Here is a 53,906-nt window from a genome sequence, read left to right as displayed (position 1 = left end):
GAAGACGCTCGCGGCGATGGATTCCCGTACCCGCGCGCCCTCTTCGGTGTCGGCCTCGATGGCGGCGAGGAACTCCTTGTCATGGGTGAGGAAGCCGGTCTTCTCCATCGCGCGGGTGTTGTTCATGCACAGCTCGCCATTGGATTCCGCGACGGGAAGGCGCTCGGTCTCGTAGGTGTCCAGCAACCTGTCGCCCGCGTTCCAGCGGAGGCGTGCGACGAGTTTCCAGGCGAGGTTGTGGATGTCCTGTACGCCGCTGTTGAGGCCGAATCCGCCGTGGGGCGGGAAGTGGTGGCAGGAGTCGCCGGCGAGGAAGGCCCGGCCTGCGCGCCAGGTGTCCGCGACGGCCAGGTCATGTGTCCAGGTCCAGGTGTAGTGGATCTGGAACGGGATGGGCTCACCGATGGCCTGGAGGATTTCCTGTTCGCAGCGCTCGGGGGTCGCGGTGGCGGGGTCGACTCCGGGCGGGATGTCAAAGTTGTAGCGCCAGCGCGTGGGGCTGTCGCGCAGGAAGGCGCCCTGGGTGTCTTTGTTGGCGATCCAGACGAGGGGGATGACGCGGTCGCCGAGGTAGGGGTCGAGTTCGGCACTGAACTGGACGTTGACGGCGGTGCCGAGGGATTCCTGGCCGTGCTCGCCGATGCCGAGGGTACGGCGGACGATGCTGCGGATGCCGTCGGCGCCGATGACGTACTGCGCGGTAACGGAGTGCTTCTCGCCCTCGGTGTCGGTGTATTGGGCGAAAACCGAGTCCTCGCCGATGTCGAGGCTCACCACCTCCGAACTGAGGAGGATGGTGACGTTCTCCATCTCGTCGGCGGCCTCGGCGAGCAGTGGTTCGAACATATGCTGACCCACCGTCGACAGCCGCTCGGGAGAGTGCTGTCCGAGTTCCTGGAGTGCCTCTCCCGACTCCTCCACGGACAGTGAGCCGAACTCGATTCCGTTGAGTCGGGTTCGCCAGGCGATGGTAACGCCTGCCGGCGTGCCTGCCGTCAGCTCCCAGATCGGCTGGGACACCCCCCACTGCCGGAAGAGTTCCATGGTCCGGGCGTGGACACCGTTCGCCTTCGGATAGCGGGAGAACTGATCCCGGCGCTCCAGAACGAGCACCTTGACCCCGGCCCGGCCGAGTGCGAGGGCGCCACTCAGACCAACGGGTCCCGCCCCAATGATCAGAACTTCAGGTTCGTCACTCATGTCCGTCATGTCCGTGTCCCCTCATCGCGACGTCGGAAGTAGCGCTAGAAGGTGCTACACCGGATGGGCGCCTGCCGGTGCGGAGGTGATGTTGCAGCGCGCGACCGCGACCTGCGGCTTCACCTTCTCGATGGGTGCGGCTCTGCGTGCAGTTGCTCAGGCGCGGTGGCGGTGCGGTCGCAACGACGTCTCCATCGCTGGAACTATAGAAACCGTAGCACGCTATGGAAAAGATATCGACTGGATCGGGGCAGGGGGTGTGGCCTGATGGAGGGCCGATTCAGGGGTGGTCCGTCCTGGGTTTCGTCGGGCCCGGAGTGCGGCCCGCAGGGCGGTCGGCCGACCAGGCCGCGCCCCAGGACTCGACCGCGTCGAAGACGGGGGAGAGGCGCTTGCCGATGCCGGTGAGCTGGTAGCGGATCTCCACCGGGCGCCCGACGGTCACATTGCGCTCAACGATCCCGGCCGCCTCGAACTCCTTGAGTCGCTGGGAGAGCATCGCGTCGGTGATGCGTGGGATCCGGTCGCGCAGTTCACCGAAGCGGTGCGGTCCGTCGAACAGGCGCTGGAGGATCACTCCGTTCCAGCGTCGGCCGATCAGTTCGATGGCCGCGTGGAAGTCGGAGCATGACTGGCCGTGCCCGGTCGGATCGACTTGCTCCTCGGCTTTGCGCATGTGGCCATCGTAACCGCTAGTCGATTGATAGCTTGCTATAGGTTCCATAGTAACTAGTATGTTTGTAGTTGGCGGGATCGGTCCCGTCCGTCGAAAGGTCATGCCATGGCACCCGAGCCGCTCACCCCGCAGAACACCACGATCATCCTGGTTGACTACGCGGTCGGTTTCGCGAACCTGTTGCGATCCCACGACCTGGCCGAGCACGTCAACAACGTGGTCGGCCTGGCGAAGACCGCCAAGTTCTTCCGGAGCGGGCTGGTTGTGACCAACGGTCTGCCGTCCAAGCCCTCCGGCCCGCTCTACCCGCAGCTGCTCGATGTCATCGGCGACGAGCCGGTGATCGAGCGCCCCGGCTTTTTCGACTGCTTCCGTGACGAGGCGTTCGCCGAGGCCGTCCGCAAGACCGGCCGGCGCAAGCTGGTCATCGGCGGAGTCTCCACCGAGGGCTGTGTGCTCCAGACGGTGCTCGGGGCGCTGCGCGCGGGCTACGAGGCGCATGTCGTCGTCGACGCGAGCGCGAGCCTGACGGTCGAGACCCACCGGAACTCCATCCAGCGCCTGGTGCAGGCCGGCGCGGTACCGGTCACCTGGTTCTCCGTGGCCGGTGAGTTCCAGGCCGACCATCGTGCCCCCACGGCACCGGTGTACCAGCAGATCATGCGCGAGCATGTTCCGGCGATGAGCAAGGCAGTTGACCTGTACGCCACGACGCGCGAGCAGGTACTGAAGCAGGAAGCCGCGCTCACCGGCTCGTGAGCGGGCGGCTGCGACGGTCGCCGGACGGCGGACGAGGGGCGGGCCCGACGGACACTCCGTAGGGCCCGCCCTTCGTGTGCGGCAGTCGAACCGGCGGCGCTCGATGGATGGCTACTCGGCGTACACCGGCACCGGGTGGCGCCGTACGAAGTCCAGGGCCACGGCCACGGCCACGGCCCGGTACGGGTACCGGTCCCCGATGACTTCACGTCCCGGCAGTCCGCGGTAGTCAGCGTCGGCCAGTGCTTCGCGGATGGCGTCGAAGTCCGGTTCTCCGGTGCCGGGGGAGTGGCGGTGACCAGTTCGGCGGCACGGGGCAGACGGGGAGCAAGTAGCCGGGGTTTTCATGAGTGTTGAGCGGCTCGATCAGAATCGATGAGCCCAGGCGACGGGCCTCGGCGGTGCGGACGGCCGCCGCGATGCTTGCCCGGCGGCGGCCTCGATGCCCGCCACACCCAGCTGTTCGGCAAGGGCGTCCTCCCGCAGCTCGCGGCGTGCCACCAGGGCGACACGGAAGCCCTCGCGGCCGAAGCGGCGGGCGAGGGAGGTCCCGGTCCCGGGGCCGGCGCCGAAGACAGCGATCACTTTCGACATGGGAAGCACCTTTGCCAGGAGTTATCTTGACCATGGGGTCAAATGGTGTTCGGAGGGTACGTGCGACCATGAACACCGACCACATGACCAGGAGGAACACCGGATGCGGGCCGACGCGCAACGCAACGCGGAGAAGCTGCGAAAAGCGGCTGCCGAGCTGTTCCAGGAGCGCGGTCTTCAGGCGCCTTTGAAGGAGATCGCCCGGCGGGCCGGAGTGAGCCACGGCACCCTGTACAACCTCTTCGGTACACGTGAGGCGCTGATTGACGACGTCGTCGCCGACCTCGCCGCGGAGCGGCTGGGGGAGGTGGCCCGTGAGGCCCTGGCCCATGAGGACGCCTGGGACGGATTCGCGTACTACATCGAGAAGATCTGCGAGCTGCAGGTCAGCGACCCGGCGATGGGCGATGTCGTCACCGGGCGCTACCCGGACGCCGAGCGGCTGATGGCCGTGTGCGAGAGCGCCCGCGTCGACAGCATGCGGATCATCGAGCGCGCCCAGCGGGCCGGCGGTCTGCGCCCGGACTTCACCGGCGGGGACATGGTGTTCGTCTTCGGCACCAACGCCCTGATCGGCCGCGCTGCCAGGGACACCGCCCCCGACGCCTGGCGTCGGGGCATCGCCTTCCTTCTCGACGGCCTGCGCACCCAGGCCGCCCACCCCCTGCCCACCGCCCCGCTGACCCCGCGGCAGCTCCACGAGGTGATGACCAAGGTCACCAGCGCCTCGTGACCCTTCATGCATGGCCCGAGTCGGGGGGCGGGATCGGAGGCTCCGGTTGAAGACCTCATGGGGGTCATAACGTCCCTTCGTCTTCCGCGGCCGGTCCAAGGTGGGCTCGGGGAACGCCTCCCGCCCCTCCCGCCCGACCGCGCGATCGACAGTGACTGCCGAGCGCATCTTGACCCAAGGGTCAAGATGTGTGCTACGGTCGCATGGAAGTCGACCCATGGGTCAAGATATCTGTGAGGGGTAGGCGTATGTCGAAGGTGATCGCCGTGTTCGGAGCCGGGACCGGCCTGGGTGTGTCCCTGGCCCGCCGGTTCGGCCGTGAGGGATTCCGGGTCGCCTTGGTCGCCCGCCGCAAGGACAGGCTGGACGCCCTCGTCGCACAGCTCGCCGAGGAAGGCATCGAGGCCGCGGCATTCCCCGGCGACCTGTCTCTCCCCGCGCAAGCCCCGGCCCTCGTCGATGCCATCCGGGAGCGCTACGGGCGGATCGACGTCGTCGAGTACGGACCCGTCGCCGGCGACATGGCCTTCACCCCCGCCACTCAACTCGACGCCACCACACTGGAGCAGCACGCACGGCTCCTGCTCCTCACACCCGTGGAACTCTTCCGCACCGTACTGCCCGAGATGACCGCGCGCGGCGACGGCGCCCTCCTCATGACCACCGGCTACACCGCCGTACAACCCATGCCTTTCATGAGCGGTCCCGGCCCCCTCTCCGCGGCAGCCCGCAACTACCTCTACTCCCTCAATGGCGAGCTCAAAGACACCGGCGTCTACGCCGGCACCCTCACCATTGCCACCATGATCACCGGCAGCGAAGCCGCCGAGCGGGCCCAGAGCGGCGACACCAAAGGCGTCACCGGCCACATCCCCACCGTCCACCCCGACGAACTCGCCCAGCACTACTGGGACATGTACACCCAACGCGACCGCACTGAACAAGCCCACCCCGCACAACTCACCCCACCCAACAACACCCCCATCTGGACCCCCACGGCTGACGCCAACGGATAACGTCCCGCGCTCCCGCACCCCGTCACCGGCTTGTTGATGCGAGCCGGCAATGCCGACGTACTCGCACCCGTGCTGTAGCGCGGGTGCCACCCCACGTACAAAGGAGCCAGAGCCATGACCACAGGAACTCCCTCCGACTCTTCGTTCGGCGGGCCCGTCGTCCTGGTCCATGGGATCGCCACGAACACGGAAGCGCTCTGGCGCAGGGCCGGATGGATCGACGCCTTCGAGAGCGTGGGCCGCACGGTCATCGGCCTGGACCTTCCCGGGCACGGCACCGAGACGGACAACCCTGACCGGGATCCCGTCGACGCCCTGCTCGAACTGGCCACGAAGTACGGCTCGATTGACGCCGTCGGGTTTTCCGTAGGTGCTTGGGCCGTACTGACCGCGGCCACCGAGCGGCCGGAGCTCTTCCACCGCATCGCACTGCTGGGCGCCGCGGACTCGGTGCTCACTGGAGGGTTGCACACCCCGGTGATGCAGGCTCCCATGGTCGCTGTTCTCCGTGCGGATGAGGTGCCTGCGGACAATCTGATGGCGATCGCGATGCGCGCGATGGTGGCGGACGCCGGAAACGACCGCGACGCGGTGGCGACCTACCTCGAAACGGAGAAGCGCTTCTGCACACGTGAATCCCTCGCGGCCGTCACTTCCCCCACTCTGCTGGTTCAGGGAGGTGACGACGAGGCCGGTCCGTCCACGATGCTCGCGCAGACGATCCCCCACACGGAACTACTGTCCGTCGACCACGCGCGCCACTTCGAAATCCCCACCAGCGAACAGGCGTTGACGGCCGCGACCGCGTTCATCGGCGCGGCGAGTTGACGCTGTCGCGGGACGCTCGGGCAGGTGATTGACATGCCTGATGAGGTCCCGTGACCCGGACATGCACGTCCTCCCGTCACGACCCGCTGTGTCAGTGCTCTGAGGCATGATGACCACCGTGAACACCGAGATACTGATAGATGTCTGGCAGCGGGTCCTCGCCGACCCGCACAAGTCGTGGGTGCTGTTCGAGCATGGCACTTGTGTCGTGCTGACTGCTCCGGATGGAGAGCTCGCTGAACGGGCTACCGAGATCCTTGCGAAGTTCGGCCCGGCGCATGCCGGATCTCCGGCAGGGGACTTCGGGGTGATCGACCTCAAGGATATCGAGGGATGGGTCGTCACCGGGCACCACAACGACGTCCTTACCTACGTCGGCCCTGATGAGCCTCACGATCCGTCGAAGATTGCCGTTGGGCTCCTCGGACGTTCCAAGCGCCATCGCGATGGCACTGAGCTTCAGGTCGTCCACGTTGAGGACAAGCGAGGCTCGGCGGACCCAGCGTAAGTAGCCACGCTTCACCGTCTACTGCCGTAGCACGGACTCGTATGTCTCCGACCCCCGTACCCCAGGTTTACGCACCCGCTCTGAATGGGAATTTCGCTCAACCTGTCAGATCCTGACGCCGGTTGGTCAATAAATTTCGGTTCCTCGTCTTGCTCATGGCCTTCCGCGTCCCTACGTTGAGTGGCGTTCGCACCACGCGCGCCGGGACGTAGGGACACGGACCGGACCGAGCCGATTGCGAGGAAGCCCATGGCCGTTTCCCGACGGACCGTCATCGCGTCCGCACTGGCAGGTGCCGGAGTGGCCGCGGGCCTGGGGGCTCAGGCCCAGAGCGCGCAGGCGGCGGCCTCCCCGCCGGGAGATGTTGTCGGCAAGATCACCGTCGGCTACCAGGGCTGGTTCGCCTGCTCCGGTGACGGCGCGCCCATCAACGGCTGGTGGCACTGGTCGCAGAACTGGGGCCAGTCGCCTTCCCCGACCAATACCGCGATCGTGAGCTGGCCCGACGTACGCGACTACACCCGCACCTACCGGACCGCCTATCCGGCGCTCGGCGGCGGTCAGCCGGCCTCGCTGTTCTCCTCGTACGACCAGCAGACCGTCGACACCCACTTCTCGTGGATGCAGCAGTACGGCATGGACACCGCCGCCCTCCAGCGCTTCAACCCCAACGGTGGCGAGGGCGCGACGAGGGACGCCATGGCGGCGAAGGTGCGCAGCGCCGCCGAGAAGCACGGGCGGAAGTTCTACATCATGTACGACGCCACCGGCTGGACGAATATGCAGCCGGAGATGAAGGCCGACTGGCTTGAGAAGATGAAGGCGTACACGGCGTCGCCCGCCTATGCCCGGCAGAACGGCAAGCCGGTGGTGGGTATCTGGGGCTTCGGCTTCAACGAGCCCAACAAGACCTGGTCGGCGCCGGTCTGTCTCGATGTCGTCAACTGGTTCAAGGCGCAGGGCTGTTATGTGATGGGCGGGGTGCCCACCCACTGGCGGAGCGGCAACGAGGACTCACGGGCCGGGTACCTGGACGTGTACCACGCCTTCGACATGCTCTCGCCCTGGATGGTCGGCCGGATCGGGAACATCGCGGGCGCCGACAACTTCTATACCAACGTCAACTCACCCGACCAGGCACACTGCGACGCCCATGGCATCGACTACCAGCCCTGTGTCCTTCCCGGTGATCTCCAGTCGGGGCACCGTGCGCACGGCGATTTCATGTGGCGGCAGTTCTACAACATGTGCCGGCTCGGGGTCGCGGGGATCTATATCTCCATGTTCGACGAGTTCAACGAGGGCAACCAGATCGCGAAGACCGCCGAGAACTCCTCGCAGATCCCGGTGGGTTCGGGTATCCGGGCCCTGGACGAGGACGGTACGGCCTGCTCGTCGGACTACTATCTGCGGCTCACCGGGGACGGCGGGCGGATGCTGAAGGGCGAACTGGCACTGACCCCCGTCCGCCCCACTCCGCCGGGCGACACGACTCCGCCGCCGACCGGGGACCTGGCACTGCGCAGGCCCGCGAGCGCGAGCAGCCAGACGCAGAACTACGCCCCGGGCAACGCCGTCGACGGTGACGGCAACAGCTACTGGGAGAGCGCCAACAACGCCGCCTTCCCGCAGTGGATCCAGGTCGACCTCGGCTCGGTCAGCCCGGTGAAGCGCGTCGTCCTGTCGCTGCCCCCGAACCCTGCCTGGACGACCCGTACCCAGACACTGTCGGTCCTCGGCTCGACGGTGTCCGGCGGGGGCGTCATGTCCCCGTTGAGCGCCTCGGCCGCGTACGTCTTCAACCCGGCGAGCGGCAACAGCGTGACGATCCCGGTCGCCGTGGGCTCGTCGGCGCGGTTCGTACGGATCGAATTCACCGGGAACACCGGCTGGCCGGCGGGGCAGCTCGCGGGACTGAGCGTGTACGCGGACTGACGGGGCGTGCTCGCGCAGAGTGGACCGTGCGCCAGCAGGTATCTACTATGGTGTGTGGCCAATGGCGGTGGGCGCAGATCTTCTGAGGGTGTCTGGCACGAGCGTGACCCGCGCGTTCTTGATTCACCACGGCTACGTCGTGTCAGTTGCGCCCGGCGCTATTTGTCAGACAGGGCCTGGGGCGCCGACACGGTTGAACGGGTGTGGCGGGGAGAGGACACGGGGCGTGCGCTGGCTGGGGAACCTTGAGGCCGAGATCTTGGACTGCCTGTGGAAATGGGGAAGACCCGCCACGGTCCGTGAAGTCGTCGATGACATCAATACGCGCCGCCCGGCTGCCTATTCGACCGTGATGACCGTGGCCACCATCCTCTACAACAAAGGGTGGCTGACCAGGGAGAAGCAGGGGCGCGCCTGGCTCTACACTCCGGTACGCAGCCGGGAGGCGTATTCGGCGGCCCTCATGGAGGACGCGCTGGGCGCCAGCGAGGACCGGCCCGCCGCTCTCGCGTACTTCGTCGAGCGGATGACCGACGAGGAAGTGGCCGCGCTGCGCGAGGCTCTCCGGGCCGCCGGTCGGTCCGCCGAATGAACGCCGCTCCCGCCCTCCTCGGTTACGCGGCCGCCGTTGGCTGGGTCGCACCGTCTGTGATGCTGCGGAGCAGTTGGCCACATCGGTCGCCCGTACTCGCCGCGACTGTGTGGACCGTGTTCGCGGCCTCTTTCTCTCTGTGCGTTGCGCTCTTCGCGCTTCATCTCGCCACCCCGGACGCGCACCTGCACGGCATTCTCTACTCGTGCGGGATGGCCTTGGGAATGGGTTCTCCCGACGCGGGCGCGGTGGAGCGGCTCGGCGCCGCGGCCTCGGCGGTGGTGGTGGCTGCCCACGTGGTGAGTTTCGCCTTTCACGCGTTGCGCGCCCGTGGGGCACGCAACGGTCACCGCAGGGTCCTGGACAAGGTCGGCCGCCCCTCGGCCCGGCTGCGTGCCACAGTGATCGAGCACGGTGTACCGGCCGCTTACTGTCTCCCGGGCCGCCGTCCCAGGATCGTCCTGAGCACGGGGGCGGTTGAGCTGCTCTCCGGGGCGGAACTCGGCGCTGTGGTCGAGCATGAGCGGGCCCATATCGCCGGCCGCCACCACCTGGTTCTCGTCGCCGCCCAGTCCTTCGCGACGGTCTTTCGCGGGCTGCCTCTCGCCCGGCACCTCCGCGAGCAGATTCCCATCCTGCTGGAGATGGCCGCGGACGACCGGGCTCTGCGCAGTTACCCGCGCGGAGTGCTGGCCACGGCCATGCTCGAAATGGCGTCCGCGGGCACCGCGCCTCGCGGCACGCTGTCCGCCGGAGGCCCAACGGCGATCGTCCGGCTCCGTCGGATTCTCGCGCCGGCGCGGTGTGCGCACCCGGCACTCCGCGGCACCATGGCCGCGACCGCCGTCATGACGCCTCTGCTGCCACTCCTCCTCGCGTGCCCTCCCGGACTGGGCTGAGATGTGCTGCTCGTGGCGGCGCGAGCACGGCTGTCGTCCGGCTCATCGCCGGGCGTCATGGTTGTCAGCTGACGCGTACGCCCCACATGAACGGCATGCCGCTCCGTGCGATCGACTCGTAACGCACTTGGGCGCCCGGCTTGGGTGAGTGCAGGATCTGTCCGTTCCCCGCGTAGAAACCGACATGGCTCAGATCGGTGCGCATGATGATGAGGTCGCCCGGCTTGAGCGCGCTCAAGGAGTTGATGCGGGTACCGGCGTTGGCCTGATCCTGCGATGTCCGGGGTATGGTCACGCCGGCCTGACGGAACGCCCACGACGTCAGACCGGAACAGTCGAAGGAGTTCGGCCCGGCAGCTCCCCAGACATACGGCTTACCGACCCGGCTCTTGGCCGCGCTGAACGCGGCGGCGGTCCGTTGGGACGCACTGGCTTCGCTGCCGAGATCGACCCGCTCGCTGGACCGGTTGGCCCGGTCCTCCTCGGCGGCCCGTTCGGCTCGCTCCTCGGCCGTCAGCGTATTGAGGAGTCGCTGCGCCTCCGCCAACTTGCCCTGAATCAAGGTCTTCTTGCTGCCGAGTTCCTTACGGGTGTCCTTGAGGTCCTTGAGCTTTGTCGCGGCCTGATCGCGCTGCTGCCGCAGATCACGCTGCTGCCGCAGGAACTGCTCCAGCCTGCCCGCTTGCTGTGTGCTCAGCCGGTCGAGGTCGGACACCTTGTCCAGATAGGCGTCGGGGTCGGCCGAGAGGAAGAGCTGGAGCGAGGGATCGAGGCCGCCGCTTCGGTACTGGGCGGCGGCCACCGAGCCGAGTTGGTCGCGAAACTCGTTGAGGTCCGCCTGCTTGCGGGCTGCGGCGTCCTGGAGACTGTCAACCTGCTCCTGCAGTCCGTCGGCCTTCTCCTTCGCCCCGTTGTACTTCTCCGTGGCCTGGGTCGCTTCCTCGTACAGGCGGTCGATCTGGGCCTGCACACCCTTCTTGTTCGGATCGGGCAGCGGGTCGGCGGAGGCCGACTGCGTCGACACGACCGCGGCCGCTGCCGCCGTCACGGAAAGCACGGTCGTGTACGGGCGGTTCGGCTGCTTGGGACGACGGTGGGACGCCACTGAGGCGAGCTCCTTCTTCCACGGCCGCCACCGAGAGAACGACTTGACTGTCCTTCGGCTCCGCCCGAGCACGGCGGATTCGGCGGTGCCTCCGCCGCCACCCCCAGCGGGTGATCGACCGTACGAAGGCTGGAACGCAAACACTAATCTGCTTAGTGGTTTAGTTCCAGGCTGGGGTGAGGGGTGAAGCCGGTGCGGGGGCGCGTCGCACGGCAGCCGCGAGACGAATGACCGATTCGGTCAATCTTCGTACTTTTTAGGACATCCTTTACCTTTTCATTTCCTCCGGCATGCTTTCGCTTGACGCTGTGCGGAAGGCGGGCCGTCCGCCTCGTCGCACCCCTCAAGGGTCCGCGCCTGGCCCGCGAGGCCGGCCGGCAACGCTGTGGCAGAAGGAGTCTCTCCATGATTCGCCTTTCCAGGACGCTGTCTTCAGGGTGGTTCGCAGCGGTGGGGGCTACCGCACTCATCAGCGTGTTGATGCCCGCGGAGGCCGCACACGCCGTGCAACTGACCTGCGGTCAGACAGTCACGACCGGCGTCGTCCTCGACGCTGATCTGCTCAACTGCCCCGGCGACGGCCTGGTCGTCGGCAGCGGCGGCATCACGATCGACCTCAACGGACACATCGTCGACGGCGTCGGCCTGGGCATCGGGATCCGCAACGACGGGTTCGGCGATGTCACCATCACCAACAGCAGCAGCACTCCCGCGCCGGTGCAGGAGTTCGACCACGGCGTAAACCTCACCGCTGGCACGGCAGACAACATCGTCGAAGAACTCACCATCCAGAACAATGAATTCTCCGGCATCGAACTCAACGGCGCCAACAACAACCGCGTGCGCGACAACCTCATCGACCGTCAGGCCCAGAGGGGCGTCGCGATCACCGGTGGGTCGAGCGAGAACGTGATCGTCGACAACACGATCACCACGAACCAGGGCGAGGGCGTCTTCGTTCAGAACTCCGTCAACAACCGCCTCGAAGGCAATCAGATCACCGGCAGCGGAGACACCGGCCTGGTCCTGGAAGGCTCCAGCGGCAACACCCTGCTGACCAACACCGTCGGCAACAGCAGTGACGGAGCGATCGTCCTTCAGCTCGGCTCGAACGACAACCTCGTCCAGGGCAACGCGTTCGCCCAGAACGCGGATGCCGGACTGACCGTCTCGGATTCCACCGGCAACCGCATCCTGTCCAACGCGCTCCAGGGCAGCGGCGACAGCGGAATCGTCCTGCAGTCATCCCACGGCAGCACGGTCACCGGCAACGACGTCAGCGGAAATCCCGGCGGCATCGAGTTGAGCTACTCCGACAACAACCTGATCCGGTCGAACATCGCGAACGACACCACCGGGGACGGGATCAGTCTGTCGCACTCACTCAACAACGTCCTGGAGCTCAATCAAGCCAACCGCAATAGCTCGCGGGGCATCTATATCGACGGAGAGGCGGCGTCCGGGGCAGGCAACCAGCTGATTCGCAACACCGCCAACGCCAACCTGGGTGATGGCATTCACGTCGCGAAGGCCACTCACACCATCCAGGGCAACACCGCCCGAGACAACGACAGTTGGGGCATCTTCGCCGACCTGGGCAACATCGACGGCGGATCCAACGTGGCCGGCAACAACGCCGAATCAGCCCAATGCACTGGCGTCGTCTGCATCCCCTGAGCTCCGGTGGCCACAGGCCACACTGGTCGGACGGAATCGACCGACACGAGGACCCATGTGGGTGATCACGTTCACTCGATCGAGGGGTGATGCCCATCCTTCTCCTCTTGTGGCGCCGCGAAGGCTGCCATGGTCATGGCGACTGCCCGTGGATCGCCCATGCGGCCGTCGTGCCGTAGCTCACGGTGTTCCACACGATCTGAAAGGACAGCGAAATGAAGGCATTTCGCACTTCGCGAGGTCTGGGACTCGCAGCCGTCACGCTCGCCCTGGCTCTCGCCGTACCGAGTGGCGTCACCGTCGCCGCTTCCGCGGTGGAAGGTGGTGGGGGCGTCACCCCTGCCGCGAAAGAGAACCACCCCTGTGGAAACCACTCGCACAGCCACCTGGGCACAACCTGGCGCTACTGGAAGAACTGCATCTCGAAGAGCGAGAAGATCAAGATCGACAATATCCTGTGGTGGGACAAGGAGATCTGTGTGGGAGCGGGCACGGAAACTGAGTTGGGCAGGGGGCAGGACACTCGTGGTGCGTCGCGGGTCGGTGACTGCTGAGGGCCACTGCCGCTACGTGTGGATCGTCCCGTTGGGTCTTTCAGCCACCTGCCGCCACCCCGAACCACCGTCATCGGGACATGCGGCTAATGCCGCATACCCGACTGGGTGCTGGCTCTCCCAGGGGGAGAGAGTTGGACCCCACCAGCGATCAGATCGGGGCGTCGTCGGTCAGCGAAGGCATGGCACACGGACGCAGGACCATGAGCGAGCCTTCCAAGGTCGCCACCATGGCGAAGGGGAACCGGTCCAGCTCAAGACAGAGTGCGACGTCATCGGGATGGACTCCTTGACGCACACCCTCCGCCAGCTCGGCGGCGGCGCGCGACGCGGCAGCACGGCGGACGAACTCAGTGGCATCCGTCCCAGCCTCGGCAGCTCTCCGAGCGATGTATTGAGCACACGCCAGATCTTCATCGGCCTGCCCATCCTCGCCGGTGACCACGAACGTGACACTGTCACATTCGCGTATCCGCAAGAGCCGAGCCGTTGCCTCCGCCACCACGAAGCCGGCGCACAGCACCAACGACGCCTCCTTGACCGCAAGGGCCCCGACCGTCCCTGCCGTGGTCTTCTGCACAACGGTCCGTCCGCCAACGTCAACTGACCGCAGCAGGCCCGGCGAGTTGACCATGTCGAACCCGGGCGCGGGGGGACCGTCCTTGAGCGCCACCCAATCCGGATGACGAGCCTTGAGCGCAAGAGCCTCGTCCAGCGACTCAGCAAGAACGATCTTCTCCGCCCCCTGGGCAAAGGCCCAGGCAGCCACCGTGAAAGCACGCATGACGTCGACCACGACAGCCACGGACGGGGCTTCGACCAGATCAGCGATACCAAGGAAACGAGCGTCCATTCCGATCATGATCACGCATGCCCGACCCGAAGCACCCGGAGAGTGACGCACGTCTCATCGACGGTCTCGGAATGAGACACCGCCGGCTGCCTGCGTCGCGACAGCAGTCCGCAACGACACGCCTGATCAATCGCCCCTCGGCCAACACACGTGGCGCGCCTCAGGTCTGGGCGCACCCGCCGACATCGACGCCCTCCAGCAGCAGGTCGCCCACCTCGAACAGCAAGTCGCTGACTTCAACACGCGGCTCACCGAACGAGAGGAGACCTGGAAGCTGCCCGCGCTACCAAACGGGAGCTGATGACCGAGCTCAACAGCAGCCCTCACCGCGATACCGTCCGGGCAAGAGCGGCCAAGGGGGCCAAGGGGCCAAGGGGGCGGGATGACGGGTCAGATCGAGTTCGACTGGCAGCTGAGCGGTAGCGGCTGGGCAACGTGCCGAATCGCCGATGCGGGCTGGTGCATGCCGTGATCGAAGCCGCTCAGAAGGTGCTGCAGGAGCACGGCGAGGCCGGCTACCAGGCCAGATGGGTTCGGTTCCCGTTCCCGGCCGCCGCACTCCGGAACCTTCGGCGACTGCACCTGCTGGACGACGAGTGCGACCAGCCGCACGAGATGTTCATGCCGTAGCTCACCGAGATCTGATTGACGGACGGGTACGGCTGCCCCGGGTGGTGGCGGTGGTGGCGGGCGAGAAGCCGTCGCTGCCGTGGCTGATGGTGGATGCAGCCGGTCGGGAGATCGAGCCCGTCAGCAGCTATCTGCGGGACCTGCTGCTCGGCGACGGCATCCCGCTGACCTGCCGCGGCTACGGCTTCGATTTGCTGCGTTGGCATCGTGTGCTGCGGGCCCTGGATGTCGGCTGGGAACAGGCCACCGAGGCGGAGACCGCCGCGCTGGCTCCGTACGGCGCGCACCCCCTAGCGGCAACGCAAAGCGGGTGGCTACCGGGCCGGTTCGGTGAATCCGAAGACGGGCAAGCCGACGCTGCGGGCCGGGTACGCGCCGACGACCATCGCCCACAACTTCTCGGCCGCGCGTCAGCCGCGGGCCTTGCCCGAAGGACAGTGGCACGAGTTGTTCGCGCAGATGCGATGCGCCCGGGACCGGGCCCTGTCGTCCTGCTACGTCTCCCCCGGCGCCCGCGCCTCCGAGCTCCTGGGCGTCGGGCTCGGAGACATCGACTGGACCAAGGGCCAGCTGTGGGTGATCTCCAAGGGCACCCGGGCCCGACAGCCGGTCCCCGTCCCCGGAGGCCCTGGCCTACCTCGCCGCCTATCCGGACGAGGCCGGCCTGCCGCCGGATGTGATGCCGCTCTGGCGCACACGCCGGGGCGAGCCGAGACCGCTGACCTACTGGGCGGCCCGCCGCATCATCCAGCGCGCGGACGATCCGTGGCTGGAGGAGTTCTGCGAGCGGGTCGACCGGCTGCCGGTCGGCCATGCCCGCCGCGGCCGGACCAAGTCCGACGTCCGCTACGCGCTGACGGTCTTCGGGATCGACCTGGACGGGCTCACGCCCGAGGCCCTGCTGGACTACGCGCTAGGAGAAGCCGCTCGTCCTGCCCGGCGGCAAGCCGCGCCTGGACATGGACGGCCCGCTGCTCGCCGTCCGCGCCCTCTACCTCGACCCGCACACCTGGTCCGTCGCCGAACCCGAGCGGTGGGCGAAGTGGGTCGCTCCCTGCCCGGTCCGCGACGCCGACCTGCGCCACTGTCAGCTGCGCCGGCGTCGCCTCCAGGAACGGATGGCCAACCGCACCCGGTTCCGTCAGCCACTCCTGCCGATCCTGTCTCAGCACGTCAACGACTGCTGGCACCGGCTCAAGACCCTGTTGGAGGCCGCCAGGTCGGTGAGTCCCGGCGAGGTGTTCGTACACGACGGCACCACCTGGCCTCGGGTGTCCTGCAACCCGCGCCACAACCGGCCCCCGGTCCGCGTGGTCAATCGCGCCACCGGGGAACTCGTACGCCTGTCCTGGGAGGAGAACGCCTCCTTCTGGCAGTGGGCCGCCGTGGAGACTCTGCGGCCGGCAGGCCTGCGCGCCGAGGAACTCACTGAGCTGAGCCACCTCAGCGTCCGGCAATACCAGCGTACGAACGGCGAGGTCGTCGCGCTGCTGGTGATCAGCCCGTCCAGGAGCGACCGCGAGCGGGTCATCCCCATGTCGGCCGAGCTGTTCCACCGTGTGGCGCATGATCCGCCGAGCCCGCAAAGAACTGGCCGCAACTCAGCCGGAGTTCGCCCACGTGCACTTCGCTCCGCACGACTTCCGCAGGCTGTTCGCGACCGAGCTGGTGAACAACGGGCTGCCTCTCCACATCGGCGCCGCCCTGCTGGGGCCTCTCGATACCCGCACCACCCGCGGCTACGTCGCGGTCTTCGACAGGCGGCGCGTCGAGCTCGGCTCCTGCGGACGCCCCTACGGAACCCCGTACGCGCACGAGCACGCCTGCATCCGCTGCCCGATGCCCAGCATCAACCCGAAGATGCCGGCCCGCCTGCACGAGCTGGAGGAGGACCTCACCGCCCGCCGCAAGCGCGCCATCGAGGAGGACTGGCGGGGTGAGGTCGAAGGACTCGACCTCACCCTCACCTTCCTGCGCGGCAAGCGGGAACAGGCCCCTGCCGCCTTCAGCTCCGCGAAGTCCGGCGATCCGGTGTGCTGCAACAGCCGGCGCACCGGCCACCGGCGGTCGAAGAACGCGTGCGTCATCGCCGAGACGGCGAGCCCTGTCGCCAGGCCGGTGAAGGAAATCTGAAGCGGGACGACGGCCCGGACCAGGGCCGGCATCACGGCCATCGCCAGCGATCACGCGCCGATCCGGCCGGCCGAGGAGAAGGACCTGGTCACCACCCTCGGACAGAAGCCTCTGGCGCCCCTCGACCTTGCGCTGAAGAAGAAGATCGGCCGACACCAGCGGCCGGCAGCCGTCCCGGCCCAGGACGGCTGGGTCGCTCAAGGCAAAGACGTTGTCCGGCGCGGTGGCTCGTCCAGGGGGTGCACAGCGATTGCGATCTTGCCGCGTGGGCGTCCGCGGCCCTCGCCGGCAGAGCCGCCTTCCAACAGTGTGTGCGCCTGTGCGATGTCGGCCAGCGGTAGCACGGCGCCGATCACCGGCCGGAGTTTGCCCCGGTCGACCAGCCGGCCGAGGGCCGCGAGCTTCGCCCGGCCGGGGCTGATGAAGAGGAAGTGGTAGGTCGCGTTCACGCCCCACGCAGCGAGCAGGTTCTGAGGTTCGGGGATGTCCACGATGGACACCACGCGGCCTCGGTCGGCGAGGACCTCCGGGCTGCGGGCGAGGGTGTCCCCACCCACCGTGTCCAGCACGACGTCCACCCCGCCCAGCGCGCGGACCTGCGGCACGTAGTCACCGGCCGAGAAGTCGATCGCGATGTCGGCTCCCAGTCCGGTGACGAACTCGTGATCCCTCGCCCGCGCGGTGGTTACCACCTCGGCTCCCAGCGCGCCGGCGACCTGGATCGCGGCCGAGCCGACCCCGCCCGCTCCGCCGTGCACCAAGATCCGTTCCCCGACCCGCACCCCGGCGCGTTCGACCAGCGCCTCCCACACCGTCACGCCCACGAGCGCGAGACCGGCGGCCTCGACGTGCGACAACCGTGCGGGTTTGCGGGCGACCAGGGCCTGGTCGACCACGTGGAACTCGGCGTAGGTTCCCTGCCCGGCGAACACCGGCGCCAGGTACCAGACCTCGTCGCCCGGCTGGAAGTCGCCTGCCCCAGGGCCGGTCTCGACCACCACGCCGGACACGTCATTGCCGATCACCGCGGGCAGCGCTACCTGGTCGCGGTAGTCGCCGCGCCGGGTCTGCAGGTCGAGAGGGTTCACGGACGTGGCCAGCACGCGCACCAGCACCTGGCCCGGTCCGGGAGTGGGTCTTGGCAGCTCTCGGGTGGCGAACGCGGTGTCGGCGTCACCGAAGCGGACGAGTTCCACCACACGCATCGAAGTCGACATGTGATGAACTTAAATCGAGATATCGCGAATCGTCAATATGTACATGCGTTACGATCACGACGTGTTTTCGGAGGCGGAGTTGCTGGCTGTGTTCCGGGCCCTGTCCAACCCGGCCCGCCGTCAGATGCTGGTGTGGCTCAAGGAGCCGATGAGTTTCCCCGGCCAGGAGCCCGACGATGTCGAGATCGGTGTCTGCGTGACCGACATCCAGCAGCGCGCGGGTCTGGGGCAGTCAACCACCTCGCAGTACCTCGCCATGCTGCGGCAAGCAGGGCTGGTGGTCGCCACCCGGCGGGGCAAGTGGACCTACTACCGCCGCGACGAGACGAACATCGCCCGCCTCCTGGAGACCCTGCGAGACGTGTTCTAGATCCAATGCCGTAAAGGAGTCAGCACCTGACGAGACAGGACAAGGGCCGAGGCAGCCGAACTGTTCCTAACGCCGGGCCCGGCTCTGCGTGGAGTTCACGCCCCTCCTGGAGCCCGATGGACAAGCTTCGGTACGACTCGCGCCCGGTCTTGACGTAACCGGTCTCGATGTAACCGGTTGTGCCGATCTTGTTGGCGAGTATCGGTAGGTTCGGATATGCCTCTGTACGGAACAGCGACAGCGCCTCCGGCGGTGTCAGTGGGCCAGGGCAGACTGATCACATGAGCGCATCTCGCAACGCCTCTCGTCACGTCCACGCCGAACTCGCTTGGGTGCGGTCGATGGGTGGCCCATTGATCGTTGTCCCGGTCTCTGCGCTGGACCAGTGGGGCGGATGCACAGAAGACGGGATCATCGTCGGCGGGACGGACGTTCCCGACGACTACGACCGCGCATGCGACGTGGAGAACTGGGCTGGGGTTATCGACATTGGCGCCGAAGCCTCGGGGTTGGTGCTGGCCGACGAGCCCGCCACGACCTGCTACCTCTCCGAGCGGAATGTCTTCGTGCGCTGGCTCGCCGCCGATTCGGATGCCGAGCTCCTTGAGGCCGCGAGGGCCGTCTTGGACGACCCCGCCACCGACTGGGAAGACTGCGGAGTGTGGGAGACCGATGGATCGGCGGTTCTCCTGGACTCCGCGGTAGCCGGAGCAGATCTCGTCGTGGAGTATCCGGATCAGGGAGGTCTGCCCGAGCAGGCCCAGATTCTTGTGCCCGCAGGACGCTGGAGCGTTCGCGCGATTCATAAGACGGGCGTGGGGGTCGTCCAACTCCTTCCCGCCTGAGTCTCGCCTGAGTCTCACGTTTCTGAGCGGCGGGCCACCTCGGCTGCGTAGGCGGTTCCAACGAGTTGGTGCGTGATAGCGGGTGAGGCGTTCTTGCTGGTGGGTGGCATGATCCTGGTGTGGCGATCTTGGTCGATCGGCGGTCCTGGCGCATCGGCTGTTCACGGGGATCTCCCAGCGTCATCTGGCTTGCTTGACAGAGGAGTTGGCCGTGCCTTGGCAGACAAGGGCAATAAGCCCGACACCCTGGCCACGGTCAAGTCCTTCCTGTCCTACACGGCCAGCGCCGACGGTCAGAAGCTGCTCACCGAGGCCGGCTACGCGCCGATCCCGGCCGAGATCAACGCCAAGGTCCGCGAGACGGTCGACTCCCTCTCGTAACCACGGCGCGACAGGTGATGGCCGCCTGGCCGGCTTCGCAGCTGCGCTTCGGCGGTCACCGCCTCGACGGAGGGCCACCCTGTCCGGATGGGTGCGGGCCGGCCGCGACCGGCTGGCTGCAACGCCGGGGATGCTCCGGATGCCCCCGAGGCGACCTCTGCACTCGTACGACCACGGAGGACGGGTCGGCCCGTTAGAGCACGCCCGGGTGGCTGCCTTCGAGCCGCCCGCCCTCCTCCCAACGAAGTGGCCGGGGCGTTGACACCAACAGGGCGTTGAGTGACCCGACCGGGATGCCCGGCTTCGGTCTTCCGGCCCGCAGCCGCCGACCTACCGGTACCGCCTACCGTCTGCTGCCGGCCTGACGGCCCGGCCTCACTTCAGGTGCCGGTCGTAGAACCGGCCCCCGTCCTCCGCCTCGAACCACGGGGTGCCGGTGTGTCCGCCCAGATTGGCGTGCAGGGTCTTCTCCTTGCTGCCGAAGGCGTCGAACAGGTCCAGGGCCCGCTGCCGGGGGTTCCCCTCGTCGTCCCACTGCAGCAGGAACAGCAGTGGAATGGTGACCTGCCGGGCCTCCTCGCGCTGGGCGAGGGGTACGTAACCTCCGGCGAAGAAGCCGGCGGCCGCGATGCGCGGATCGACCACCGCCAGCCGAATGCCGACGGCGGTCCACCCCGAGTACCCGACCCGGCCGCCGATCTCGGGCAGCGCAAGGAGGGCGTCCAGGGTGGTCCGCCATTCCGGGACCGCGTTTTCGACCAGCGGCCCGATGAAGGACTCGAAGATCTCGTCGACCGGCTCGCCGGCCCGCATCGCCCGGCGGAGGTCGGCGCGGGCCTCTTCGTCGGCGGGGGAACGGGGCCGGTCACCGCACCCGGCGGCGTCGATGGTGGCCACCGCGTAGCCGCGCGCCGCGGTGTAGCGGGCCCGGGCCACCAGCCGGGGTTCCGCCTTGGGCAGGCCGTTGTTGTGGGCCATCAGGATCAGCGGGGCCGGTCCGGCGGATCCAGGCGTCCACAGGGCGCCGGGGATCTCGCCGAGGGTGAATTCGCGTTCGAGGACGCCGTCGTCGAGACGCTGTTCAGAAGTGAAGTGCATGGTCGTGCCTTTCGGGAGTGCGCTTGAACGGCGCTCCCGGACGACCTATCGCCCGACCGTGACCCCGGAGGGGAGCACCCATGTCGATACTGCGTTCACGGGTACCACCTCCTCGTTCTCTCGCACGGCCTCCGGAAAGGTAGCAGTGGTCACCGTGGTCCGCCAACGGGTTTTCGCGGAGGCTCCGTGGCCTGTGCGATGTACTGGCCGGGGCGACGATGATCCGGCGACCCGACTGCCTCGGCCCGCGTGCGAGCGCGACAGACAGAGCGGGCTGCTGACCTGGCGGGCGGGTTGCCAGGTCGGTTGAGAACGATCGCCTTCGGCATTCTCGAACGACCTGGGTTTCAAACGACCTAGATTCCAAGGGAGTTGCGTTCATCGTGCACCCGTACCGACTGCTGGAGTGTGGAACGCGGTGGGGATTGGCGCGTTGCAGCGGGCGGTATGAGAATCGCCGTGATTGTGGTGGCAGTCGGCGTCTGTCTGATTCTGGTGGATCGCGTGCTGCTGTGGGCGGAGAGCCGCGGGTGGATCTATTACCGCAAGTCGAAGGCGCGTACTTCTGCGCTGTTACAGGAGTTCTCTCCAGCCGCGCAGGCGGTGAAGCGGGCGATGGAACAGGAGAGGGTCCGTAAGAACGTCCGGATCGGAGAAGGGACGCCACTTGGTGTCGACCTGGACAAGGGCGTCGCACGGGTCCGTCGCCCAGAGCCCGGTCGGCAAGGATCTGCCAACCCGAATGAGATCGAGTGAGGAATCCGCTCGTAGGTGGTCAGATCCTCTCTGCGGCAGGTCCTGCGGCCGATGGTTCTGGTGGCCGGTGTGCTGTGCGCTGGTGCCTCGGCGAGCGTGTGCGGTGTGCGGTGTGCGGTGTGCGGTGTGCGGAGGTCAGGAGGGGTGCGAGCCGTTCCAGGTCCTCACATCGGACGCGAGAGTGAATCGTCGAGTGGAATGCGATGTGTTGCTGGGTCCGGCGGCCAAGAGGTGGCCCGGGTCCGGCCAGGCGATTTCGCTTGGATCAGCCGCTCGTTGTTCCGGCAACGGGCCCGGTCGCGGCGTCCGGTCCCGGAGTGGCGGCTCGATTCGCGTTCACTGCCGTACCTCAAGCTCGGGTTCGTCTCAGCCCGCAGCGGAGACGGAGAGGCTGTCCACGCTAGGAAGCTCGTGCGTCGTGCTTCTCGCGGTGGGCGAGGACTTGGTCCATGTGGGTCTGCGCCCACTCTCTGAGTCCGCGTGTCAGGTGGTGAAGTGAGAGGCCGAGGTCAGTCAGCTCGTAGGTGACGGTGACGGGGACCGTGGGTGTCACGGTACGGATGAGCAAGCCGTCGCGTTCGAGGGCTCGTAGGGTCTGGGTCAGCATCTTCTGGCTGACGCCGGCCAGTAGCCGCGCGAGCTCGGAGAAGCGCATCGCCTTCGGGGCGTGCGATGCGCCGGGCTGTTCGGACGCGTCTCCGCCCAGTGCGCACAGGATCAGGACGACCCACTTGTCCGAGATCCGGTCGAGGAGCTGACGGCTGGGGCACACCGCCAGGAAAGCGTTGTACTCCGCCTTCTTGTCGGCCTTCGTCGTCGTCACTGATCCACCTCTCACCCTCTGGGTTAGTTACGCACTTCAGAGTGCCTACTTCCCGATAGGAAGTTTGTCTCCAATGCTGGTGCAAGGGGCCCGGAGAGACCACCCCCAGCGCTAAGTGAAAGGCATCACGATGAACACGCCCTCCACATCTCTTCCCGGCGGAATCTGGACGTTGGGTGACTCGACCGTCAACCGTTTCGGCTATGGCGCGATGCAGCTCGCCGGACCGTGGGTCATGGGGCCGCCCGCCGACCACGACGGCGCCCTGGCCGTCCTGCGCGAGGCAGTCAGCCTCGGGATCACCCACATCGACACCAGCGACGCCTACGGGCCGCGTATCACGAATGAGCTCATCCGCGAAGCGTTGCACCCCTACCCGGAGTCGCTGTTCATCGCCACCAAGGTGGGCGCGACCCGCGACGCGCAGGGCGGCTGGCCCACGGCCCGGCGCCCCGAAGACCTGCGCAAGCAGGTCCACGAGAACCTCGAATCCCTCGGCGTCGAGGCCCTTGACCTGGTCAACATGCGCATGGGCGACGCTCAGGCCCCCGTGCCCGGCTCGATCACCGAAGCATTCGAGACGCTCGTCGGCCTCCAGGGAGAGGGCCTGATCCGCCACCTCGGCGTCAGTAACGTCACCGCGGAACAGGTCGCGGAGGCACGCGGCATCGCCCCGATCGTGTGCGTGCAGAACATGTACAACCTCGCCCACCGCCACGACGACGACCTCGTAGACCACCTCGCCGCCGACGGCATCGCCTACGTGCCGTTCTTCCCTCTGGGAGGCTTCACACCGCTACAGTCCGAGGCCCTCTCGCGGGTCGCGAGACGGCTGGAGGCGACGCCGATGTCGGTCGCGCTGGCCTGGCTGATGCGACGCTCGCCGAACATCCTGCTCACCCCAGGTACCTCGTCCACCACCCACCTGCGCGAGAACATCGCAGGCGCCGGGCTCTCCCTCTCCGACGAGGACGTGACCGAGCTGGACGGCATCGGCCACTGAACACCAACATGGGCGGCAATGGCATGGCGTAGGCGCGGGGGATCCTCAGTTCTCGTTCGGTCGGCTTGAGTCGATGGCGTAGCCGGTGAGCAGCGCGGTCAGGATGTCGGTCAGGCGGGGTTCGACGTCGATGACGGAGTGGGACAGTTCGGGGTCGCTCTCGTAGAAGGCGCGCAGCTGGGTGCCGGGGGCGGCCATCTGCCACAGGGCGCCGGCCATCGAGGTGGCGGTCGTCACGACTGCTCGCGCCTGGTCGGCCTTGAGCGGTGTGATCGCGGACAGCGTTTCGGCGATCCGCTCGACCTCGGCGATCGCGCCCTTCTTGAACGTCCGGACGGTGTCGGTGGAGACGTTGCGTTCCAGGTTCAGCGGGGTGTGCGCGAGCAGGTCGCAGAACAGCGGTCGCGCCACCAGTGACCGGGCCAGCTCCGAGGCGATCGAGTGGGCGGTCCCGTCCCACTCCGTGGTGGCGGTATCGGGGCAGGGGGCGGTCGCCTTGAGGCGGTCGCGTGCCTCGGCCGACCAGTCGTGCCAGGCGGTGGTGGCCAGGCGCAGGAAGATGTCCTCGCGCGTTTCGAAGTAGCGCAGCATCGCGGACTTGTGCATGCCGACCTCGTCGGCGATGGCGGTCATGGTCACCTCCCGTACGCCCTTCGCCGTGGCGAGGCGTGCCGCCGCGGAGAGGATCTCGGCCTCCCGGGCGGCTTTGGCCTCGGGGCTGCGGGCCCGCAGGAAATCGGCTCTGGTCATGACACCCATCTTAGCGAAACGAGGTTGCAGTAATACCACAACGGTGTTGCGAGAGTGGGCGACGGCGTGCGTTACCGCAACAGGGTTGCGGTAATAACGCAACCGTGTTTTGGTAGAGGTATGAGTACACACACCGAGACCTGGTTCATCACTGGTTCCTCGCGCGGCTTCGGTCGCCATCTGGCGATCGCGGCCCTGGAGGCCGGCGACAACGTGGTCGCCACGGCACGCAAGCCCGAACAACTCGGCGACCTCGTTCATCAGTACGGCGACCGCGTCCTGCCCGTCGCCCTCGACGTCACCGACCGGTCCTCCGCCGCGGCCGGCCTGCGGGCGGCCCTCGACCGGTTCGGCAGGGTCGACGTGGTGGTCAACAACGCCGGCTATGCCAACACCTCGGCCGTGGAGACCACGCCGGAGGACGATTTCCGCCGCCAGTTCGATACGAACTTCTGGGGCGTCTACAACGTCTCGACCGAAGCACTTCCGGTCCTGCGGGCCCAGGGCGGCGGCACGATCGTGCAGTTCTCCTCCATCGGCGGCCGTGTCGGCGGTACCCCGGGGCTCGGCTCCTATCAGGCGGCGAAGTTCGCCGTGGACGGTTTCACCCGCGTGCTGGCGGCCGAGACCGCCCCGTTCGGCATCCGGTATCTGGTCGTCGAGCCGGGCGGGTTCGCCACCGACTGGGCCGGCTCCTCGATGCAGACCCCGGACATCACGCCGGAGTACGACGCGACGGTCGGCGAAATGGCGCGCCTGTTCAGCAGTGGCGCGACCGCCCAGGGCGACCCGAAGCGGGCCGGCGAGATCCTGGTGCGCGTCGTCAAGCACCCCACCCCGCCCACCCACCTGATCATCGGCGCCGGAGCCGTCCGGATGGCACAGGACTACTCGCGCCGTCAGCTCGATGAAGCTGCCACCTGGGAAGCGGTCAGCAGGTCCGCCGACTTCGACCAGGACCCGGTCGAGCTGCCCGTCCCCACGCCCGGGACGGAGGCCCGGTCATGAACCGGTTCAACGACAAGGTGGCACTCGTCACCGGCGCCGGCAGCGGCATGGGCGCGGCAACGGCACGGCTGCTCGCCGCCCGCGGGGCCGCCGTCACCCTCGTCGGCCGCCGCGCCGAGAAGCTCGGCGAGGTCGCCCGGCAGATCAAGGAGGCCGGCGGCCAGGCACTCACCGTCACGGGGGATGTCAGCGACGCCGCGGACGTCGAGCGGGCCGTCGCCCGCACCGTGGAGACGTTCGGCAAGCTCCACTACGGCGTCAACAACGCCGGAGTGACCGGGAACTTCATCCCGACCGCCGACATGCCGCTCGACGCCTGGCGCAAGGTCGTCGGGATCAATCTGGACGGCCTGTTCCACGGCCTCAAATACCAGATCCCCGCGATCATCGAGGCCGGTGGCGGCGCCATCGTCAACGTCTCCAGTGTGTTCGCCGACCGCGGCGGACCCACCGTGGAGTACTCCTCGGCCAAACACGCCATCCGCGGCCTGACCCGCACCGCGGCCAAGGAGTACGCCGCCCGGGGAGTACGTATCAACGAACTCCAGCCCGGCGTCATCGACACCGAGATGACCCAGGCCAACCCGGACGGCACCCAGGAGGTCGCCGAGCTCGGCATCCCCATGCGACGCATCGGACGCGGGGAGGAGATCGCCACAGCGGTGGCCTTCCTGCTCTCCGACGACGCCTCCTACATCACCGGCGCCCATCTCGCCGTCGACGGCGGATTCCTCGCCTGACGGTCGGCTCATCCCTGTGTCCGGCGAACACTGACCGGCACAGCGAGAGTGCCCATGGGGCTACGTCCAGCCCGAGGTACGGCCCACTGCGCCACGATGCCGTCTGCGCAGCGGAGGGCGAGCGCGTCTCGACCACTGTCACGGGGGTCGGAGACCAGCCGTCGCGTCCCACGCAGGGAACGGGATTTCGGTGGTCCGCTTCCGCCCAAGGATGGGGGGAAGTACGCGCCGCCTGCGCGGTCTCGGACCGCCTGCACGGTCTCCGCCCGCGGGCTCAGGCGAGGGCGGCGACCAGCAGGGCGAACGCGGCGATGATGACGGCGACGCGGACGTAGTGGAAGCGGTCCCAGCGGTTCATCTGCTGCTTCCAGTCGGCCGGCAGGCCGTCGGCGGTCCACGTCTTGACCCGGTTGTTGATCGGGACGAGCAGCAGGATCGACATGACCACGCTGAGGATCAGCAGCCCGGCGGCGGTGACGACGAGGCCGGCGCCGTGGTGGTGCCATCCGGCGACTGCCCAGACCGCGGCGAGGACGAGCGAGCCGATGTACCAGAACGGCATCACGGCGCCGAGCAGCCGGGCCCCGTGGGTGCGGCCGCGAAGGCCGTTGTCGCCGGGGAGGCCGTCGAGGATCGGGTTGACGAAGAAGGCGACGGAGAACTCCACCCCCACCATCACGCCGACGGCCACGGTGGTGAAGACCTCAAGTGCGTTGAGCATGATGACCCCTCCTGGGATCTAGCGTTGCTAGATGATGAGGCAACGCTAGTACTGCTGCCGCTCGATTGTCTAGCGGTGCTAGGGTCGAATCATGTCGGTACAGGAACGCAAGGAGCGCGAACGGGCGGGCCGCGAACGTCTCATCGTGGCGACGGCCCGCGAACTCGCCGAGCAGCAGGGCTGGGACGCGGTCACCACCCGCCGGCTCGCCGAGCGCATCGAGTACAGCCAGCCCGTCCTCTACAGCCACTTTCGCGGCAAGCGCGAAATCATCGGCGCCGTCGCCCTTGAGGGCGCCGCCGAGATGGCCGCGGGGCTGCGGGCCGCGGCCGCCGCCGTGGACGGCCCGCGCGCCCGGGTCACCGCCCTCGCCCGCGCCTACCTCGACTTCGCCGAACGTCACCCGGCGGTGTACGACGCCATGTTCCAGCTCGACGGCGGCCTGGCGTTCGCGAGGGAGGACACCCCGGAGCCGCTGAAGGACGCCTTCGCTGCCCTGTTGGAGAGTCTCGGTGAGGTCGCCGGGGACGGCGTCCACCCGGCGCTGTTCACCGAGGTGTTCTGGGCGGCCCTGCACGGGCTGGCGACTCTGACCCGGGCGGGACGGCTGCCGCCGGGGGACGCCGAGCGGAGGGTGGAGCTGCTGGTGGACCGGCTCGCCATGGTCTGACGCACCGTCCGGGCGGGCGGGCAGCCGGGGTCTTGCCGCCCGGCTGCCCGCCTACGTCATCGCTTCTGGTCACTTGCGCCCACGCGGGGGAGCCGCGGATCGCCGGGCCCCGTACCCCCGACGGGGCACGCACACCGGCAGCCGCGGATGATGACACCCCCTTTGTGGCTGGGCCGACCTGATGAGTGAGCGCGCTGAGCAGCGCGTCTCGGCATCACCGCGCAACTGGTTCGGCTGTGCCGTCGCCGCTTGGGTGGGGGCGGATGAGCAGGAGGGCGATGTCGTCGTGGCGTGGGGCGGACCGTTCGGCGTGGAGGATGAGGTCGTCGGCGAGGTTGTCCAGGTTCTGGATCTGGGCGTGTGCGAGGTGCTCGGCGAGGGCGTTGGTGGTGTCGTCGATGTCGGTGCCGGGGATTTCCACGAGGCCGTCCGTGTACAGGACGAGTACGGCGCCCGGCAGGAGCGGGATTTCGGTGGTGGTGTAGTCGGCGTCGGGATTGATGCCCAGCAGCAGTCCGGGTGGCAGGCGCAGGACTTCGGTGTGTCCGTCGGGATGGCGCAGCAGGGGTGGGGGATGTCCGGCGGTGGCGAGGCGGGCGCGGTGGTGGACGAGATCGAGGTGGGCGATCAGGCAGCTGGTGAACAGCCCGGCGTCGAGGTCGGTGAGAAGGCGGTTCGTTCGGGTGAGGAGGTCGCCGGGGGGTGTGCCGGCGGCGGCGTGGGCGTGCACGGCGGTACGGACCTGTCCCATCAGGGCGGCGGCGGTGGTGTTGTGGCCCTGGACGTCGCCGATCGCCGCTGTGGTGGCGTGGGGTGCGTGGATAAGGTCGTAGAAGTCGCCTCCGATGTCCATTCCGCGGCCGGCGGGTTGGTAGCGGGCGGCGACGTCCAGGCCGGGGACGTTGGGCAGTGCGTGGGGCAGCAGACCGGTCTGGAGGGTGTGGGCGAGGGTGTGTTTGGCGTCGTAGAGGCGGGCGCGGTCCAGGGCCTGGGCGATCAGTCCAGCGAGGGAGGTGAGGAGGGCGCGTTCGGCGGGGAGGAAGGTGCGGGGCCGGTCGTAGGAGAGGGCGAGAGATCCGATGACGTGGCGGGAAGCGGTCAGGGGCAGGAAGGCCCAGGCGTTCCTGGATTTGTAGCGGGGTGCCTCGGGGTAGGCGCGCTGGAAGTCGGCGAAGGTGGCGAAGAAGAGGGGATTTCCCGTGGCCAGTGTGTGCGTGGTCGGCGTGGGGGAGCCCAGGCGTATGCCGCGGAAGCGGCTGAGGAACTCGGCGCTGTAGCCGCGGTGTCCGACGATGTGCAGTCGGCCCTCCTCGGAGACCATGAGGACCAGCCCCTGGGGGCCGAAGGCGGGCACGATCTGGTCGGCGGCGACGTGGATCACGTCATGGACGCTCACGGCTTCGGTGAGGGCGGCCGCCAGGTGCGTCAAGTGGTAGAGCGCCATTGCACCGCCAGGTTCGTCGAATGCCCGGGCCTGCGCGGTGACCGTCTGCTGCGTGGTGGGTGTGATGTGGACGCTGATGCCGGTGTCGTCGGGGTAGAGCTGGAAGAGCAGTGGCGTGTCCGGGGGGCGCACGGCGGTGAAGGAGGTGGGCCGGCAGGTGACCACCGTCGCCCGGTAGCTGTCTTCGCTGACCGGGACGTGCATCCACGGCAGGGCTTCCCAAGGGCGACGTCCGGTGAGCGAGGCGGCGTCGGCGCCCATCAGGTCGGCACCGGCGGAGTTGATGAAGGTGAGCCGGCCGTCGAGGTCCAGGGTGCAGCAGCCGATGGGGAGGCGTTCGGTGAAGTCGAGCGCGGCCCTCGCCCTGTCCGGGTCAGCCTCTTTGAGCGGTGCTGGAAGCCGCCGGGGTTCCTCGGGAGGCAGCAGGGGACTGCCGCGGTCGGCGGCCCGCTCAAGAAGATCCGCCGCGTGCCGGCAGCATGTGGTGACCGCTTCACGCTGGTGCGGGCTGAGCCGTGCGGGGTGACTGACGGGCCACAGCAACGCGATGCCGCCCCACACGCGGGTGCCGCTGGTGAGGGGCGCCGCGGCAAGCATGAAGTCGTACGGCAGCACGAGGCACAGCTGTGGGTAGCGACGCGCCACCTCCTCCTGGTTGTCCAGCCACACCGGATGCCCTTGGCGCATGGCGTCCGTGACCGGCGTCGGCGCGTCCACGCGGATGCGGGCCCAGGGCGCGGCGATCTCCCGGGAGACACCGCACATCAGAGCGAGCCGCAGCAGTCGTTCTCCGGGCGGCAGCAGGTAGAACAGGCCGACCGACGCACCGGTCTTGCGCATCACGTCAGCCATGAGGGTTTCCACATGCCCCGCAACGGGTCCGGAGTCGGTGGGCGATCGCATGCTCCTACCCGGCCTGCGTAGCGGATACGGAGGTCGTGCGGGCGCGGGCCATGCGGGCGCGGCCGAAGCGGCTGCGGACCGCCTCCGCGCTGATACCCAGCCCCGAGCGGGCTTGTGCCCGGAGCCAGGCCGCCTGCCGGTGCGCGGGCCGGTACTGGCGGCCGTGCGCCGACGACCTCAGAAGAGGAGTGCCGCGCCAGTCACACCGAACCTCGCCCATATACGGACGATACGCCCAGGGTGCTGCGGTGGCATGGTGTCCGTGAAGCTTTGGGGTCCACCTGGTGCGGCGGGATTCGTAACCCACCGTAACGTCACCAGCACGGCAGGCTGCCCGCATCTCGTCTCACCCAAGGCCGAGAGGTAGGGGTGACTGGCATAGCAGAGCCTTCGCGCTACGGTCAGGACCGCCTGCGGTCAGACCCGCCGCGCAAAGGCTCCGAGGTAAAACAGTCCCCGGTAGTGCTGCGCGTGTCCTGAAGCTTCAGTCGTCACTGTCGCCTCGGTATCGCGCCGGCTTGCCGGGGGCCTGAACCACATCCTGTCCAAATCACTCCACCGACTAGACGTCCTCGCCGATTTCGTGGCCTTTTTCGGTGTTGCGGTCTAATAACCAGCTTGCATCAGATATAGGGCGAGTCAATAGGATTTGGGTAAATTTCAGCAGTACCCTGGTGGCGCTTTTGGCCGGGGTGCCCGCCCCGCAAGCCAGACGGGACTGTGAAAACACTCCCTAGACCACACGCCCTAGACCAGCGGCTTGCGTTCGGGCCACCATCGCTGGACGGCCTCGACGGTCGTCGTCGGGCTCACGTTGAAGCAGAGCTTCGCGCCGGGCGCCAGCTCGTGGGTCGTGTTGACCAGCACCTCAAGGAGCGGGGTCAGCTCCGGGTCCAGCCGGACGCCGGCGCCGATCACCACGATGTCGTAGTCCTTGGCGGCCAGCGCGGCGCGGTAGACCGCCTCGGCCGTACGGCCGTAGTCGAGCGGGCAGACGTCGACGGTGAAGCCGAGCTCTTCGAGCCGGGCGACGCCTGCGGCTACCCCGGCCCGGACCGCTTCGGCGTCGATCTCGGGGAACGCCGCCCGTGACGAGGGCGCGTCGTCCACCAGCGCGGGAACCAGGCCAACGGTGAGCATGGACGGGGACATGGCTCGGTACCTCCTATTGCCTCGGGCGTCTCGGATCGACGATAGGCCGCAGAAGGCCGCGGGACCCTCCCAGATCTCCGGGATACGGTTCGACCGGTGAGCTTTCCGATGGCCCAGCGCGAGACCGTGCGCGACATCGAGGCGATCTGCCGACTCGACCTCGGCTCCCGGGAGCTGCGGCGCCGGATCACGGGCCCCCACAAACCGAACTGCCGCGCCTGGGTTTGGCCGGCTGGGGATGCGCTCGTCTGCTTCGTCAGTCGTCCTCGGGGCCGGCGTAGAGGGCGGCGGTGACGGCGGCCCTGTGGCCGAGGGATTGGCGGAGGTCTTCGGGGACGAGGACTTCGACGTCGGGACCGAACGCGAGCAGGGTTTCGGCGGCGACGAGGGCGCGGAATCGCAGGTGGACGGTCACCCAGCCCGGCTCATCGTCGCCCGCGAGTGGAGGGCCGCCCTCGGAGGGAGGGGCGAGGTCGGCCTCGTGGATGCGGAGGAACTTGGCGAGGAGCGTCTCGCGGACGCGGGCGGTGACGGCGTACGGGGCGGGGATGTCGTCGATGCGGCGGCGCAGGTCCTGCCACACCTCGGCGAGCTCCATTCCGTCGCGGCGCTGGACGGGGTCGTCCAGGACGGTGGCCGACAGGACGCGGTCGACGCGGTAGAGACCCGGTTCACCTTGGTGGTCGGCGACGAGGTACCAGACGCCCGCTTTGCTGACCAGGCCGTAGGGGTCGAGCGTGTAGGTGCGCAGGCGCTGGTCGCGGCCGTGCCGGTAGCGCAGCCGCAGCTGCCTGTCGGTGAAGACCGCTCGCTGGAAGACACCAAGGTCAAGGGCGGAGTGCGCGGGGCCGGGGGTGGCCCGCCAGCGGACGGGATCGATGAGGATACGCCGGCTGACCAGGTCCGCGTCGGGGCGGTGGGGTGCGGGCAGGGCTGCCATGACCTTGTGCAGGGCGGAGCCGAGGGCCGACGCCAGGCCGAGGTCGGCGTGGGTGGTGCCGGAGAGCAGCACGAACAAGGCACGGGACTCATCTGCGGTCAGCCCGGTGACGTCGGTGCGATAGCCGGGCAGCAAGGCGATGCCGCCCTGGGGGCCACGGACGGTGTAGACGGGTACGCCGGCCGCGGACAGGGCCTCCACGTCCCGCATCACGGTGCGGACCGAGACCTCCAGACGGCTCGCGAGGTCGGCGGCGGGCAGCTGTTGGTGGGTCTGCAGCAACAGCATGATCGAGAGCAGGCGGTCGGATCTCATGGCTCCAAAAATCTCTCACGTATATGACACAAGGTGTCATATACAGCGCGGAGGATGTGGACATCGGGACGCCGAACGAGGTGGCCCGAGGCTCCCGACAGGTGGGTTCCCGGCGCACAGGGGTGCATTGGAATCCGCAGGTCACATGGGGTGACACACCGTGAAAGGAACATCCTGATGACTGCCACCAGCGGCTCCGCCGTGCAGATCGCCAAGGCCTACACCGAGGCGTGGATGAAGAACGACGTCGACACCGCGCTCGGCTACGTCGCCGAGACCGCCGTCTGCAAGGCCCCCAACGGCGTCTTCGAGGGCAAGGAAGGCTTCCAGACCTTCATCGGCCCCTTCTCCGGTTCGCTCAACGGCGCCACCCTCATCGATGCCCTGGGCGACGACGCCCACGCGGCCGTCGTCTACACCCTCGCCGCGCCGTTCGCGCCCGACTTCCCCGGCATGGACTACCTCACCGTCGAGAACGGCCTGATCACCGAGGTCCGCAGCCACTTCGACCTCTCCCCCCTCATCCAGGCTGGCGGCACCCCCCAGCACTGACCGACCCGGCCGACGGTGCGTGCCGCGCCGTCGGCCGCCACACGTACGAAGGGAACAGCGATGAGCCTGCACGTCCGGGACGGGAAGATCCTCTTTCCCGAACCGCTGGTGGCGGCGACCGTGGTGAGGCGGCCCAACCGGTTCATCATCGACGTCGAGGTGGAGGGCACCACCATCGCATGCCATTGCCCGACCACCGGCCGCGTCGGCAACCTGGTCCTGGACGGCCTGCCCTGCCTGCTCTCGCGTGCCGAGAATTCCGCTCGCAAGACGCCTTACACCGTCGAGGCCGTCTCGGTCACTGAGCCCGGCACGGGTGCGCTCGCCTGGATCGGCATCAACCAGACCGCGGCCAACCGCTACGTCGAACAGGCGCTGGCACACCGGCTCCTGCCGGAAGTCGTCACGACGACAACCGTTCGGCGCGAGCAGTTCCTCGGGAAGTCGCGGCTGGACTTCCTCGTCAACGAGGACACCTACATCGAGGTCAAGACCCCGTTGGAGAACCTCCAGGTCGCTCTCGGCGACCACATCAGGACCCGGCCGCAATCCCCGCTGAGGTCGACCGACCGATTCGTCAAGCACATCGGTGAACTGGGCCGCAGCCTCGCAGAGCACGAGCGCGCGATCCTGCTGGTCTGCTTCCTCTACGACAATCCCGGCTTCCAGGTACTGCCGAGCACTCACCACAGCTCCGTCAAAACCGAGGTGACCACAGCACTGCAACGCGGAGTCGAGATCTGGCAGATCAACTTCCAGCTCGACCCCACCGGCGTGCGCGTGCTCCGCCAGTACGGGCTCACCCGGCAGTTCCTGGAATAGCCCACTCGGCAGTCGGAGCGGGTGCGGCTGCTGCTGGCGAGGAGCTCGCACCGCGCGCTGGTACGAACTGCTGGTGTCCCACCCCTGGAGAATTGAGTTGAACTCAACTTCTACACGGAGCTGCTGGCGCCGGTCCTGCTGGGCGGGCTGATCAGTGACGGCGAGGTGGCCGCCGCACACACCCGGCTGCCGCGGAGGCTGACCGAGCTCGGCTCCCACAACATCGCCCGCGGCCAGCGCGATGGCGAACTCCCCGGCGAGCGTGATCCGGAGATGCCGGCCGCGGCCACGCTCGGCGGGCTGAACGCGGTGGCCGCCGTGGCCCTCGCCCGCACCCCGCGCCCGCCCGCGGAAGCCGTCATCGACGAGGTGTGGGCCTTCATCGCCGGCGCGGTCGGCCTGCGGCCGTGACCGGCCTCGGGGCGGCGAGTCCCTCCGAGCCGTCACCGGCAACCAGCCCGCGGCCATCAGCCGGACCCGGTCCTTTCGGACCGCCGACCCGGGGGGTCCGTCGACCCGGCGGTCGTCGACGCGGACTTCGCCGTACTCGAACGCGACGGGTACGTCACCCTGGAGGGGCTCCTGAGCCCCGAGGAGTGCGAGTGTCGTGGCAGGCTACGAGGCCGTTGACATTTCCGCATGATTCGAATCCGACATCACTGGACATTCTTAGCGCCACACCAGCAGAGACTTTCCTGGACCATGCGAGTCAATTTGCAAATCCGGAAGAAGCGTGTACACGGCCCGCCGGAATTCCCCGATTGCGCACACTCGCACAGGAAAAGCAAGCGATATCTGCACTCGCCGGCGCCCGAGTGCCCACACGGCGACCAAGGCTGTCAAGCGCGAGAACAAACACATCAGAGGGTGAGCGACTCTGTTGTAAACGGTAGTCGTGATGGTGTTACGGTGTTTATTCAGCTCTGCGAGGGGTGCCATTTTGTACGGCAACCCCGGATTTCGTCCAGATACTCATTGCGGCACCCAGTTCGCCTGATCGCATGTTTCCTGTACACCCAAGTTGATTCCTCATGCCCGCTTCCGCGTGTATGAGTGAAAACGGCATCCATCCTTTGGAGTTCTTTCCATGCCTGCCGACAGCACGACTGTCACCACCCCCGCGCCCGCGGATACCTCCGGCGCCTCGTCCAGTGGCCGCCATATGGGGCTCGCCCTGGTGGTGATCGCCGCCGCTCAGCTGATGCTGGTCCTCGACGGCACCATCACGAACATCGCCCTGCCGAGCATCCAGACCGAACTGGATGTGTCCGACGCGAACCTGGCGTGGATCGTCAACTCCTACGCCCTGGCCTTCGGTGGACTGCTGCTGCTCGGCGGCCGGGCAGGCGACCAGTTCGGCCGACGGCGGATGTTCCAGACGGGCATCGCCGTCTTCACCCTGGCCTCCCTGCTGGGCGGACTCGCTCCGGGCGAGGGCCTGCTGATCGGCGCCCGCGTTCTGCAAGGCGTAGGCGCGGCACTCGCGGCGCCCAGCGCCCTGGCACTGATCGCCACGACGTTCCCGGCCGGCAAGCCGCGTAACAAAGCGATGGGCGTGTACGCGGCCATGGCCGGTATCGGCGCCACGGTCGGCCTGCTGCTCGGGGGCGTGCTGACCGACGGACTGGACTGGCGCTGGGTGTTCTTCGTCAACATCCCCATCGGCCTGGCGGTCCTGGCCGGCACCCGCCTGCTCGTTGAGGCCGAGCGTCACCCCGGGCGCCTGGACGTTCCCGGCGCCGTCACCGGCACCGGCGGCCTGATCGCCCTGGTCTACGGCATCACCCGCGGCGGCGAGCACGGCTGGAGCGACAGCCTCACCCTGACCTCCATCGCCGTGGCCGCCGCCCTCCTGACAGTGTTCCTGGTCGTCCAAGCGCGCACCGAACACCCGATGATGCCGCTGCGCCTGTTCAAGGACCGCAACCGCTCCGGCAGTTACGGCACGATGCTGTTCATCGGCGCCGGCATGATGGCCACCTTCTACTTCCTCACCCTCTACATGCAGCTGATCCTCGGCTACAGCCCCGTCAAGACCGGCTTCGCCTACCTGCCCTTCAGCCTCGGCATGGGCATCGCCGCCGCCGTCAGCTCCAAGCTCGTCAGCCATACGGCCCCCCGCCTGATTGCCGGACCAGGCCTTCTCGTCGCCGCCGGGGGCATGTTCTGGTTCTCCACGCTCACGCCCGGCTCCTCCTTCACCGCCCACCTGATGCCGGCCATGTTCGTCACCGCTCTCGGCCTCGGCATGGGCTTCGTGCCCATGACGCTCGGAGCCGTCAACGCCGTACTGCACCACGAAACCGGAATCGCCTCCGCGCTGCTCAACACCGCCCAGCAGATCGGTGGAGCCCTCGGCCTGGCCATCCTGTCGACCATCTCCACCTCCGCGGCCAATGACCAGCTGCCCAAGGCGGCCTCCACGTTCTACCAGGGCCTCGCCACCAAGGACTCCGGCCTGATCGCCAAGGCGAGTGACGCCCTGACCCACGGCTACACCATGGCCTTCACCGCAGCCGGCGTCATGTTCCTGGCCGCTCTGGTCGTCACTACGACCGCCATCAACGCCAAGAAGCAGCAGCACGCCGAAGGCGCACCGGCCGTCCACATGGGCTGACCCCTCGAAACGGACATCGGCCAGCGCACTGGACGCCGCGGTCAGCGCGTCCCCCTGTAGCGGGTCGTCCCCCACACCGGGGGACCGGTCGGACAGAGGGCTCTGGTCAACCACCGACCTCGGGGCCGGCTATCGCAGGCGTCAAGCTCAGCTCCTACCAACCGAGGGGCCACTGCCTGCTACGGAGCCGCGCTGCCTGCGGGGTCACGGCGCAACCGCTTCGGGATCCCACGAACGCGCCGGCTTCGCGTCGTGCAGGGCGTCAGCGTCTCTCGCGTTCGAGGAAAACTCCGTAATGGATGGTGTGCCGTTGGCCCCCAGCTCGCCAGGGCAGAAGACGGCGAGCTGGGCGATCGCCTTCCCGGTTCGCCAGCACCAGCGCGGTCGCACACCCAAAAATCCCATGGCCGCCCTGGATCTTCGGGGCGGGAGGCACGCTTCACCGACCAGACCGACCAGATAGTCTGATTCCAACCAAGTGGTCGGTCCAGCTGAGGGAGTATCGATGCCCCGCCTTACAGGTGCCCAACTTCACGAGGAGATCATCGCGGTAGCCGCCCGGCTGTTCTCCGAAAAGGGTTACGCGGCCACGTCTGTTCAGCAGGTGGCCGACGAGATGGGTTACTCGAAGTCCGGCCTCCTGCACCATTTCAGCTCGAAGCAGCAACTCTTGGCGGCGGTCATCCGCGAACCGCTACGAAAACTGGATCACCTCGACAAAGTGGCCGCACAGATGCCTCAGGGAAGAGAGCGGGAGGCATTTACGACAGCGGCGCTGGTCGAGATAGTGCTGGAGGAGAGGGCCGGGATCGGCGTACTCCTCAATGAAGGCGTTGTACCCACCGACGCATTCGAAGAACGATCTGAGATGGCCTTCTTGCGGCAGCGGCTGTGCAACCTGTTCTTCCCGAGCCCGAATCTTCCCTTCGAAGCTGAGGTGCGGATCAACTTTGCGTTCGCCGGCCTGATCGATTCAGTGATCCGATGCGGCGACATTCCCGTGCAAGAGATCAGGCAACCCCTGCTTCGGGCTTTCCGTGACTCCTGTGGTCTGGTGGCCCCGCTTCCGTCGTTCACCGAGGAGGAAATACGCGAAAGGCTGGGCTTCCACGGCTAGTTTCTCGTGATTCCGTTCATGTCACTTCGAGCTGTCCTTGACGAGCTTCCTGCCGTCACAGATCCACGGTGCCGTGGACGAAGGTCACGCTCGCGCCTCCGACCCAGACCTCACCCTCATGTGCCTGAACCGTCACCACGCCTTTGCGTCCCATCCGGGGCCGTTGTCGGCCCATTGGTGACCGATGATCTCCTTGCGGTCGATGCGCAGCCCCTTGGCGATACGTTCGAGATGGGCGTCATCGACGGGACCCTCGCGCAGGAGCTGGGGGCTCGGAAGGCCAGAGCCGTATCGGAACGCAGCACATCGACCAGACCGAGACCGCACTCCTGGACGAGGGCCCCGGGCGACTTCGGGACGCCTCCGGCCTCCAGCCACGCGTGTGCGGACCCCAGGGTGGGGTGGCCCGCGAACGGGATCTCCCCGCCGGGGTGAAGATGCGCAGCCTGTAGTCGGCGTCGGCGTCGGCGTCGGCGGAAGTGGCCGGCAGCACGAACGTCGTCTCGGAGAGATTGGTCCAAGCGGCGAACTGCGCCATGGCCTCATCGCTCAGACCGTCACCGTCGAGGACGACCGCGACCGGGTTGCCGAGGTACGGCGTTTGAGAGAACACATCGACTTGCGCGAAAGAACGCGATCGCCACTGTTCCATGAGAGGTACTCCACTCGGTCAAGCTGGTCAGCGACGGTGGCCGCCGACTCCCGGTGAAGACGGTTAGCGCCCGAAGATGTTCTCCTGCACGTAGTCCCAGTACGTCTTGCCGGTCACGGCCTCCACGATCAGCGCGGAAATGGTGACCTCCGCCTCCTCATGGGCGGTGTCAGGAACGCCCGGGACGCCCACCAGTTTCGCCTGCCGGGCCCGCCTCTCGTAGTACTCGTGCACCTCGTCCCGGCTCTGGAAGACGCGTTGCACGTCCTCCTCCGGGCTGTCCAACCCGGAGGTGCCGGACAGCACATGGTGGATCGTCACCTGCTCGGCGATCTCCTTGGCGAAGCCCTTCAGATGGGTGCCCACCGGTCGTAGGCTCCGCCAGGCCGGGTCTCTGGCGGGATCGGGTCGGTTGGGGCCCGGTCGGCGTGGCCGGGCTGGGCACCCACCAGCGACGCGCCTGCCATCACGCCGGCGGCCGTCAACCCGCCCCACCCGAGCAGCCGCCGCCGGTCGACACCGCGTACGGAATCCGAGTCCATGAGCACACGTGCAGGGACCGAGCCGCCAGGTCCACATGAGCGCCCCTCCCCGCAGTCAACACGCCCAGTACGCACTGACCGAAGTCGCTCCGACGCGTGCCGCCACTTGTCATGTTCACCCGCTGCCTCGCCAGGCTCCGTCTCGCGCCTCCACGACATCGAAGAAGCGCGCCACATCGGCTACGCGAGAGACGACCTTGGTCGCCGTTGCGCAACGATGGGCACGCCGCTCCGCGCCGCCTTGGCTCAGGAAACGGGTGTGGGCAGCACCGAGGGGTCGCCGTTGCTCCAAATTCCTCGGATTTGACGCCTGGTGATTTTCCAGCCTTCGTCCGTGCGGCGGAGGGTGTCGTGATAGGTGCCGCCGAGTATGTACTGTCCGTTGCCGGTCGCCTCTGCGCGCACGTGCTGGGCGATGAAGGTGGCGTGGGTGGTGGCGATGTCGTCGTCGATGGTGACGCGGAGGTTGCCCACGAGATGCTGGGTGGCGTGAAGAGGGTCAAGAAGCGCCTTGGTTCCCGCGATGATCGCCTCGCGGCCGGCGACATTGACGTTGACGTAGTCGCCTTCGGCTTCCGGGGTGTAGCAGGTCGCGAACAGATCCCAGTCGCGGGCATCCATGGCGTGCGCGACGGTGTGGATCACCTCGGTGATGGCGGACTTGTCCAGTAGTTCTTGCAGTTCTTGCAGTTCTTGAACTGAACCGGATTCTGCGGAAATTGTCATGGCAGGTTGCTCCTTGGAGTGAGCGCGTGTCGGCGCTCTGCGGTGGCAGCGTGAAGCCGACCGCCGGGTTTCTCGGTGAGGTGTATCGGCTGTGCCGGGGAGAAGGAGTGAGCCTGAGCCCTATCCGTCTACGCGCTCCAGCACGACGACGGGGACCTGCCTCCCTGAGGCTGCCTCGAACTCGGCGAACTTCGGGACGAGCGCCACCTCCTTCGCCCAGATCTGCTCGCGCTCTTCTCCCTGCGCGAGCCGCGCTACGGCCGACACGGTCTCCGTGCCCACTTCGATGGTGACCTGTGGGTTCGCCATCAGATTGCGGTACCACGCCGGATCACGCGGACTGCCGCCGTGGGTTCCGAAGACGGCCCAGCCGTTGTCGACCGGCTGGAAGAACAGCGGGTTGATCCGCTCGCGCCCGCTCTTGGCCCCGATGTTGTGCACCATGACGAGCGGCATGCCTTGCTTGTCGAAACCGGGCATCCAGGGCGGGACGGGGCGGTCTCCGGCGAACTCCTCCTCGCTGCTCCAGGGCACGTACCCGGCATTCGCCCGGAACTCGGCGATGATCCTTTCGTTCCAGGTGTTGCCGCCAGGCACCGTGGCATCGTTTGCGCTGGCCGTGGACGGATCAGACATGGCATTCCTTCACTATCCGGAGCACGTGCTCCTCAAAATAACATATGAGGAGCACGTGCTCCGGATAATCGGGTAGGCTCGGCCCTATGGCAGTGCATGAACCGGAAGGCACCATCAGGCGGCGCGCACCGCGCGTGGACGCGATCCGCAACCGTGAAGCGATCATCGAGGCCGCCTCCGAAGTCCTTGCCGCACAGGGCACCGCGGTGGACGTACGCGAGATCGCCGGCCGCAGCGGAGTGGGCATGGGCACCCTCTACCGGCACTTCCCGAAGAAGGAAGATCTCATCCAGACCGTCCTGCGCAGGGACTTCTCCACATGGGCGGAGTCCGCACGCCAGGCGGCCATCGACGCCCAAGACCCCTGGGCGGCCTTGACCGACTTCTACCAGCAAGCCCTGACCGGCTACGCACGTCACAGCGCGATCATGGAGAACTTCGCACTGACCTGGTCGGCCCCCGATCTGGAAGGCATCCAGCAGCTTCGCCTCGTCATCGAGGAACTGTGCGCCCGCGCCGCGGGCGTGCTGCGCCCCGGCGTGACCACCGACGACCTGCTGCTCCTGCTGGTCTCCCTGGGGCACGCCGTGCAGGTCACCGACGAGTGTCGCCCGCACATGTGGAACAGGCTGCTGCACATCTCCCTCGCCGGACTGCGTGCCGACCACCGCGAACCACTTCCCGCCGAGGCGGCACCAGTGTTGCGGCTCCCCCAAAGGTGAGCAGTCCGCAGGTGCCGACCAGGGCCGTGGGCCGGCCGACCGAAAGGGGAGAGTGCGGCGGGCTGGGCAGCGTGGGTGTGGGACGTTCATTTAGCTTGTCATCTAACGTCCGGCGTCGAACGCGGCTCGAACTTGATCACCGTTTTTGCAGTTCGGCGGACGTGTAGGCGGCCTTCGTCTGATCCTGTGCTCCGTCACAGAGTGGATCAGCGCGAAGGCCGTGGTCGTGAGTTTGGCGGCTGATCTCAGGTGACGTTGTCGCAGTTGGCCGGGGCGGAGACTGATTCTCACGCGATGTTGTCGCTCAGTCGGGTTCGCCCCAGCTCTGCGCTCGCGGGGCTCCCTCTACTGGCCGTCGACTTCAGTGAACGCTTCCGCGAACCCTTCGCATCCGACTTGTTCGTCGTGTAAGGGACGTTCCCCCGGCGCAGGACCCGGCAGGTCCACCCCCAGCACCGTGCCCAGGGCAGGTGATCCGATAACGCTGCTCCGGGAACGGGGTTTGTGACGGATCTTGTGAGCCATCGCCGCATTTCAGAGGCACTCCCGCGCTGTTCTGCCGGCGGAGAACACCGGCCCGACCGGGCTCGACGATCAGTACGGTCCAGTCTCATGACGACGATTACAACGCGCACGGTCGAGTACCCGGCCGACGGCCTGACGATGATCGGGCACCTCGCGCTCCCCGCCGGCGTCGACCGTCGGCCCGCGGTGCTGCTCGGACCAGAGGGCCTGGGGCTCAGCGACGTCGAGCGCCGCCGGGCCGATGCGCTCGCCGAACTGGGATACGTAGCGCTGGCATTCGACCTCCACGGCGGGCGCTATCTCAGCGACCCGGACGAGATGCTGGCCCGCTGCATGCCACTGCTCGCCGACCCCGACCGGATGCGGAGCATCGGCCACGCGGCGCTCGACGTGTTGCGCGCCGAACCGCGGACCGACCCCGACCGGATCGCCGCCGTCGGCTACGGCACCGGCGGCGCCATCGGGCTGGAACTCGGGCGCGACGGCGTCAACCTGCGCGCGATCGGCACAGTCAACGCACTGACCACAGGCCGACCGGGCGAGACGGCGCGCATCCGCTGCCCAGTGTGGGCCGGGGTCGGGTCGGAAGACCCGATCATGCCGCCCGCGCAACGGGACGCGTTCACCGCCGAGATGCAGGCCGCGGGCGTCGACTGGCGCCTCGTGGTATACGGCGGCGCCTTGCACGCCTTCCACCACCCGCCAGTCGACCACGCCACGGTCCCCGGCGTCGGCTACCACCCACAGCACGCGCAGCGCGCCTGGCACGACGTCATCGACCTGCTCACCGAGTGCCTGCCCGTAACGGAGTGATCTGGTCAGCAACCGCGATTCCGGGCCGCGAACCAGGCCGGCAGACCGCCGCCGGCTCCGGTTTGTGGGACATCACCGCAGCTCAGAGTGCAAAACAGAGGCATGGCGGCGACGCAAGCTCGGATACTGACCATCCCACGCCGAGCGACAAGATCATCTGAGATTGGTCGTCGTGAACTTTGGCGAGCGACAACGTCAACCGAGATTCCGGCCTCGACCTGTCTCACACGTCCTCGCATCCGCACTGGTCATGGGGTTGGTCACCGGCAAGATTCGGTGACCGGTCGATGCGGACCCGGTCTACCGGTTCGCGGCTTCGCGAGAGGCGATCCGGTTCGTGCGACCGACCACGCGGCCCACCGCGTTGCGCACCGCGAGGCCCGGCCGGGTGCGGGGCACCATGAGCCTGGAGAGCAGACCGACACGTCGCTGCCGCGGACCTACCTCACGGCGGAGCCTCGACTCGTAGGCGGCGAAGGCGCGGGCGTGATCACCGGGACGGGCGGCGAGCTCCTCTGCGAGGGCGTACGCGCCCGCCATCGCCATGCTGGACCCGTCGCCCAGCAGGGCTGTCGCCGCCGCCGCGTCCCCGAGCAGTACGACCCGTCCGCGGGACCACGAGGGCATCCGGACGGTGGTCAGGGGGTCGAAGAACGGAGCCGGGTGGTCGAGGAACGCCGCCACGAGTTCCGGTGCCCGCCACCGCACGTCGGCGTAGGCGTCGGCCACGGTCTGCTTGTGAAGGGCGATGTTCTTGCGGTCGTGGGGCGCTAGCTGTGCGGCCCGGAAGGTGAAGATCGCGAGCGGAGTGGTCCGCGAGGGGTGGACGACCAGCATCCGGTTCGGCACGGTCAGCATCGTCATCTCACTCGGGTCCTCGATGGCGTCGGGTTCCAGCGGGACGGTCGCGCCGTACAGGCCCAGGTCGCTCACGAACTGCCGCTCGGGTCCGAATACCAGGCGCCGTACGGTGGAGTGCATTCCGTCGGCACCGACTACCAAGTCGAAGCGCCGTGGCGGGGACCGCCGGAAGGTGACGTCGACCCCACCTCCGTCCTGGTCGAGAGCGGTGACCGTGTCGTCGAACAAGAACTCGGCCTCGGTCCGCGCCGACCGGTGGAGCGCTTCGGACAGGTCGGCTCGGGTCACTTCGACCGTCGGCGCCTCGTCGGAGGTGAGGGGGAGTTGCAGGATTCGCCTGCCGTCGGGGTCGAGCAGGGTCAGTGACCGGTTGCGGGTGGCGAGCCCGCGGAGTTGCGGGAGGATGCCCATGCGCTGGGCGACCGGGATGGCGGGCCCCTTCACGACGATCGCGCTACCACCGGAGCGCAGCTGCCGGGCATGTTCGATGACCGTCGGCCGGTATCCATTCCGGGAGAGCCAGTACGCGAGTGCGGGCCCTGCGATTCCGGCACCGACTATCAGCACCTCGGGCTTCTTCATGACGATGACCTCTCGGAGTGTCGATGACCAGGTCCGCGGCGAGTGCCGGGCCGGGGCTCAGGGAGCGGCGGCACGGGGCAGCGCAACCGGACCAAGGTACGAAAGATTTCGTACCTCAGTGGAGCACATCCTTCAGGTACGATTCAAGTCGTACCTGAAGGGGGTGCCGCGTGGCCGGGAGGAACCTGGTCGGCCCGGAGGCCGATGCGCTCGATCTGGGTGCGGTGTTTCGCGCCCTCGCCGACGAGCACCGTCGTTCGGTGATGACGAAGCTGGCCGCCGACCGCAGCGACAGCGAGCGGGGCTGCAACTCGTTCGATCTTCCGATCTCGAAGCAGACCCAGACCCACCACTTCCGCGTCCTGCGCGAGGCAGGTCTCATTGACGAGATCGACTACGGCAACCGCAAGGGCATCCGACTACGACGCGCGGACATCGAGAAGAGATTCCCCGGGCTGCTCGCGCTCCTGGGAGCAGAGCCCCCGGGCGGTACCGCTCCTCGCTGAGCACAGCTGAGCACACCGGAGGGGAGTCCGAGTCGGCCCTGAGCCGCGAGCTCGACCGAATCCAGCTCGCGCCCGGCTGGCAGGTAGCCGAGCACGACGCGGGCACGAAGGGGATCGGAGTCGCTTCGACCACCGTCCCGCGCTCGTGATCGGCGCCGAGCACTTCCGCGCGCGCTCCCTCACGCCAACACCCACTGAGATTTCCTCAACCTGCGTGCGGACCGGTGCGACTGGAGTGAGGGCGGGGTCCGGGCGTAGAGAAGCTCCTGGTAGACGGGTGCGTGTCGAGTCCAAGCCGTCCTGCCAGGAGCCTCCGCATGCTTGTTTACCCAGCCGGGGCCGATCTGTCCGCCTCCGCTCTGCGCTTCCTCGCCCGTGAGTTGACCGCACGTCGTCTTGCGCAAGGGACGCGATGGTGCCGGCCAAAGAGCAGCGCTTGCTTGCCAGTTCGGCAGCAGTTGGTGATCTCGGCGCCTGTGGATGTTCACGAGATGTGACGTCGGGTCGGGAACCCAAGTGTTTGACTGGCCTGCATGTCTTCGACTCTTGGTGTGTCCCGACCTGACCAGGCCTCCTACATGCTGCGGGCCGCTGCCGGTGATGCCGGCCGTGCGTACAAGCAGCAGATGCTGGACCTGTTGGACGTCCAGGCTGGGCAGACCGTCCTCGACGTGGGGTGTGGCCCGGGCACGGATCTGCCGGCGCTGGCGGAGCGTGTCGGGGACAGCGGCACGGTTATCGGCGTAGACCGTGACCCGGCCATGCTCGCGCAGGCTCGCGAACGCACGAACGGTCTGCATTGGGTGGAGATCCGCGAAGGGGACGTGCACGTCCTGCCCGTCGAGCCGAGCACGGTTGACCGGGCCAAGATCGACCGAGTCCTGATGCATGTTGCCGAACCCGCGGACGCTCTTACGCAGCTCCATCGCGCAACTCGGCCAGGCGCCCGGATCGGCCTTGCCGAACCTGACTGGGACACTCTGATCGTTGACGCCGAGGACCTTGAGACGAGCCGCGCCTTCACCCGCTACACCACTGCAGAGGTGGTCCGCCACGCGACCATCGGACGCAGCCTCGCGCGCCTTGCCGAACTGGCAGACTTCCATGTCGAAACGGTGCTCGCCACAACACCGGTCTTCCGTGACTTCCAAGAGGCGGACCACACCCTGGGCCTCGGCCGCAACATGCAGAAAGCCATCGACGAGGGCCACATCGATCGAGATCGCGGCCATCGCTGGTTTGCCAGCCTTTCCCGGGGGCCGTTCTACGCATCGTTCACTCTCGTCAGCGTGATCTGTTCCCGTTGATTCAGTCGGCCGTGGCTGGTGCCTCGGCTCGGGTGCCGGCGAGGCGGTAGGCGGCGGTGCGGTCTCGGTGAAGGTCGTGGTCCAGCCCGTCCATGACCGACCGCCAACGCGTCATCCTGCGATCCGGACCGGGTCGCAGTCCTCGCCCGGATCATCCGCCGCATCAAGTGTGTGTCCCGACAGGTGTCGCTGCCGAACCGGTACGACGGCTACGAGCGGGTCTTCGGCCCACCGCTGCGGCACCTGTTCCAAGCCCCCTCGCAACACCGCCCGCAGGTCATCTCCGCAAACCCCATCCGTGGGATTTGTCAGTGACCTTGCCCTGGGAGCCGGCATCGTGGGTGTCGACGGGGCACCGCTGAGGTTCACTCCGCTCCAAGCCGACCGAGGCGAGGAGTGCCGCAGCCTCGGGATGGACGATCACGATTCAGCGATGATCTCGGCCTTCAACCGGTCGTACTCATCCATGGCATGAGGGAGGTGGTCGAAGTAGTCCTCCCAGAAGGCAGGTCGCTGCCACTCCTTGGGGGCCAGCGTCAGTCTGCCGTCGTCGAGCCGGGTCACCCAACAGGCTGGTATCCGGTCGGATAGGACCTCGAACATGGCCGCGTCCCACAACCCAGGGGTGTCGATGGGTTCCCAGCTGTTGGGCAGAGGCGCGATACGGAGCCTCACGCGGGTCGGGTCGGCGAGGACTTCGAGAACCGGGTACTCGGCTCCGACACTCATGCCAGGGTGCTCGCTCACGACCGCTCCGGTCGCCGGGCTGATGATTCTTGCGCATCGGACGATCACGCAAGGCAGACTAGGTGGTGGCTGTCTTTCCTGATACGGCCGGACAGCCATGCACGCTCAACTCCCCTCCCGGGCGGCGAGCGCGGCCTCGAACTGCGGGGCGGACCCGGACCCGGGTGCTGATCTTCGCGGGGAGTCGGAAGCTCACCACCTCCTGGAGTTCGAAGATCGCCTGGGCCGCGTGAGACGCGGCGGTGTGAGCAGTCGGTGGCGCCTACGGGGCGGGGCGCGGGGAGAGGCCGCCCTGGAGGATGCGGAGGTAGGCGTCGGTCGCGGCCGCCTGTCGGTCCGCCGGGTGCTCGTTGACGGCGTGGATCAGTCCGCAGAGGAGCTTTAGCAGGTTCTCGCCGGTGACCGCGGGAGCCGGGCGAATACGTTCGAGCAGGAAGGAGGTTTCCGCGCCCAGTTCGGCCTTGGCCTCGCGCAGGGAGTCCGTCTCGTCGGTCGCGGTGATCAGGATGTCGATAAGGCCGGGCTGGGCGAGGGCGGCCGAGAGCGCCTCATGGAGGAACCCGATGAGGGCTTGGACGGGCTCCGGGTTCTGCTCCGCCTCGGTCGCCACGGCGATAAGGCCGCGTACCGAGTCCTCCAGGACGGCCTCCAGCATCGCCCGTTGGGTCGGAAAGAGCCGGTAGACCGTGCCGACACCTACGCCGGACCGGCGTGCGAGCTCGTTGAGGGTGAGGGTGATCTCCCCGGCGGTGATGGCGCGGTGGGCCTCGTCGAAGATCCTCTGCCTGTTCCGTGCGGCGTCGGCCCGCATTTTTCCTCCCTCTCAGCACTAGATGGATAGGTTATCAGGTTGGTGCTACGGTGAAGTTGATAGCTAATCCACTTACTCGTGGGGAGTGGTCATGACCGTCGTATTCGTGCACGGAGTGCCGGAGACACCGACCATCTGGAACGACCTCCGGCAACAGATCGAGCAGCCGACTGTGGCCCTTCGGCTGCCCGGCTTCGGCAGCCCCCGCCCGGCCCACTTGCGAGACAAGGAAACGTACGCGGCCTGGCTCGCCGGCGAACTGCGTGCCATGGAGGGGCCGGTCGACGTCGTCGGCCACGACTGGGGTGGCCACCTCACGATGCGGGTCGTCTCCGCTTACGACGTGCCGGTACGCAGCTGGGTGTCCGACGTCGCCCACGGCTGGCATCCCGACTATAAGTGGCATGAGGCGGCCACCTTCTGGCAGAAGAGCCCGGAGGGCGAGGAGTCGCTCGCCGGACTGCGCAAGTCACCCACCAGCAGCGGCCCCACCTTCGGCGACCTCCTCCGTCCCCGGGGTCTGAGCGCCGAACTCGCGAAGGAGATCGATGAGGTCCACGACAAGGAGATGAGCGCTGCCATCCTGGCGCTCTACCGCTCGGCCTGGCCCAACTTCCACGCCGACTGGAGCAAGGACTTCGACAGTCCCGCCGCCGCCCCGGGACTGATACTGGCCCCGACCGGTGACCCCATGGCGCAGCCCTCGCAAGACCGGGACATGGCCGAACGGCTCAAGGCTCAGCTGACGGAACTGGACGGCCTCACCCACTACTGGATGCTCCAGGACCCCGAACGGGGAGCGGACGTGCTGCGCCGCTTCTGGGCATCACTCCCCAACTGAGGACCTCAGCCCCTCCAGGTGTCGATGCACCCACTCGAAGTGGTGGCGCCGTCCGCGGTGACGGCGCCGGAACTCGCGGGCTCCCGCGCCGTCAAGGGCCACCCCCAATCGTCACCTCCAGTTGTCACCTCCAGTCCACCGGCTGCTCGGCCCGCTCACCGCCGTGCGGCAGGCGGCTGAGAGCAAGCCCCAGAAGCATCACCGCGTACGCACACAGCACAGCGATCCCGACCCCCCACGGAAGCGGGAAGTATCCGGCGGAGGGCGCGTAGTGGGCGACGACCTGCGGGTATTCGGTGAGGGTCTGCTGGGCGGCGAAACCGGCGGCCGGGGTGACTCGCAGCAGCCACTGTGACGGGCCGTCGGCCAGTAGCGGGAAGGAGGTCACGACGTACGGGACCACGATCGTCAGGACGGCGACGAGGATCGCGAGCCAGGCGCGCCGAAGCAGGGAGCCGAGCGCCAGCGCGAGTACGGCGGCGAGGGCGAGTGCGGCGGCCGTACCGACGACGACCCGCACTCCGGTGAGCGCGGACACCTCGATGACGGAGATCCCGTTTCCCTCCAGGATCGCCGCGCCGACCGGGATCACGATGCCCACGGCGAGGAGCCCCGTCACGAACGTGGCGGCCCCGACGACGACCGCCTTCGCCGCGAGCGCCCGGCGGGTGACCGGCACGGCGCGCGCGGGGACGCGGCGGTACTCGGAGGTGATGAACCGAACGGCGACCACGAGCACGATGACCAGTCCGAGGGCCAGGCCGCCGAGGGTACGCTCCACCGGGCGCCCGGCGCCCTCGGCAACCGCCGGCCCGATGTCGCCTATGCCGGTGACGGTGAACGTGCCGTTCTCCTCCACCGCCCCGGACGCCTTGTGGTACTTCTCCCAGTCGGTCCGGTTCATCTCACCTACGGCGTCTCTGCTCCAGCCCCCGGTGGAGGCCGAGCCCTGGAGACCGACGTTGTCGAAGACAGCGCCCGCCTGTGTGAAGCGCACCTGTTCCGTGGCACCGCCGAGGCCGACAGGCCGCAGCGTCAGGTCGCCGGGAGAGGTGGCGAAGAGGCCGACCCGCACGGTCCTGGGCAGCCCGGATAGCTGAGCCGTGCCGACCTTGGCCCATCGCTCGCCGTCGGCGGACTCGTAGCCGGTGATGGTGTCGCCCGACCGCGTCAGCCGCAGCCAGCGCGGCGACTTGGCCGAGACCCCACCGCCGTTGCCCGCGGTGTCATGGCGGTAGTCGTACTGCATTCGCACGCCGTGGCTGCCGGTGAGCATCAACGCCGCGTAAGAGGAGCCCTGGTGGACACCGTCCTTGATGATGATTCCGGCTTTGGCCCATGGCACCAGGCCCGGGACGATCTGGTCATGGTTCGGCGGCGGGTAGGTGATCGTACCCGTCATGGAGGTCATCCGGACGGTGATGCTGCCGTTCTCGCCGAGATCGCGGTGCAGGAAGTAGAACTGGTCGTTGACGAGGGTGCCGTCCGGCCCGATCGGTTCGGCCGGGCACGAGCCGTCGCAGGACGCGTGGTTGCCGAACGCGTAGAGCAGTCCGAGGGTGACGACGACCAGAGCCGCGGCCGCCATGGCGATCAGCCGGCCCGGACGCCGGAATCCGGTCCACTCCCGCCGGAGTGATGCGTTGGTTGTGAGCATGGATCCGGTTCTACGGATACGGCCATAACGTGCTCCGAACCACCCTTGTCATGTCGCTGTTAGGTGCGGTGGGACATCCTGGGTCCGGCCGGACGTGAGCGGGAAGAGGATCATGGGCAAGCTGTGGAGCGGGACCGTTGGACGGCGATTCACGATCTTGTACGCTACGGGGTTTCTCGGATCCGCAATCGTGCTGCTCGCCCTGACCTTCCTGATGTCCGGTAGCCGGCTGACAACCGTCGCTCCTGAACAGCCCCCGGCCGGCCGGTCCAACCTCGCCGCCGCCGAGCAGCAGATCCAGGATCTGCAGAGGCAACTGTCGGACGTGCACGCGCAGCAGAACCATCAGCTGCTGGTCGGCTCGCTGATCGCGCTGGTGGTGATGGTGGGCGTCTCGCTCCTGCTCGGCCGGGTTCTCGCCGGCCGGGTGCTGCGCCCACTGCGGCTGATCACCGCCGCGACGCGGCGGATCTCCGCGGAGAACCTTCATCAGCGGCTCGCCGTGGCGGGACCCGTCGACGAGGTCAAGGAGCTCGCCGACACGGTCGACGGTCTTCTGGAGCGCCTCGAAGCCTCATTCGTCGCGCAGCGCCGGTTTGTCGGCAACGCCGCGCACGAACTGCGTACGCCGCTGGCGACGATGCGGGCGTCTCTGGACGTTGCCGTCGCCAAACCGGAGCTCGCGACGCAGACCGCCGTACTCGCCGACCGGTTGCGGACCGAACTCGACCGGGTGGATCACCTGCTGGAGGGCTTCCTCGTGCTTGCACGGGCGCAGCACAGCACGTTGGCCGACCGGACCCCCGTGTCGCTCGGCGAGCTGGCACAGGAGGCGCTGACCGCCCGGGGCGCCGACATCACCGCGAGGACGCTGACCGTCGACGACGAGGTGCGGTCGAACGCCTGGACGCGGGGTAGTCCGGCGCTGCTGTCCCGGATGGTGGAGAACATGGTCGACAACGCGATCGTGCACAACCAGGAAAGCGGCTGGATCCGGATCTCCACCGAACACGACGACACCGAGACACGCCTCGTTGTCGAGACCGGCGGGCGCGTCCTCGACCAAAGCCAAGTGGACCGGCTGACGCAACCGTTCGAGCGGCTCGGCGCCGACCGGACGGGGTCGGAGGGGAGCTCCGGCCTGGGGCTGTCGATCGTCGCGGCGATCGTCGCAGCGCACGGCGGCCGCCTCGCCCTTCTGGCCCGGCCGGAGGGCGGCCTGCGCGTTGCAGTGGTGTTGCCATCGGCAGCCGGTCGGGAAGGGGTGACACCGTGAGGGTTCTGGTCGTGGAGGACGCTCGGTCGCTCGCCGAAGTCGTCGCCGAGGGACTGCGGGACCAGGGGATGGCCGTCGACGTCGCGCACGACGGTCTGGCCGCCGCCGCCAAGCTCGACGTGAACGCGTACGACGTGGTGGTCCTCGACCGCGACCTGCCCCGCATCCACGGCGACACACTCTGCCAGATGATCACCGAGCGGGACGATCGCGCGATGGTGCTGATGCTGACCGCGGCCGGGGCGCCCGGCGACCGGGTCAGCGGTCTCACCCTCGGCGCCGACGACTACCTCGCCAAGCCCTTCCACTTCCCGGAGCTGGTCCTGCGCATTCGGTCCCTGTCCCGCCGCAGGCCGGCCGCCCGGGCCCGCACGCTGCGCGCCGCCGGCCTCGAACTCGACCCCGTACGCCGGACCGTTCTGCGCGACGGCCGGCCACAGGAGCTGTCCGTCAAGGAGTTCGCCGTTCTGGAGGCGCTGCTGCGCGCCAGCCCAGGCTTCCTGAGCGCCGAGGACCTCCTGGAACAGGTGTGGGACGAGAACGCCGACCCGTTCACCAATACGGTGACCGTCACCATCGGCCGGTTGCGCCGCAAACTGGGCGGCCCGCCGGTCATCACGACGACGCCCGGGGTGGGCTATCGCATCGTCGACGCTCCAACCGTCCGAGAGCTCTGATCGGCCGGAGCCACGGCGGTCCATACGGCTCCTGTCACGGTGACTTGTTGTCCGCACTGCTGTAGGGGACCGGCCCCGCCCGTCGGGCCCGGGGACGAACTCCCATGATCTGACGGCACATCAGCCGGCTGTCCTTACGAACGTGCCCGGCTTGGGCGACCGGACACCCCGAAGAGGCTGAAACCATCCGAAGAGTGTCGTCTGGCTCGGCAGGCCGGGCTGGGGGAAACTGGCCGGCGGGGGACAACCGCCCGGCGAAAGAGACCGCAGGATGACCATGGACGCTCAGTCACCGCCCGTTCGGGTTCTGGTGTTCGGCGCCGCACTGCGCGCCGGGTCCACCAACGCGCGGCTCGCCTCGCTGGCGTCGGACCTGATCGCCGAGACCGGTGCCGAGGTCGACCTCGCCAGGATGCGGGATTTCGATATGCCGCTGTACGACGGGGATGTGGAGGATTCCGAAGGGCTGCCCGCCGGCGCCCTGGCCCTGTGCGAAAGGATCAAGCGCTGCGATGCGTTCGTGATCTCGTCGCCCGAGTACAACGCCTCCGTTCCGGGACTGCTCAAGAACGCCATCGACTGGGTCTCCCGAGTACGGCCGCAGCCGTTCAAGACCAAGCACGCGATGCTGGTCTCGTCCTCCCCGTCGATGATCGGCGGCAACCGCGGCCTGTGGGCGCTGCGGGTCCCCCTCGAACACCTGGGTACACGGGTCTACCCCGACATGTTCAGCCTGCCTCGCGCCTACGAGGCGTTCACCGAGGACGGTCGGCTCGCCCACTCCGGCTCTCAGGAGCGGCTCGCCGACACGCTCTGTGGGTTCATGCGGCTGGTACGCGCCGATGTGGAGTTCGTGTGTCTGCGGCGCCGTTGGTACGAGTTCCCCGGCGATCGCACCGACGCGCCGGTCACCCACCGGAGTGAGGACTGACCCGCTCGCGCTGACCTGCCATCCGGGAGGACCGGCCCCCGCTGGGCATGGTTCCCAGCAGGAGCCGGGCTGTTGCGGGGCCGTAGCGAAGGTCATTACGGCGTACGCCCACGACATGTACCGAAATTCTTCACATCTTCTACAACCTTTTGCTCCCGTCTCCTGTCTCACCTCTGAGGGGCCATCAGGTCCCGCAGACATGAACGAGCAAGAAGGGCGCCGCCGCCGAGCCGTGGGCCGCGTCCTTCCCACGAGGGGACAACTCATGCGCATCCGCGCCTCTGTCGCTGTCATAACCGGCGCGCTGACCCTGTCCGCCGTCGCCGTCCCGGCCGCGCAGGCCGACGGCGGGACCGGGGACACCAAGATCACCAAGGTTGTCGTCGACGGTGACAACAAGGTGGCCATCGGCACATCCGGACTGACCACCATCAAGGTCAGCGTGACGGCTACCGACAAATCTGGCATCAAGGGTGCCGATGCGTTCTCGCTCACCGGCCCGGGCTACGGCTACGAGATGACCGGCAAGCCCACCTGCACCGCCGCGAACGCCACCACCTCGACCTGCACCGCCTCGGTCAAGATCGACCCGAGGACCGACTACCTCAGCAACTCCAACGCCGGAACCTGGTACGTCGACGCGTGGATCGACGCCAAGGACGGCGACTTCGTATCGAAGGACAAGGCCGGCTCCTTCTGGTTCCAGCGGGCCGGCAAGCTCACGGTCAACGCCGCGCCGGAGCCGGTGAACAAGGGCAAGACCATCACCGTCACCGGCGCGCTCACCCGTGCCAACTGGGAGACGCTGAAGTTCGGCGGCTATGGCTCCCAGTCGGTGGCGCTCCAGTTCCGCAAGAAGAGCTCCAGCACCTACACCACGCTGAAGACCGTCAAGGCCGACTCGAAGGGCAACATCAAGACCACGACCAAGGCCACGGTCGACGGCTACTACCGCTTCTCCTTCGCGGGCAACTCGACTTCCGCGGCAGTCAGCGCCACGGGTGACTACGTCGACGTCCGATAGGAACGCGTACCGCTCCCCGTACCCCCGGCAGGGGTGCGGGGAACCGGCGGCAGGCGGACGCGCGGCGCCGCCCCCTCTGCCGGACACGACCTGGTCACTCCTGGTCAGGCAGCGGCTCGGAGTCTGGTGGACCGATGGCGAGGACACCCTGCGAGCCTTCGGGCCACAGTAGATTACGGCGGTGGTGTGGCCCGGAGTGGTGTGGCCGGGGGAGTGCGGTCCTCCGGGTTCCGCCGTCACTGTGCGCTGCCTGCGGGCCGTACGACGATCTCGTTGACGTCGACCTGCGGCGGCTGGGAGACAGCGTAGGCGATGGCGTCCGCGATCGCGGACGCGGGCAGGGCCACGGCGCGGTAGGTCCGCATGGCCTCCCGGGCAGCGGGATCCGCGATGCTGTCCGCGAGTTCGGACTCGGTGACCCCCGGCGAGACCAGCGTGACCCGGATGTCACCGCCGGACTCCTGCCGCAGGCCCTCGGAGATCGCGCGGACCGCGAACTTGGTGGCGCAGTAGACGGAGGCGGTGGGCGAGACCTCATACGCGCCGACCGAGGCGATGTTCACGATGTGCCCGCTGCCCTGTGCACGCATCACGGGCAGCGAGGCGGCGATGCCGTGCAGGACGCCCCGCAGGTTCACGTCGATCATGCGGTCCCACTCCTCCGTCCTGAGCTTTTCCAGCGGCGACAGCGGCATCACTCCGGCGTTGTTGACCATCACGTCCACCCGGTCGTACCGCTCGCAGCCCGCTGCCACGAAGTCCCGGACATCGGCGGCCTCGGCGATATCCAGGCGCCGGGCCACCGCTGTGCCGCCCGCGGCGGTGATCTCCGTGACCAGCTGGTCCAGACGGTCGGTCCGCCGTGCTCCCAGAAGCAGGCGGTGCCCGTCGGCGGCGAGCCGACGGGCACTCGCCTCGCCGATTCCGCTGCTGGCACCGGTGATTGCTATGACCTTCGCTGTCGTGTCTGCCATGACTGACCTTTCTCTCGGGAGGACACCGAGTCTGGGCGGGGAGCAGCGGGCGGCCCAGGCCGTGTGCTGCCTGGGTGGGGTGCACCCAGGCAGCACGCCGGGCCCGCGGCCTAGGGCGTGTTGCGAAAGTCCCGCCTGGCCTGCGACGCCCGGCACGCAC

General features: G+C 67.9%; 55 protein-coding genes and 4 pseudogenes (1 of these 59 running past the window's edge). 35 read left to right on the top strand and 24 right to left on the bottom strand.

Annotated elements, in window-relative coordinates:
- A protein-coding gene (locus tag AB0M67_RS35370) for an FAD-dependent monooxygenase (protein WP_365751685.1) crosses the window boundary here: on the bottom strand, positions 1–1,200 show its 5' portion. It extends 498 nt beyond the left edge of the window; 1,200 of the gene's 1,698 nt are visible here — the first part of the coding sequence; its start codon is at positions 1,198–1,200; the stop codon falls past the left edge of the window.
- Between the two features lie 280 nt (positions 1,201–1,480).
- A complete protein-coding gene (locus tag AB0M67_RS35365; RefSeq protein WP_365751684.1) occupies positions 1,481–1,876 on the bottom strand; it encodes a helix-turn-helix domain-containing protein in 396 nt (131 codons plus the stop codon).
- A gap of 105 nt (positions 1,877–1,981) precedes the next feature.
- Between AB0M67_RS35365 and AB0M67_RS35360 the strand changes: the two genes are divergently transcribed.
- A complete protein-coding gene (locus AB0M67_RS35360; protein ID WP_365751682.1) occupies positions 1,982–2,635 on the top strand; it encodes an isochorismatase family protein in 654 nt (217 codons plus the stop codon).
- 111 nt (positions 2,636–2,746) lie between these two features.
- Here the strand turns inward: AB0M67_RS35360 and AB0M67_RS35355 are convergent, their stop codons facing one another.
- Positions 2,747–2,983, bottom strand: a complete 237-nt coding sequence (locus AB0M67_RS35355; RefSeq protein ID WP_365751681.1) for a hypothetical protein — start codon at positions 2,981–2,983, stop codon at positions 2,747–2,749.
- An 84-nt stretch (positions 2,984–3,067) separates the two neighbouring features.
- A pseudogene (locus AB0M67_RS35350) lies at positions 3,068–3,229 on the bottom strand (SDR family NAD(P)-dependent oxidoreductase); the annotation flags it as partial.
- Positions 3,230–3,332: 103 nt separating this feature from the next.
- Between AB0M67_RS35350 and AB0M67_RS35345 the strand changes: the two are divergent.
- From AB0M67_RS35345 to AB0M67_RS35315, 7 genes are all read left to right on the top strand, one after another.
- Positions 3,333–3,962, top strand: coding sequence for a helix-turn-helix domain-containing protein (locus AB0M67_RS35345; protein WP_365751680.1), 630 nt, complete (start codon positions 3,333–3,335; stop codon positions 3,960–3,962).
- Positions 3,963–4,210: 248 nt separating this feature from the next.
- Positions 4,211–4,978 (top strand): SDR family NAD(P)-dependent oxidoreductase, encoded by a 768-nt coding sequence (locus AB0M67_RS35340; protein WP_365751679.1) that lies wholly within the window; start codon positions 4,211–4,213, stop codon positions 4,976–4,978.
- 114 nt (positions 4,979–5,092) lie between these two features.
- Positions 5,093–5,806 (top strand): alpha/beta fold hydrolase, encoded by a 714-nt coding sequence (locus AB0M67_RS35335; RefSeq protein WP_365751678.1) that lies wholly within the window; start codon positions 5,093–5,095, stop codon positions 5,804–5,806.
- A 109-nt stretch (positions 5,807–5,915) separates the two neighbouring features.
- Positions 5,916–6,314 (top strand): hypothetical protein, encoded by a 399-nt coding sequence (locus AB0M67_RS35330; RefSeq protein WP_365751723.1) that lies wholly within the window; start codon positions 5,916–5,918, stop codon positions 6,312–6,314.
- Between the two features lie 249 nt (positions 6,315–6,563).
- The gene (locus AB0M67_RS35325; protein ID WP_365751677.1) at positions 6,564–8,249 is read left to right on the top strand and encodes a discoidin domain-containing protein; all 1,686 of its coding nucleotides are present in this window, start codon (positions 6,564–6,566) and stop codon (positions 8,247–8,249) included.
- A 226-nt stretch (positions 8,250–8,475) separates the two neighbouring features.
- Entirely contained in the window at positions 8,476–8,841 is a 366-nt protein-coding gene (locus tag AB0M67_RS35320) for a BlaI/MecI/CopY family transcriptional regulator (protein ID WP_365751676.1), read from the top strand.
- Complete coding sequence (locus AB0M67_RS35315) at positions 8,838–9,740, top strand: M56 family metallopeptidase (RefSeq protein ID WP_365751675.1); 903 nt, start codon at positions 8,838–8,840, stop codon at positions 9,738–9,740. Before AB0M67_RS35320 ends, AB0M67_RS35315 begins: the two co-directional genes overlap by 4 nt.
- 64 nt (positions 9,741–9,804) lie before the next feature.
- On the opposite strand, the gene AB0M67_RS35310 is transcribed toward AB0M67_RS35315, so the two are convergent.
- Positions 9,805–10,845 carry an NlpC/P60 family protein gene (locus tag AB0M67_RS35310; protein ID WP_365751674.1) on the bottom strand — a complete coding sequence of 347 codons (1,041 nt, stop codon included), beginning with the start codon at positions 10,843–10,845 and terminating at the stop codon, positions 9,805–9,807.
- 405 nt (positions 10,846–11,250) lie between these two features.
- Between AB0M67_RS35310 and AB0M67_RS35305 the strand changes: the two genes are divergently transcribed.
- A complete protein-coding gene (locus AB0M67_RS35305) occupies positions 11,251–12,522 on the top strand; it encodes a right-handed parallel beta-helix repeat-containing protein (protein ID WP_365751673.1) in 1,272 nt (423 codons plus the stop codon).
- Between the two features lie 215 nt (positions 12,523–12,737).
- A complete protein-coding gene (locus AB0M67_RS35300) occupies positions 12,738–13,076 on the top strand; it encodes a hypothetical protein (protein WP_365751672.1) in 339 nt (112 codons plus the stop codon).
- A 151-nt stretch (positions 13,077–13,227) separates the two neighbouring features.
- Here the strand turns inward: AB0M67_RS35300 and AB0M67_RS35295 are convergent, their stop codons facing one another.
- The gene (locus AB0M67_RS35295) at positions 13,228–13,929 is read right to left on the bottom strand and encodes a 2-phosphosulfolactate phosphatase (RefSeq protein ID WP_365751671.1); all 702 of its coding nucleotides are present in this window, start codon (positions 13,927–13,929) and stop codon (positions 13,228–13,230) included.
- A 468-nt stretch (positions 13,930–14,397) separates the two neighbouring features.
- On the opposite strand from AB0M67_RS35295, the gene AB0M67_RS35290 reads away from it, so the two are divergent.
- On the top strand, positions 14,398–14,559 hold the full coding sequence (locus AB0M67_RS35290; protein WP_365751670.1) for a hypothetical protein: 162 nt from the start codon (positions 14,398–14,400) through the stop codon (positions 14,557–14,559).
- Between the two features lie 1,566 nt (positions 14,560–16,125).
- A complete protein-coding gene (locus AB0M67_RS35285) occupies positions 16,126–16,692 on the top strand; it encodes a tyrosine-type recombinase/integrase (RefSeq protein WP_365751668.1) in 567 nt (188 codons plus the stop codon).
- A 197-nt stretch (positions 16,693–16,889) separates the two neighbouring features.
- Here AB0M67_RS35285 and AB0M67_RS35280 read toward each other — a convergent pair whose 3' ends face one another.
- The gene (locus tag AB0M67_RS35280; protein ID WP_365751667.1) at positions 16,890–17,909 is read right to left on the bottom strand and encodes a zinc-binding dehydrogenase; all 1,020 of its coding nucleotides are present in this window, start codon (positions 17,907–17,909) and stop codon (positions 16,890–16,892) included.
- Between the two features lie 61 nt (positions 17,910–17,970).
- Here AB0M67_RS35280 and AB0M67_RS35275 point away from each other — a divergent pair, with 61 nt between their 5' ends.
- From AB0M67_RS35275 to AB0M67_RS35265, 3 genes and pseudogenes are all read left to right on the top strand, one after another.
- Positions 17,971–18,279, top strand: a complete 309-nt coding sequence (locus AB0M67_RS35275; protein WP_365751666.1) for a metalloregulator ArsR/SmtB family transcription factor — start codon at positions 17,971–17,973, stop codon at positions 18,277–18,279.
- A 281-nt stretch (positions 18,280–18,560) separates the two neighbouring features.
- On the top strand, positions 18,561–19,124 hold the full coding sequence (locus AB0M67_RS35270; RefSeq protein WP_365751665.1) for an Imm21 family immunity protein: 564 nt from the start codon (positions 18,561–18,563) through the stop codon (positions 19,122–19,124).
- 228 nt (positions 19,125–19,352) lie between these two features.
- Positions 19,353–19,505 (top strand): annotated as a pseudogene (locus AB0M67_RS35265) (phosphate ABC transporter substrate-binding protein PstS); the annotation flags it as partial.
- Between the two features lie 375 nt (positions 19,506–19,880).
- Here AB0M67_RS35265 and AB0M67_RS35260 read toward each other — a convergent pair.
- The gene (locus tag AB0M67_RS35260) at positions 19,881–20,603 is read right to left on the bottom strand and encodes an alpha/beta hydrolase (RefSeq protein ID WP_365751664.1); all 723 of its coding nucleotides are present in this window, start codon (positions 20,601–20,603) and stop codon (positions 19,881–19,883) included.
- 447 nt (positions 20,604–21,050) lie between these two features.
- Here AB0M67_RS35260 and AB0M67_RS35255 point away from each other — a divergent pair, with 447 nt between their 5' ends.
- Positions 21,051–21,359, top strand: coding sequence for a hypothetical protein (locus AB0M67_RS35255; protein ID WP_365751663.1), 309 nt, complete (start codon positions 21,051–21,053; stop codon positions 21,357–21,359).
- A gap of 400 nt (positions 21,360–21,759) precedes the next feature.
- Here AB0M67_RS35255 and AB0M67_RS35250 read toward each other — a convergent pair whose 3' ends face one another.
- Positions 21,760–22,182 carry a helix-turn-helix domain-containing protein gene (locus AB0M67_RS35250; RefSeq protein ID WP_365751662.1) on the bottom strand — a complete coding sequence of 141 codons (423 nt, stop codon included), beginning with the start codon at positions 22,180–22,182 and terminating at the stop codon, positions 21,760–21,762.
- Positions 22,183–22,312: 130 nt separating this feature from the next.
- Between AB0M67_RS35250 and AB0M67_RS35245 the strand changes: the two genes are divergently transcribed.
- Positions 22,313–23,185 carry an aldo/keto reductase family oxidoreductase gene (locus tag AB0M67_RS35245; protein WP_365751661.1) on the top strand — a complete coding sequence of 291 codons (873 nt, stop codon included), beginning with the start codon at positions 22,313–22,315 and terminating at the stop codon, positions 23,183–23,185.
- A 45-nt stretch (positions 23,186–23,230) separates the two neighbouring features.
- On the opposite strand, the gene AB0M67_RS35240 is transcribed toward AB0M67_RS35245, so the two are convergent.
- Complete coding sequence (locus tag AB0M67_RS35240; protein WP_365751659.1) at positions 23,231–23,935, bottom strand: TetR family transcriptional regulator; 705 nt, start codon at positions 23,933–23,935, stop codon at positions 23,231–23,233.
- 120 nt (positions 23,936–24,055) lie between these two features.
- Between AB0M67_RS35240 and AB0M67_RS35235 the strand changes: the two genes are divergently transcribed.
- Together AB0M67_RS35235 and AB0M67_RS35230 are read left to right on the top strand one after the other, a co-directional pair.
- On the top strand, positions 24,056–24,943 hold the full coding sequence (locus AB0M67_RS35235) for an SDR family NAD(P)-dependent oxidoreductase (RefSeq protein WP_365751658.1): 888 nt from the start codon (positions 24,056–24,058) through the stop codon (positions 24,941–24,943).
- Entirely contained in the window at positions 24,940–25,683 is a 744-nt protein-coding gene (locus AB0M67_RS35230; protein WP_365751657.1) for an SDR family NAD(P)-dependent oxidoreductase, read from the top strand. Before AB0M67_RS35235 ends, AB0M67_RS35230 begins: the two co-directional genes overlap by 4 nt.
- Before the next feature lie 274 nt (positions 25,684–25,957).
- Here AB0M67_RS35230 and AB0M67_RS35225 read toward each other — a convergent pair whose 3' ends face one another.
- Positions 25,958–26,404, bottom strand: a complete 447-nt coding sequence (locus AB0M67_RS35225) for a DUF1772 domain-containing protein (protein ID WP_365751656.1) — start codon at positions 26,402–26,404, stop codon at positions 25,958–25,960.
- A 91-nt stretch (positions 26,405–26,495) separates the two neighbouring features.
- On the opposite strand from AB0M67_RS35225, the gene AB0M67_RS35220 reads away from it, so the two are divergent.
- Positions 26,496–27,074, top strand: coding sequence for a TetR/AcrR family transcriptional regulator (locus tag AB0M67_RS35220; RefSeq protein ID WP_365751655.1), 579 nt, complete (start codon positions 26,496–26,498; stop codon positions 27,072–27,074).
- Between the two features lie 214 nt (positions 27,075–27,288).
- Here AB0M67_RS35220 and AB0M67_RS35215 read toward each other — a convergent pair whose 3' ends face one another.
- The 4 genes from AB0M67_RS35215 to AB0M67_RS35200 all read right to left on the bottom strand — a co-directional run bounded on the left by AB0M67_RS35215 (position 27,289) and on the right by AB0M67_RS35200 (position 31,828).
- Positions 27,289–29,370, bottom strand: coding sequence for a SpoIIE family protein phosphatase (locus tag AB0M67_RS35215; RefSeq protein ID WP_365751654.1), 2,082 nt, complete (start codon positions 29,368–29,370; stop codon positions 27,289–27,291).
- A 55-nt stretch (positions 29,371–29,425) separates the two neighbouring features.
- On the bottom strand, positions 29,426–29,641 hold the full coding sequence (locus AB0M67_RS35210) for a hypothetical protein (protein ID WP_365751653.1): 216 nt from the start codon (positions 29,639–29,641) through the stop codon (positions 29,426–29,428).
- 527 nt (positions 29,642–30,168) lie between these two features.
- Complete coding sequence (locus AB0M67_RS35205; protein WP_365751652.1) at positions 30,169–30,573, bottom strand: hypothetical protein; 405 nt, start codon at positions 30,571–30,573, stop codon at positions 30,169–30,171.
- A 256-nt stretch (positions 30,574–30,829) separates the two neighbouring features.
- Complete coding sequence (locus tag AB0M67_RS35200) at positions 30,830–31,828, bottom strand: YafY family protein (RefSeq protein ID WP_365751651.1); 999 nt, start codon at positions 31,826–31,828, stop codon at positions 30,830–30,832.
- Positions 31,829–32,005: 177 nt separating this feature from the next.
- Here AB0M67_RS35200 and AB0M67_RS35195 point away from each other — a divergent pair, with 177 nt between their 5' ends.
- From AB0M67_RS35195 to AB0M67_RS35175, 5 genes are all read left to right on the top strand, one after another.
- The gene (locus AB0M67_RS35195) at positions 32,006–32,380 is read left to right on the top strand and encodes a nuclear transport factor 2 family protein (protein WP_365751650.1); all 375 of its coding nucleotides are present in this window, start codon (positions 32,006–32,008) and stop codon (positions 32,378–32,380) included.
- A gap of 60 nt (positions 32,381–32,440) precedes the next feature.
- A complete protein-coding gene (locus tag AB0M67_RS35190; RefSeq protein ID WP_365751649.1) occupies positions 32,441–33,202 on the top strand; it encodes a DNA/RNA nuclease SfsA in 762 nt (253 codons plus the stop codon).
- 165 nt (positions 33,203–33,367) lie between these two features.
- Positions 33,368–33,613, top strand: a complete 246-nt coding sequence (locus AB0M67_RS35185; protein ID WP_365751648.1) for a hypothetical protein — start codon at positions 33,368–33,370, stop codon at positions 33,611–33,613.
- 676 nt (positions 33,614–34,289) lie between these two features.
- On the top strand, positions 34,290–35,819 hold the full coding sequence (locus AB0M67_RS35180; protein WP_365751647.1) for a DHA2 family efflux MFS transporter permease subunit: 1,530 nt from the start codon (positions 34,290–34,292) through the stop codon (positions 35,817–35,819).
- 505 nt (positions 35,820–36,324) lie between these two features.
- The gene (locus AB0M67_RS35175; protein WP_365751646.1) at positions 36,325–36,936 is read left to right on the top strand and encodes a helix-turn-helix domain-containing protein; all 612 of its coding nucleotides are present in this window, start codon (positions 36,325–36,327) and stop codon (positions 36,934–36,936) included.
- A 116-nt stretch (positions 36,937–37,052) separates the two neighbouring features.
- Here the strand turns inward: AB0M67_RS35175 and AB0M67_RS35170 are convergent.
- The 4 genes and pseudogenes from AB0M67_RS35170 to AB0M67_RS35155 form a co-directional block, all read right to left on the bottom strand.
- A pseudogene (locus tag AB0M67_RS35170) lies at positions 37,053–37,588 on the bottom strand (PhzF family phenazine biosynthesis isomerase).
- Positions 37,589–37,651: 63 nt separating this feature from the next.
- Positions 37,652–37,954, bottom strand: coding sequence for a serine hydrolase (locus AB0M67_RS35165; RefSeq protein WP_365751645.1), 303 nt, complete (start codon positions 37,952–37,954; stop codon positions 37,652–37,654).
- Positions 37,955–38,376: 422 nt separating this feature from the next.
- The gene (locus tag AB0M67_RS35160) at positions 38,377–38,856 is read right to left on the bottom strand and encodes a nuclear transport factor 2 family protein (protein ID WP_365751644.1); all 480 of its coding nucleotides are present in this window, start codon (positions 38,854–38,856) and stop codon (positions 38,377–38,379) included.
- A 120-nt stretch (positions 38,857–38,976) separates the two neighbouring features.
- A complete protein-coding gene (locus AB0M67_RS35155) occupies positions 38,977–39,492 on the bottom strand; it encodes a nitroreductase family deazaflavin-dependent oxidoreductase (RefSeq protein WP_365751643.1) in 516 nt (171 codons plus the stop codon).
- A gap of 86 nt (positions 39,493–39,578) precedes the next feature.
- Here AB0M67_RS35155 and AB0M67_RS35150 point away from each other — a divergent pair, with 86 nt between their 5' ends.
- Together AB0M67_RS35150 and AB0M67_RS35145 are read left to right on the top strand one after the other, a co-directional pair.
- Positions 39,579–40,214 (top strand): helix-turn-helix domain-containing protein, encoded by a 636-nt coding sequence (locus AB0M67_RS35150; RefSeq protein WP_365751642.1) that lies wholly within the window; start codon positions 39,579–39,581, stop codon positions 40,212–40,214.
- A gap of 612 nt (positions 40,215–40,826) precedes the next feature.
- Entirely contained in the window at positions 40,827–41,552 is a 726-nt protein-coding gene (locus AB0M67_RS35145) for a dienelactone hydrolase family protein (RefSeq protein ID WP_365751641.1), read from the top strand.
- Between the two features lie 300 nt (positions 41,553–41,852).
- On the opposite strand, the gene AB0M67_RS35140 is transcribed toward AB0M67_RS35145, so the two are convergent.
- Positions 41,853–42,995, bottom strand: coding sequence for an FAD-dependent monooxygenase (locus tag AB0M67_RS35140; protein ID WP_365751640.1), 1,143 nt, complete (start codon positions 42,993–42,995; stop codon positions 41,853–41,855).
- Between the two features lie 170 nt (positions 42,996–43,165).
- Between AB0M67_RS35140 and AB0M67_RS35135 the strand changes: the two genes are divergently transcribed.
- The 3 genes and pseudogenes from AB0M67_RS35135 to AB0M67_RS35125 all read left to right on the top strand — a co-directional run bounded on the left by AB0M67_RS35135 (position 43,166) and on the right by AB0M67_RS35125 (position 44,808).
- Positions 43,166–43,501, top strand: coding sequence for an ArsR family transcriptional regulator (locus AB0M67_RS35135; protein WP_365751639.1), 336 nt, complete (start codon positions 43,166–43,168; stop codon positions 43,499–43,501).
- A 317-nt stretch (positions 43,502–43,818) separates the two neighbouring features.
- Positions 43,819–43,923: pseudogene (locus AB0M67_RS35130) on the top strand (IS5/IS1182 family transposase); the annotation flags it as partial.
- Between the two features lie 111 nt (positions 43,924–44,034).
- Positions 44,035–44,808 (top strand): methyltransferase domain-containing protein, encoded by a 774-nt coding sequence (locus AB0M67_RS35125; RefSeq protein WP_365751638.1) that lies wholly within the window; start codon positions 44,035–44,037, stop codon positions 44,806–44,808.
- Positions 44,809–45,228: 420 nt separating this feature from the next.
- Here AB0M67_RS35125 and AB0M67_RS35120 read toward each other — a convergent pair whose 3' ends face one another.
- Positions 45,229–45,555, bottom strand: a complete 327-nt coding sequence (locus AB0M67_RS35120) for a hypothetical protein (protein WP_365751637.1) — start codon at positions 45,553–45,555, stop codon at positions 45,229–45,231.
- 262 nt (positions 45,556–45,817) lie between these two features.
- Positions 45,818–46,366 (bottom strand): TetR/AcrR family transcriptional regulator, encoded by a 549-nt coding sequence (locus AB0M67_RS35115; protein WP_365751636.1) that lies wholly within the window; start codon positions 46,364–46,366, stop codon positions 45,818–45,820.
- Positions 46,367–46,457: 91 nt separating this feature from the next.
- Between AB0M67_RS35115 and AB0M67_RS35110 the strand changes: the two genes are divergently transcribed.
- Positions 46,458–47,207 (top strand): alpha/beta hydrolase, encoded by a 750-nt coding sequence (locus tag AB0M67_RS35110; RefSeq protein ID WP_365751635.1) that lies wholly within the window; start codon positions 46,458–46,460, stop codon positions 47,205–47,207.
- A 124-nt stretch (positions 47,208–47,331) separates the two neighbouring features.
- Here AB0M67_RS35110 and AB0M67_RS35105 read toward each other — a convergent pair whose 3' ends face one another.
- A complete protein-coding gene (locus AB0M67_RS35105; RefSeq protein WP_365751634.1) occupies positions 47,332–48,864 on the bottom strand; it encodes a hypothetical protein in 1,533 nt (510 codons plus the stop codon).
- Between the two features lie 112 nt (positions 48,865–48,976).
- Between AB0M67_RS35105 and AB0M67_RS35100 the strand changes: the two genes are divergently transcribed.
- From AB0M67_RS35100 to AB0M67_RS35085, 4 genes are all read left to right on the top strand, one after another.
- On the top strand, positions 48,977–50,140 hold the full coding sequence (locus tag AB0M67_RS35100) for a HAMP domain-containing sensor histidine kinase (protein ID WP_365751633.1): 1,164 nt from the start codon (positions 48,977–48,979) through the stop codon (positions 50,138–50,140).
- Complete coding sequence (locus AB0M67_RS35095) at positions 50,137–50,817, top strand: response regulator transcription factor (RefSeq protein WP_365751632.1); 681 nt, start codon at positions 50,137–50,139, stop codon at positions 50,815–50,817. The genes AB0M67_RS35100 and AB0M67_RS35095 overlap by 4 nt, the downstream gene beginning before the upstream one ends.
- A gap of 271 nt (positions 50,818–51,088) precedes the next feature.
- Positions 51,089–51,748, top strand: coding sequence for an NAD(P)H-dependent oxidoreductase (locus tag AB0M67_RS35090; RefSeq protein ID WP_365751631.1), 660 nt, complete (start codon positions 51,089–51,091; stop codon positions 51,746–51,748).
- Between the two features lie 265 nt (positions 51,749–52,013).
- The gene (locus AB0M67_RS35085; RefSeq protein ID WP_365751630.1) at positions 52,014–52,772 is read left to right on the top strand and encodes a calcium-binding protein; all 759 of its coding nucleotides are present in this window, start codon (positions 52,014–52,016) and stop codon (positions 52,770–52,772) included.
- 236 nt (positions 52,773–53,008) lie between these two features.
- On the opposite strand, the gene AB0M67_RS35080 is transcribed toward AB0M67_RS35085, so the two are convergent.
- Positions 53,009–53,746, bottom strand: coding sequence for an SDR family oxidoreductase (locus tag AB0M67_RS35080; protein ID WP_365751629.1), 738 nt, complete (start codon positions 53,744–53,746; stop codon positions 53,009–53,011).
- Positions 53,747–53,906 lie beyond the last annotated feature (160 nt).

Source organism: Streptomyces sp. NPDC051662, from assembly GCF_040681655.1.
Classification (GTDB): domain Bacteria; phylum Actinomycetota; class Actinomycetes; order Streptomycetales; family Streptomycetaceae; genus Streptomyces.
This window is presented reverse-complemented; position numbering and strand designations above follow the sequence as displayed.

Excerpts from the sequence above, each read along its gene's own strand:
- AB0M67_RS35195 (WP_365751650.1), top strand. The coding sequence starts at position 32,006 with ATGACTGCCACCAGCGGCTCCGCCGTGCAGATCGCCAAGGCCTACACC.
- AB0M67_RS35105 (WP_365751634.1), bottom strand. The coding sequence starts at position 48,864 with ATGCTCACAACCAACGCATCACTCCGGCGGGAGTGGACCGGATTCCGG.
- AB0M67_RS35150 (WP_365751642.1), top strand. The coding sequence starts at position 39,579 with ATGGCAGTGCATGAACCGGAAGGCACCATCAGGCGGCGCGCACCGCGC.
- AB0M67_RS35205 (WP_365751652.1), bottom strand. The coding sequence starts at position 30,573 with ATGTCCCCGTCCATGCTCACCGTTGGCCTGGTTCCCGCGCTGGTGGAC.
- AB0M67_RS35330 (WP_365751723.1), top strand. The coding sequence starts at position 5,916 with ATGACCACCGTGAACACCGAGATACTGATAGATGTCTGGCAGCGGGTC.
- AB0M67_RS35085 (WP_365751630.1), top strand. The coding sequence starts at position 52,014 with ATGCGCATCCGCGCCTCTGTCGCTGTCATAACCGGCGCGCTGACCCTG.
- AB0M67_RS35295 (WP_365751671.1), bottom strand. The coding sequence starts at position 13,929 with ATGGACGCTCGTTTCCTTGGTATCGCTGATCTGGTCGAAGCCCCGTCC.
- AB0M67_RS35145 (WP_365751641.1), top strand. The coding sequence starts at position 40,827 with ATGACGACGATTACAACGCGCACGGTCGAGTACCCGGCCGACGGCCTG.
- AB0M67_RS35230 (WP_365751657.1), top strand. The coding sequence starts at position 24,940 with ATGAACCGGTTCAACGACAAGGTGGCACTCGTCACCGGCGCCGGCAGC.
- AB0M67_RS35215 (WP_365751654.1), bottom strand. The coding sequence starts at position 29,370 with ATGGCTGACGTGATGCGCAAGACCGGTGCGTCGGTCGGCCTGTTCTAC.
- AB0M67_RS35285 (WP_365751668.1), top strand. The coding sequence starts at position 16,126 with ATGATCCGCCGAGCCCGCAAAGAACTGGCCGCAACTCAGCCGGAGTTC.
- AB0M67_RS35340 (WP_365751679.1), top strand. The coding sequence starts at position 4,211 with ATGTCGAAGGTGATCGCCGTGTTCGGAGCCGGGACCGGCCTGGGTGTG.
- AB0M67_RS35100 (WP_365751633.1), top strand. The coding sequence starts at position 48,977 with ATGGGCAAGCTGTGGAGCGGGACCGTTGGACGGCGATTCACGATCTTG.
- AB0M67_RS35345 (WP_365751680.1), top strand. The coding sequence starts at position 3,333 with ATGCGGGCCGACGCGCAACGCAACGCGGAGAAGCTGCGAAAAGCGGCT.
- AB0M67_RS35235 (WP_365751658.1), top strand. The coding sequence starts at position 24,056 with ATGAGTACACACACCGAGACCTGGTTCATCACTGGTTCCTCGCGCGGC.
- AB0M67_RS35220 (WP_365751655.1), top strand. The coding sequence starts at position 26,496 with ATGTCGGTACAGGAACGCAAGGAGCGCGAACGGGCGGGCCGCGAACGT.
- AB0M67_RS35305 (WP_365751673.1), top strand. The coding sequence starts at position 11,251 with ATGATTCGCCTTTCCAGGACGCTGTCTTCAGGGTGGTTCGCAGCGGTG.
- AB0M67_RS35175 (WP_365751646.1), top strand. The coding sequence starts at position 36,325 with ATGCCCCGCCTTACAGGTGCCCAACTTCACGAGGAGATCATCGCGGTA.
- AB0M67_RS35140 (WP_365751640.1), bottom strand. The coding sequence starts at position 42,995 with ATGAAGAAGCCCGAGGTGCTGATAGTCGGTGCCGGAATCGCAGGGCCC.
- AB0M67_RS35365 (WP_365751684.1), bottom strand. The coding sequence starts at position 1,876 with ATGCGCAAAGCCGAGGAGCAAGTCGATCCGACCGGGCACGGCCAGTCA.
- AB0M67_RS35260 (WP_365751664.1), bottom strand. The coding sequence starts at position 20,603 with ATGCACTTCACTTCTGAACAGCGTCTCGACGACGGCGTCCTCGAACGC.
- AB0M67_RS35315 (WP_365751675.1), top strand. The coding sequence starts at position 8,838 with ATGAACGCCGCTCCCGCCCTCCTCGGTTACGCGGCCGCCGTTGGCTGG.
- AB0M67_RS35190 (WP_365751649.1), top strand. The coding sequence starts at position 32,441 with ATGAGCCTGCACGTCCGGGACGGGAAGATCCTCTTTCCCGAACCGCTG.
- AB0M67_RS35245 (WP_365751661.1), top strand. The coding sequence starts at position 22,313 with ATGAACACGCCCTCCACATCTCTTCCCGGCGGAATCTGGACGTTGGGT.
- AB0M67_RS35300 (WP_365751672.1), top strand. The coding sequence starts at position 12,738 with ATGAAGGCATTTCGCACTTCGCGAGGTCTGGGACTCGCAGCCGTCACG.
- AB0M67_RS35355 (WP_365751681.1), bottom strand. The coding sequence starts at position 2,983 with ATGAAAACCCCGGCTACTTGCTCCCCGTCTGCCCCGTGCCGCCGAACT.
- AB0M67_RS35325 (WP_365751677.1), top strand. The coding sequence starts at position 6,564 with ATGGCCGTTTCCCGACGGACCGTCATCGCGTCCGCACTGGCAGGTGCC.
- AB0M67_RS35180 (WP_365751647.1), top strand. The coding sequence starts at position 34,290 with ATGCCTGCCGACAGCACGACTGTCACCACCCCCGCGCCCGCGGATACC.
- AB0M67_RS35335 (WP_365751678.1), top strand. The coding sequence starts at position 5,093 with ATGACCACAGGAACTCCCTCCGACTCTTCGTTCGGCGGGCCCGTCGTC.
- AB0M67_RS35280 (WP_365751667.1), bottom strand. The coding sequence starts at position 17,909 with ATGTCGACTTCGATGCGTGTGGTGGAACTCGTCCGCTTCGGTGACGCC.
- AB0M67_RS35225 (WP_365751656.1), bottom strand. The coding sequence starts at position 26,404 with ATGCTCAACGCACTTGAGGTCTTCACCACCGTGGCCGTCGGCGTGATG.
- AB0M67_RS35255 (WP_365751663.1), top strand. The coding sequence starts at position 21,051 with ATGAGAATCGCCGTGATTGTGGTGGCAGTCGGCGTCTGTCTGATTCTG.
- AB0M67_RS35115 (WP_365751636.1), bottom strand. The coding sequence starts at position 46,366 with ATGCGGGCCGACGCCGCACGGAACAGGCAGAGGATCTTCGACGAGGCC.
- AB0M67_RS35155 (WP_365751643.1), bottom strand. The coding sequence starts at position 39,492 with ATGTCTGATCCGTCCACGGCCAGCGCAAACGATGCCACGGTGCCTGGC.
- AB0M67_RS35160 (WP_365751644.1), bottom strand. The coding sequence starts at position 38,856 with ATGACAATTTCCGCAGAATCCGGTTCAGTTCAAGAACTGCAAGAACTG.
- AB0M67_RS35090 (WP_365751631.1), top strand. The coding sequence starts at position 51,089 with ATGACCATGGACGCTCAGTCACCGCCCGTTCGGGTTCTGGTGTTCGGC.
- AB0M67_RS35360 (WP_365751682.1), top strand. The coding sequence starts at position 1,982 with ATGGCACCCGAGCCGCTCACCCCGCAGAACACCACGATCATCCTGGTT.
- AB0M67_RS35125 (WP_365751638.1), top strand. The coding sequence starts at position 44,035 with ATGTCTTCGACTCTTGGTGTGTCCCGACCTGACCAGGCCTCCTACATG.
- AB0M67_RS35200 (WP_365751651.1), bottom strand. The coding sequence starts at position 31,828 with ATGAGATCCGACCGCCTGCTCTCGATCATGCTGTTGCTGCAGACCCAC.
- AB0M67_RS35270 (WP_365751665.1), top strand. The coding sequence starts at position 18,561 with ATGAGCGCATCTCGCAACGCCTCTCGTCACGTCCACGCCGAACTCGCT.
- AB0M67_RS35240 (WP_365751659.1), bottom strand. The coding sequence starts at position 23,935 with ATGACCAGAGCCGATTTCCTGCGGGCCCGCAGCCCCGAGGCCAAAGCC.
- AB0M67_RS35210 (WP_365751653.1), bottom strand. The coding sequence starts at position 29,641 with ATGGGCGAGGTTCGGTGTGACTGGCGCGGCACTCCTCTTCTGAGGTCG.
- AB0M67_RS35080 (WP_365751629.1), bottom strand. The coding sequence starts at position 53,746 with ATGGCAGACACGACAGCGAAGGTCATAGCAATCACCGGTGCCAGCAGC.
- AB0M67_RS35110 (WP_365751635.1), top strand. The coding sequence starts at position 46,458 with ATGACCGTCGTATTCGTGCACGGAGTGCCGGAGACACCGACCATCTGG.